The sequence below is a fragment of the Cetobacterium sp. genome (genome assembly GCF_051653945.1).
Lineage (GTDB): Bacteria > Fusobacteriota > Fusobacteriia > Fusobacteriales > Fusobacteriaceae > Cetobacterium_A.
This window is the reverse complement of record NZ_JBOFXD010000052.1, coordinates 1-57,671: the sequence shown is the minus strand read 5'-3', so window position 1 is coordinate 57,671 and position 57,671 is coordinate 1. Positions and strand designations below refer to the sequence as shown.

Below are 57,671 nucleotides of genomic sequence, written 5' to 3'. Positions count from 1 at the left end.
TACATCTACTTCTGTGACACCAGTCAACTCTTTAAAAGGCATCAGATAATTATTTAAATCAAGATTACTATAGATATAGTTTAAATTTTTAGGAGTATTATTTCCTTTGTCTCCAAAACCTAAAGGCATAGAGTAAAATTTATTTTGTTGTAAATTAGATATATTTTCTAATGGTGCACAAGTCAATATAAATACTCCATCTATTTTAGGATTTTTATTTAATTTGTCTATACCATCTTGAATATTATGATCTGTCAGATAAAATTTCTCAGTAATTTTTGGTGAAAAATTTGTACCAGCAAAATTTTTATTTAATTCATCTTTAAGAATGTCTAAAGCAGTTTCAGAATATTGTGAATGATTTTCTAAAATAACTCCAACGTCAAGAGTTTTGGCGAATAAAGAAAAATTGAAAATAAAAAGTAAAAGAATTAGTTTTCCCATAAGGACCCTCCCTTAAAAAAATTAGTTGTATCACTATCATATTCTGTTGAAAATAAAAAAATCCTTTTGAAAATAAAAAAAAGAAGTATAAGCATACTTCTTTTAGACCTATAATATATTAAAATTGAAAATTATCTAAATGACTCTTAACATCTTCTATTATATCTTCTACACAATTATCTTCAAAAGGCGATTTCAATTTAGCAACTTTTAATAAATTTAAGAACGACTTTGTTCCACCTTCATGACAAAGATTTAAATAATCTTTCCAGCTTTCCTGATAATTTTTATTCATTTTCTGCCAAAATTGTAATGCACAAATTTGAGCTAAAGTGTAATCTATATAATAAAATGGAACTTCAAATATATGAGCCTGTTGGAACCACCATGTCCCTTTTTCTAAAAATGGATTTTCTGAATAATCACAATGAGGTTTATAAGTTTTTTCTAACTCTCTCCAGATAGATTTTCTTTCGTTTGGAGTTAAGTTTGGATTTTCATAAATTTTATGTTGGAAATGATCAACTAAAACTCCATAAGGTATAAATTTAATAGCACTACTTAAATGTAAATATTTATACTTATTTGTATCCTCTTTAAAGAAATTTTCCATCCAATTCCAAGTAAAGAACTCCATACTCATGGAATGTATTTCAGAGCTTTCATATGTAGCCCATAGTAATTCTGGAATTTCAATCCAACTTGATCTGTAAACTTGAAAAGCATGTCCAGCTTCATGTGTTAAAACGTCAATATCCCCACTTGTTCCATTGAAATTAGAAAAAATAAAAGGCGATTTATAATCTGGAATAAATGTACAATATCCCCCTCCAGCTTTTCCTTTTTTAGTAGTTAGGTCCATTAAATCATTTTCAATCATGAAGTCAATAAATTCAGCAGTTTCAGATGAAAGCTCATGATACATCTTTTTTCCTTGTTCAATAATCCAATTTGAATCTCCTTTAGGAGTTGGATTTCCATCGTTAAACTCAAATTTTTCATCATAATATTTAAGTGTTTCTAACTCTAATCTTAATTTTTGTTTTTCATATAGAGATGAAGCTAGTGGAACAATGCTTTCAACAACTTGTTTTCTAAAAGAATCTACCATTTCAGCATTATAGTCCACTCTATTCATTCTTAAGTAACCAAGTTCTATAAAATTATTAAATCCTAATTTTTCAGCTATTTTAACTCTTATTTTTACAAGATTATCAAATATTTCATCAAATTTATTTTCATTATTAATAAAAAAAGTTGATTTTGCTTCCTGGGCAGCCTTTCTAATAGTTCTATCTTTAGAAAGAATAAAAGGGGTCATACCAGATAAATTTCTTTCTTTTCCATCAAATAAAATTTTAGCAGAAGCTAAAAGTTTTACATACTTAGAAACTTCCCTGTTTTCCTCTTGCAAATCTTCAATAATATCTGGAGAAAATATTTTTAAACTATTCTCCATCAATTTAAAAAGTTGCTCTCCATATTCTATTACTAGGTTATCTTTATTACTATGATTTACCATTATTTCATAAAAGTTAGTATCTAACTCTTGATAAAAAGGGGATATTTCATCCCAATACTCATTTTCATCATCGTAAAATTTATCCTCAGTATTTATAGTGTGTCTAATATTCGCAATACTAGACATCGAGGATATGTTGTTTCTTATAGTATTAATTTCATGAATTAAATTTTTTTGTTCTTGAATATTAACCGAAACTTTTAATTTTTGCATTAGATTTGTCAAAGTTTCTTTAATTAAATCGTAGTTGGGTCTTTCGTATTTAAAATTTTTAAATTTCATAGAATCCTCCTTTATTTATTTTAAAAATAACTCTATTATAGAGGAAAATCCAAATATCATCAACAAAAACATTTTTAAAGGAAATATGTATCTATTATTGTATAAGAACAAAAGTGAATTTTTTGAAAGTGGGGTATGTATATGAAAAATATAGACAAATTAGAAAAGTTAAAAAAATCTTTTGAAAAAAATAAAGACTTGATAACAGATGCTTTATACAAAGATTTAGGAAAAAATTTTGAAGAAAGTAGATTATCAGAGTATTACCCTATTATATCTGAATTTGATTATTTTTTAAAAAATATAGATAAATGGAGTGAACCTGAAAAAATTAAAAGCTTTTTTAACTTTATTGGATGCGGAACAATTATTCAACCAGAACCTTATGGAAAAGTTTTGATTATTTCTCCGTGGAACTACCCGTTCAATTTAACATTTATTCCTTTGATTGGAGCTATCGCAGCAGGAAATGAAGTTGTTTTAAAACCTTCCGAACATTCTAAATTTTCAAGTGAAATAATAAAAAAAATAATTGAAGAAAGTGGAGTTGAAGATATATCGGTATTATTAGGGGATAAAGAAACAACAAAAGAGCTTTTAAATTTAAAATTCGACTATATATTTTTTACTGGTAGTACAAATATTGGAAAAGAGATATATTTAAAAGCAGCTGAAACCTTGACACCAGTGACATTAGAGTTAGGAGGAAAATCACCAGTTATTATCGAGGATGAACACTGTCTAGAAGATGCTGTAGAAAAGATAATCTGGGGGAAATTTTTTAATCGAGGTCAAACATGTGTTGCTCCTGATTATGTCTATCTTCCACTAGGATTAAAAGATAAGTTTGTAGAGTTGGCTAGAGATTATATTAGAAAGAATGGGGATATTCAAGGAAAAATAATAAATAATACACATTTTGAGAGATTAGAAAATCTATTAAATAATCAAAATATAATCTATCAAAATGGGAAAATAGATGATGACAGCAAAAGTAAAGGGATATTCCCTTTTACAATAGTTTTAAATCCTGAAGATAAAGATCCAATTTCTCAAGAGGAGATATTTGGCCCAATTCTTCCTTTGATAGAATATGAAAGTTTAGAAAAAGTTTATTGGGATTTAAGATCGAAACCCTCTCCACTAGCTCTTTATATTTTTAGAAGTGATAAAGGTAATTTATCTACAAAAGGATTAAAAGCTGGTGGTGTATGTATAAACAGTACTATGCTTCAAATTATTGATAAAAGAGTTCCTTTTGGTGGAATAGGTAACAGTGGACTTGGAAAATATCATGGAAAATATACTTTTGATACATTTACTCACTATAAACCAATTTTTGATGGAAGCAGTTTAAAGATATCAATGTTAAGAAAAGTTATAAATTTAATTTTGAATAAAATAAAAAAATAAAATTGAAAATAAATCTAGTGCTTCTTAAGAAAATATTATACAATATATGTGATACTACAGAGATATTTAAGGAGAAAACATGAAAAAAGGATTAATCGCTTTATTTTTAGCAGCAAGTACAGCAGCATTTTCAATGGACGCACATTTAAGATTAGGTGCTATTACAAGTACTGGATCTTATAACAAAGAGGATAAAAGTTTCGAGAGCTACGCTCCAACATTAGGACTAGAGATTACTCAAACTTTACTTTTAGCAGATGTAGGAGTTGGAATTGCGTATAATGGAAAAACTTCAGGAACAGATATTGAAACAGTTCCAGCGTATGGTTTAATAAAAATGAATCTATTCCCAGTTGGAGTAAAACCATATTTAGTTGGAAAAGTTGGAAAAGTTTTATATACTCGTGATAGCGTATCTAACTCTAATCCTGATGGAAAATACTTCTATGGTGCTGGAATAGGTATGGATATATTTGCATTACAAGGTGAAATACTATACTCTGTTACAAAAATAGATGGAGATAAAAGAGGAAATGATAATTTAGAGCAAATTAGCTTTACATTAGGATATAACTTCTTCTAAAATAAAGATACAAAAAAGGGAGTTTTAAAAACTCCCTTTTTTTATGTTAAATATTTTCTAAAGAAAACAAATCCGATAAATATTTTGCCACTCCATTTTCATCATTTGTTAAATCTAATGTATCGAACTCTTTTTTTAAATCTTCAAAACCATTTTTCATCACAAGCCCTTTTCCAGCAACCTTAAGCATCTCGTAGTCATTAAAAGCATCTCCAAAGGCAATTGTATGTTTTAAACTAATGTTTTTTAGTTTAGCTATTGATTCAAGAGCTTTTCCTTTAGATGTTTCAAAGTGAACAATATCAAGGTAGTCCTCTTGAGATATAAATGCATTAACTTCATCATATCTATTAAAGTAAGCTGATAGACGTTTTAACTTTTCACTATCTCTATCCATTAAAACTATCTTTTCAAAAGTATATAAATCAATATTTTCTAAATTTATTTCAATAGGATTTTCAAGTGGATTGTATAGAAAAGTATTAGCTTTTTCTATTGTTCCCTCTCCTATATATACCTGAGTTCCATATGTAGCGAAAAATATACAATCCTCTTTTAAAGATTTTTTTAAAACTTCATTAACTATATTAGGATCCAATGTTCTTTGAAAAATTAGCTCCCCTTTATTGTTATAAATGGTAGTTCCATTATTACAAACAATTTCACCATCCAATTCTAAAGCATCATAAATATGCTTAGCTCCTGTATAACTTCTCCCAGTAGCTATTATAAACTCGATTCCTTTTTCTTTTAATAGAGCAACAACTTTTTTTGTATAATCAGAAACATTTTTATTTTTATCTACTAAAGTTCCATCTAAATCAGAAACTACTAACTTATACATATATTCCTCCTAAACTCTTTTTATAGTTCTTATTATAGTATCAAAAGACTAGAGTTTCAATATTAATATTTTCAAAAGTTATAAAATATGTTAAAATATCATGAAATATGTGTCCAAACATAAAAATCAGAAGTAGAGGAAGTGAAATGGGAAAATCAAAGGTTTTAATTTTATATGAAAGTGAAAATACAAGAATATCTCTTGAGGAATTAGGGTTATATCTATTAGAAGACTATGATTTTGATTTTTTAAGCACTATAGATTATTTAAAAGTTGATTATAAAATTTATGATTTCATAGTATTTGATAACTATAATGATTACATATTTGAGTACTTTAAAGAAAAAACAGACAGAATAATTGTGTCTGTTAATATTTTAAAACAAGAAAGACCTTCAGATTATATAAAAAGAGGTGTAGAGAACTTCTTTCTAAAACCATATTCGTTGAAAGAAATTAGAATGGTTTTAGACCAATTGAAAGAAAACTTTTTAATTAAAGAAGAAGCTGAAGAAAATAGGTTAAAATTTTATACATTATTAAATAACATTCCTTATATGGCTTGGTTTAAAAATAAAAACAGTGAATATATGATTGTGAACAATGAATTTAAAGAACATTGTGGAAAAGATTTTGAAACAATAAAAGGTAAAGGGGATAAATTTGTCTGGGATGATATGATTGGAGAAAATTGTCGTCAATACGATTTAAAGGTTATGACAGAAAGAAAACAACTAGTTTTTGATGAGATAATTCCAGGCAAAAAAGGTTATAAACAGTTTAATATATATAAAGTACCTGTAGTAGATGAAAAGAATAATATTTTAGGAACAATTGGAATTGCTAAAGACATAACAGATTTAAAAAATAAAGATGTAAAATTTGATATTCTTTTAGAAAATATGCCATTTGCTGTATTTACTAAAAATAGAGATGGAGATATTATACAAAGTAATTCAATATTTTATGAACTAACAGATGTGAGTAGATTTTCATGCCTCTCATTAAAAGAGGAAAACTTCTTAGGTGAAGAACATAAGGAAAGTATTGAAATTGAAGATGAAGATGTTATCCATAATAAAAGTAATATATCTTTAGTGAGAACATTAAAAACAAAAATTGGAGAAAAAATAGTTGAAGTTTTCAAATCACCAATTATTGATGTTTCTGGTGAAGTTATAGGTATTGTTTGTACAATGAGAGATGTTACAGAGATGAAAAGTCAGGAAGCTAGAATAAAAAAAATGGCTTATACAGACTCATTGACTGGACTCGCAAATAGAAGAGGGCTATATAACTATGTTGAAAGCCAACTAATTAGAAAGTACTCTGATGTTACTATTATGTTTCTAGATTTAGATAACTTTAAATCTTTAAATGATAGTTTCGGTCATCAACATGGAGATAAAATCTTAGTTGAATTTGGAGAAGATTTACAAAAAATTTGTAGAGATGGATTTGTTTCTAGAATTGGTGGAGATGAGTTTGTAATTATTTGGGAAGGAAAAATGAATAAAGAATTAGCAGTTGAGGTAGCAGAAAAAATTCTCAATCATTTAAGTGGAAAAAAAAGGAAGTTTAATAAGTTATCAGCAAGCATTGGAATTGTTACTGGAAATACTGGAGAGGAAACGATAGATAAATTTTTAACTAAGGGGGATTTAGCACTATATAAGGCTAAAGAACAGGGTAAAAATCAATATGTTTTTTATAATCGTGATTTAGATAAAAAAAGATGTTTAAATGAGGAGATAGAACAAGATTTAAGAAATGCTTTAGACAAAGACGAGCTTGAACTCTATTATCAACCTCAATATACATGTAGTAAAGAACTTGTGGGATTAGAAGCACTACTTAGATGGAATAATGATAAGTATAGAAAAATTCCTATAGTAGAGATTATAAATATTATGGAAAAGTCTACTCTAATAGATGAAATAGGAGCGTTTATAATAAAAACTGCTTTTTCCTTCGCAAAAAAGATTAATGAAAATAGAGAAAAGAAAGTAATAGTTTCTGTTAATATCTCAGCGGTTCAAATAATGAAACATAACTTTGTTAGAACTATTAAAAAAATTATAACTGAAACAGAAGTTAATCCTAGCTACATTGGAATAGAGATTACTGAAACGGTATTACTACAAAATATAGAAGAAAATATTCTAAAAATAAAAGAACTTAAAGATATTGGAATTAAAATATCTTTAGATGATTTTGGAACTGGATACTCTTCATTTAGCTATCTTGTAAAAATACCTCTTTCTAATATTAAAATTGATAAGAGTTTTATTTGGGGTATGAAAGATAGCGAAGAATACAGAACTTTAGTTAAGCTTTGTATAGATACTGCTAATGCTTTAAATTTAAAGGTTATTGCAGAGGGGGTTGAAACAGTAGAGGATTTAGGATTATTAAAATCTATGAAGGTTGACTTTATTCAAGGATACCTTTTTTCTAAACCACTACCAAAGCATATAATAGAAGCAACTGTATTACAATAGGAAATTAGTTAGAAGAGTATAAGTATAAAACTTTTACTCTTTTTTTTTCGTCAAAAACTTTAGGGGTTTTAATAAAAACGCCGTATAATAAATTATAATGTTAAATAAAATTTAGGAGGAAAGTATGGAAAGAATTAATACTTTAAAAAATGAGATTTCTAAAAAGGTAATTGGACAAAAGGACATGGTCGAAAAAATTCTTATAGGAATCCTAACAGGAAACCATATTCTATTAGAGGGTCTTCCTGGATTAGCAAAATCATTAACAGTAAACACAATAGCAGAAACTTTAGGATTGAGTTTTTCAAGAATTCAATTTACACCAGATTTATTGCCAAGTGATATTGTGGGAACAGAGATGTACAATGAAAAGACTGGAGATTTTAGTGTAAAAAAAGGCCCTATATTTGCCAATATAGTTTTAGCTGATGAAATAAACAGAGCTCCAGCTAAAGTTCAATCAGCTCTTTTAGAAGCTATGCAAGAGAAACAAGTTACAATTGCTAGTGAAACATTTAAATTAGATAAACCATTTATAGTTTTAGCAACTCAAAACCCAATAGAGCAAGATGGGACATACCCACTGCCAGAAGCACAACAAGATAGATTTTTAATGAAAGTAAAAATAGAGTATCCAACATATGAAGAGGAGATGGAAATACTTGATTTATTGACAGGGGAAAGAGAGTTCTCAGATATTCCAATAAATACAATTGTATCTCTACAGGATTTAGAAGAGATAAAAGAAACAATTAAAAAAGTTACTATAGATCAAAAGTTAAAAAAATATATTTTGGATATTGTATTTAAGACTAGAGAACATTCTGATTATATAGCCTGTGGAGCTTCTCCTAGAGCTAGTATAAGTCTAGTTATAGCGTCTAAAGCTGCTGCATTTTTAGATGGAAGAGATTTTGTAATGCCACAGGATATAAAAAAAGTTATTTATGATGTTTTACGTCACAGACTTATTTTAACATACGAAGCTGAAGCAGAGGATAAAAAGGTAGAAGATATAATAAACGATATACTAAAAACAGTTATTTTACCATAAGGAGAGGCTATGGATAATAAATTAGAGAGTAAAAAGGAACTTTTAAAAAAGATAAAGAATATAGAAATAAAAGCTACTATTTTATCTGACAATATTTTTGCAGGACAATATCAATCTTGTTTAAAAGGAAATGGAATGGAGTTCTCTGATATTAGAAGATATGCTCCAGGAGATGATGTAAAAAAAATAGATTGGAAGGTTACTGCTAAACAAAGAAAGGCATATGTAAAAGAGTTTGTGGAGGAGAGAGAGCTTTCTGTTTTTTTATTAGTTGATATATCCGCATCTAATAGATTTAAAGAGAAGTTAGATCTTATAACAGAATTAGTTGGAAGCTTGGCATTTAGTGCCAATAAAAATGGGGATAGAGTAGGAGCACTATTTTTTTCTAATCAAATTGAAAGGGTTGTTCCGTTGAAAAAAGGAAAAAAACATACACTGTCTATAATTGAAAATCTATTGACAATTAATCCTAAAGGAGATAAAACAGATATTGCTATGGTTTTAAGATACTTTGGAAAAGTTTTTAAAAGAAGATCAGTTATCTTCCTAATATCAGACTTTTTAGATACTAACTATGAAAAAGAGTTAAAAATACTATCTCAGCGACATGAAATTATACCAGTAAGAATTGGCGATAAAAAATATGAATCACTCCCTATTGGAGCTATTTTCACTTTAGAAGATGCTGAAACTGGGGAACAAATAGTTATTGAAAATTATAAAGGGAATAGTAGCGATATAAATATAAATAATATTTCCAATGGAATAAATTTATATGTTGGAGAGGATTATGTAAAAGAGATTTCAAAATTTTTTAATAGAGGGAGAGTGCGATGAAAAAAATAGCTATTGGTATTTTTCTTTTACTTTCTCTACTATCTTTTAGTAAAGAATACAATATAGGAGATAAAATTACTCTAAAACTAGAGGGAGCTATTAATAAAAGTGAAATTGAAAAAGCTTTAAAAGATTATAAAATATCATCCTTAGAAAAAGAGAAAGATGGTTCTTATATTGTAACATTTACTATATATAAAGTTGGAGAAAATGAAATTCAAATTGGAGATAAAAAATTAAAAATAGATGTCGTTTCAACAATAGAATCTTTTGAAAAAGAGATTTACGAAGCTCTTTCAAATCCTAATAATACATATATAGAAACTGATTATCCTCATATGGGAATTTTAGCAACTATAGCAGGAGTAATTGCAGTTATAACAGCATTTTTTATGCATTTAGTAGATAGAGCTAAAGACCCATATATTATATTTAAAAAAGGGATTTCTAAAGTCAATGAATCTAACTGGAGAGAGAAAATTAGTCTAGAACTTCGTAGATATATCGATAATATGTATGGAACTAATTTTTTAGGAGGAGAATACAAAATTGTTTACCCTCTAACAGAAGAGGATATTGATTTTATTAAAAATATGGATTATTTAAAATTTGCCCCTAATAGAGAGGGGGACTATTTAGAATATAAAAATAGAACCTTTGAAATAGTAGAGAGATTAAGAAAGGAGAAAAAGAACAGTGTATAACTTTAAGATGCCATATATATTAGTACTGATTCCAATAGTTACCTATCTTTTTTTTAGAAAAAGATCTCAAGGTGCTATCAAGGTTCCAGGGATACAAATTATCAAAAAATATTCAAAGGGAAGTAAAAAACATCTTTTAGGACGAATTTTTATGTATTTATCTACTGTATTTATGATTTTAGCTTTGGCTCGTCCTCAGCTTACAACAGAGGGTAAAGTTATAAAAAAAGATGGAATAGATATAGCCATAGCCTTAGATCTTTCTAAATCTATGGAAGCTAGAGATTTTAACCCCAATAGACTAGAAAAATCTAAAGAGTTACTAAAAGAGTTCGTTGATAAAAGACCAAATGATAGATTATCTTTAGTTGTGTTTGGAGGAGAGGCTTACACAAAGGTCCCATTGACATTTGACCATAGTGTATTAAAAAATATGATTTCAAATATAACAACTGATGATATAACAAGTAACAATAGAACTGCTATTGGTATGGGATTAGGAGTAGCATTAAATAGATTAAAGGACTCTGATTCAAAATCTAAAGTTATCATATTGATGACAGATGGTGAAAATAACTCTGGGGAAATGAGTCCTATAGGAGCTGCTGAAGTAGCTAAAGAGTTAGGAATAAAAGTTTATACTATTGGAATTGGAGCTAAAGAGATTGCAATTCCAGGATTTTTTGGAACTTCATATATTGAAAATAAAGAACTTGATGAAAATCTTTTAAATCTTATTGCAGAAAAAACAAATGGAAAATATTTTAGAGCTAGTGATTCGAAAGAGTTCCAAAATATTTTTAACGAAATAAATAACCTAGAAAAAAGTAAAATAGATAGTAGAAGTATCTATGATATTACGGAATATTTTGAAGAGTTATTAAAAATTGCCTTAGTTTTATTATTATTAGGTGTATTTTTCGAATATTTTAAATATATAAGAATACCTTAGGAGGGATAGTTATGGAGTTTGGAAACACAGCTAGTATTAAATTTATAGTTATCCCTATTTTAACTATTTTATTTTTAATATTAGGAGTAAGAAAAAGAGAGAAAATATTAGAGAGAATAGGTTGGAAAAAGGATACTATGGTTATGATTGTTAAAACACTTTTTCTTTCTCTAGGTGGAATTTTACTGTTTATAGCACTGCTTTCGCCACAAAAGTTAAAAGATGAAGAAAAAATTGAGGTTCAAGGAAGTGACCTATATGTTCTGATGGATATATCTAAGTCTATGTTGGCTGAAGATACTTATCCAAATAGACTGGAAATAAGTAAAAAAGAGTTAAAAGAGATTTTAAATAATCTAAAAGGGGATCGTGTTGGAATTATTCCATTTTCTGATAGTGCCTATGTTCAGATGCCTTTAACTGATGATTATTTTATGGCAATAAATTATATTGATGCTATAGATAGTAAGCTTATTTCAGGTGGTGGAACAGAGCTTTTAGAAGCTTTAAAATTAGCAAATAACTCTTTTGAAAAAACAGATGCAAAAGATAAAAATGTTATTATTTTTTCAGATGGTGGAGAGAGAAATCCTGAAATTTTAAAGTATGTTAAAGATAATCACATTAAGACTTTTATCTTTGGAGTTGGAACTGATGAAGGAAGCGTAATTCCAATAGATAACGGATTTATAAAAGATAACAGTGGGAATATAGTTGTATCTAAATTGAATAATGATTTTTTAAAAGAGTTAGCTAGAGAGAGTGGTGGACAATATTATTCTTTAAATAACTTGAATACAGGCAATTATAAAAAATTAATTGCTGATATTGGTAAATTAGATAAAACCTCTCAAAGAGATGAAAAATTAAATATTTATGAACAGTATTATCAATATCCACTAGGAGCAGGGCTTTTATTGATACTTATTGGATATTTTTTAAGAAGAAAAGAGAAGGAGGGGGAGTATGTTTAAAAAAATATTAGTTCTTCTTCTGGGAGTATCTTTAATTATATTTGGGATTCTAAGATTAAAAAGAGATAAAGCAATTGAAGAACCTGGATATTTAAAGTTTGTAAATGGGAATTCATTAGTAAAAGAAAATAAAACTAAAGAAGCTTTAGAAGAGTATAAACTAGCTATGGATACCAATGAAGATATAAATATAAAAAAGAATTTTGAAATTATTAAAAATAAAGTTGAAGAGGAAAAACAAAATCAACAACAAGATAATCAGCAAAATCAAGAAAATAAAAATGATTCACAAGATAACGATAAGCAAAATGATCAGAAAAATAATGAACAAAATAATAAAGATGAAAATCAAAAGAATAATGAGAATCAACAACAAAACCAACAAAATCAGCAAGAGAATCAAGAGAATAAAAGTGACTCACAAAATAATGAGCAAAGCAAAGGAAGTGCTCCAAAAGAGTTAACTCCAGAGGAGAAAGCTGTGAAGCAAAAAGAAGAGGAGTTAAGAAGTATTATGCAAAGACTTGAAGGAAACGAAAAACAAGCTTTTAAAAATAATGAGAGAGTTTTAAACATAAGCGAAAATAAAAATAGTGAAAATAGATGGTAGAGGAGAGCAGAATGAAAAAAATTAATTTATTTTTAATGATGTTAATGCTTTGTAAATTAACTTTTTCTGAATTAATATTAAACTCTTCTAATTTATCTCCTTCAAAATATGAAGTTTTTAATTTAGAAGTTTCATTTGTAAATGAAGATAAAGAAAGATACAAAATAGATGGTTTGGAAAATTTTGATGTTTTATCTAAAGGTTCTAGTAACAGCTACAATGTAATAAATGGAAAAACAACATCAGTTAAGAGTGATGTTTATAGATTAAAACCAAAGAAAGATGGGGAGTTTACACTAAAAGTTATCACTGAAAAAGGTAATGAAAAAGCTCTTCTAATAGATGTAAGAGAGAGTAAGCAACTAGATAAAGTTATGGAAGATAGATTTACTTTACAAGTAGATATACCTAAAAAAAGTTATTATTTTGGGGAAAAAATACCTTTTCAAGAGAATTTTATAAGCAGTGTCAATATTAGTTCTTTTTCTCAAGTTAAAGCACCAAACTTCCAAGATTTTTCAGTAAAAGATGTCACTAAATATAATAACAATAGTTATATCCAAAATCAGATAGAGTATAATGGGAAACAAGCCATTGAACTTAATATATTTAAAGGAATCTTACAAGCTAATAGTAGTGGAGAAAAAAATATTATAACAAGTGAAGTTAAAGTTGGAGAACCAACAAGAGATTTTTTCTACGAAAATACAACTTTAGTTGGTGGAGATAATTTGAAAATAGATATTAAACCACTACCTGTAGATACACCTAAAAATTTTAAAGATATTGTCGGAACTCTTGCTTATAAAGAGAATTGGAAAAATAAAGAGGTCAATATTGGACAAGCTATCACTTTAAATCTGACTCTATCAGGTAGTGGGAATCTAGCTTTACTCGAAAATTTGCCTATTGAAAACCAAAACGATTTTAATATTTTTCAAAGCGTTAAAAATTATAGTGAAGAGATTAAGGGTGAGAGCTATTATAATGAAAAAACTTTCGAAGTAGCATTTATTCCTAAAAATGGGGGTATTGAAAAAACTCCAGAAATAGTTATCCCATATTTTAATACTGAAACTGAAAAATATGAAAATTTAATAATTCCATCACAAGAAATAAAAGTTACAGGAGAAAAACTTCAAATAGATAACTCGTCTAACAATGGACCTATACAAAAAAATATGGAAAATAATAACTCAGTAAATAAGGATGAAATTACTTCCTCTGGAAAATTAACTAATAATTTACAAGAAATTAATATAAAACTTCTTGAAACAGAGAAAACTTCAGCTAAAAATATCTATAAATTAGCTTTTGGAATTGTTTCACTTCTATGTTTGCTAGAATTAATTTCAATAATATACCTTATCTTTGATAGAAAGAAGTATAAAAACTCTAAAAAAAGATAAATTATTAATTATAAAAAATAATTTTTTATAAAAAAATGAAAGAGCTATTCCAAAGTTAAAAAATATTGGAATTGCTCTTTTTTATAAACTTATTTATTTTTTTTCATAAATTTTTGAAAATGATTGCTTTGAGAATCTTTGTTAACCAGATTTTCTTTTGTTTTTCCAGATTTTTTTGAATCGGACTTATTTTCCAAAGATCCTACTTTGAAATATTTAGGAAATTTTTCATAAATATTTTTTTGTACTTTTGAGTAATCAGTTCCGTCGCCAATAACAAACTCTTCATAAACCTCATCTTCATCATCAACGTAAATAGTAATCTCTAGTAAATCGTTTTTCTTTGTTTTTATAAGATTAAAATCTTTTATATTTTCAATTAAAAACTCATCAGCTTCGTCGTCAACTTTATTTAATACAACTAACTCCCCATCTAATTTTTTTGCTAATTTAATATATCCATCTAAAATTTCAATTAACATCTCTCTTGTAACATTATACATAGCTAAAAACCTCCTTATTATATGTTTTATACCATATTATTATCTCATATTTTATAGAAACTTACAATATTCTCAATATTACTTCAGATAACAATTATTTTAAAATAATAAAACTTCAGATAAGAGGCATTATATGTAGTTTTGTAAGTTTATATTATTAACATTTATTATTATTTATACAAATAAATAATTTGCTATAATTTAACGAAGATAAATCATAGACCTAGTTTTATTATTTTAAAATATAAGCACTCAAAAACAAAAAAGTTGACAAATTTAGTGAAATATAGTACAATAATCTGTATTTTTATCACTGATATAATCCTAAAATATGGTTAGGAGTTTCTACAAGCCACCGTAAACGGCTTATTATTAGGAGGACTAATGGAAAACATTAAACAAAAGAATAATGGTGTGCTAAGGGCTATTGATTCTTATTTTCAACTTAGCCAATACAACACTACAATTTCAACAGAAATAACTGCTGGAATTACAACTTTTATGACGATGGCATATATTTTAATTGTTCAACCCCTATTCATGAGTGCTGCGGGGATGGATGTTAAAGCTGTTACTATTGTAACTGCTCTATTGTCAGCTACCTTTTCTATTGTTATGGGTCTTTATACAAATAGACCTTTTGCTATGGCACCAGCTATGGGAGGAAATGCATTTTTTGCCTATACTTTAGTTGCTGGAGGAATGGTTAATTGGCAAACTGCTATGGGAATGGTATTTTTATCTGGAATAGGATTCTTAGTTCTTACAGTTTTTGGATTGAGAGGACTTATTGTAGAAGCAATTCCTAAAAACTTAAAGTTTGCTATAGGAGTAGCTGTTGGTTTCTTTATAGCTATGGTAGGATTTAAAAATGGTCAGATTATGACAATTTCAAATGGAACTATATCTATGGGAAGTATTTATAATCCAAATACTATACTATCTTTAATCGGACTTTTTGTTACAATTGCTCTTGTTTTGAATAAAGTTAGAGGTGGAGTTTTAATCGGTATAGTAATTACTACACTGCTTGGAATTCCTATGGGAATAACTCAGATACCTGAAAGCTTTTTCTCTATGCCACCATCTATATCTAGCATAGCTTTTAAACTTGATATAATGGGAGCATTAAAATTTGCATTTTTACCTTTAATATTCACATTTTTCGTAGGAGATTTCTTCTGTACTCTAGGAACTTTACTAGGAGTTTCAGCTCAAGCTGGACTTTTAGATGAAAGTGGTAATCTACCAGAAGTTGATAAACCTTTCCTAGTTGATTCTATCGCTACTATTGTTGGAGCTCTATTTGGATCTACAACAATAACAACATTTTTAGAGTCAGCAGCTGGAGTTGAAGAGGGAGGAAGAACAGGGTTAACTGCAATATCTACAGGAGTTTGTTTTATATTTACAATTTTCTTAACACCAATTGTTTATATAATTCCATCTGCTGCAACAGCACCAGCCTTAATTTTTATAGGTATCCTTATGATGACAAGTATGAAGTTTATCGATATGGACGATATGACTGAATTTGTTCCAGCTGTTATAACAGTTATGTTTACTGTATTTACAGATAACATGGCATCTGGAATGAGTATGGGTATTATATCTCATGTAATTATAAAGATACTAACTGGAAGGTATAAAGAGTTAAATATTCCTGTGTTAGTTTTAACACTACCACTACTAGGATATTTTATATTCTTATAAAAAATAATCAAATATCAGATTGAATAAAATTACAAAAGCTGAAGAATAAAAAATCTTCAGCTTTTTTTTATTTCCATTTATTTTATAATACCTTTACTTACAAGGAACTTATTAATAATATTTTCAATAGGTTCATTTCCTTCAATTGCTAATAAATTTAGTTCTTGCATCTCATCTTCATTTAATGCTCCTACAAGAGAGTCTAATGCTTTCATAACAGCTCCCTTTGTATCTTCAAACCCTTTTCTCATTGTAACTACAACTTCATAGGGTGGAAAAAACTTTAAATCATCTTCTAAAAGAAGTAGTTTGTGCTTTGCTATTAATCCATCTGTAGAATAAACTAAAGCAACTTCAATTTTATCTGAAACTAAAGAGTTAATAACCAATCCTTGATCCATAGATAAAATACTTTTAAATCTTATATTATAAGCTTTTTGTACTCCTAAAAGACCATCTTCTCTCTCCATAAACTCATGAGGACCACTTAAAACCATATTATTTGCATATCTTTTTAAATCACTAATAGTTTTTATTCCATACTTTTGAGCTACTTCTGGCTTCATAGCAAAAGCATATGTATTTTCAAACCCCATAGGTTCTCTAATATCTAAATTGTGATCTACTAAATATTCAGATTTTATAATATCAAATACAGTTTTAGCATCTGCCTTCTCTTTCTTTCCTAAATAAGCAGCATATGCTACACCTGTATACTCAGGATATACATCAATATCTCCACTTTTAATAGCTTCAAATATAACTGTTCCTGTTCCAAGCTCGACTGTTTTTACTTTATAATCAGTTTTAGCTTCTATAACTTGAGACATCATTACACCTAAAATTCTTTGTTCGTTGTAATTTTTATGCCCCACAACAATTGTTGGAATACCTCTATTTTTATTATTTTCATATATTCTAAACCCAATTCCTAATATTAAAATAGCCATAACTATTTTTAAGATTTTTATATTTTTCTTTTTTTCTTTTGGATTTGTTAACATCCCACTAGGAGTCAATACTTTTTCCAAAACTCCTAAAAAATAGTTTGCTACAAAAGCTAAGATAGCAGTTGGAATAGCCCCTGTTAAAACTAAATTGTTATTACTTGTAGATATTCCTCTAAATATAAGTTCTCCTAATCCACCAGCTCCAATTAGAGCTGCAATTGTAGCTGTACCTATTGTAGCAACAGTTGAAATTCTAATTCCACCCATTATAACTGCTACGGCAATTGGTAGCTTAACCTTAGTTAAAACTTGGAAATTAGTCATTCCCATACCTATAGCAGCTTGAATTGTAGATTTATCTACACCTTTTATTCCAATATATGTATTTGTTATAATTGGCAGTAGAGAATATAAAAAAAGTACAAATACCGCGGGCTTTATTCCGATTCCCATAATAGGAATTATCAGACCAAATAATGCTAAACTAGGTACTGTTTGAAATATTCCAGCTATAGTTAAAACCACTTTAGAAAGTCTTTCACTTCTAATTATAAAAATCCCTATTGGAACCCCTATTATAATTGCTATAGCCACAGCAAGACCTGTTATCTCAATATGCTGCATGAGTGCAATGTGAACCTCAGGCAGTTTTTCAATAAAATATTTTATAAATGAGTTCATACAACATCACCCATCCCTAAAGACTCCTCTTCAACTTCAGGAGATGGAGCTATTTTACTAATAGCATTAACCAATCCTAAATTTGTTATAACTCCTGTCAATCTACTTCTATCATCAACAACAGGTATAACTTTTGCGTTTATACTGGACATTTTATTTAAAACATCCAGTAAATTACTATCTTTATCTATAGTAGTAAAATCTTTATCCATAATATCTCTTACTCTTAAAATGTTATTCTCCATAGCATATATCAAATTTTTTCTAAATATTATTCCAATAGGTTCGCTGCATCTTCCCCCCTCTGTTTCAGTAACAATAAGAAAATCTGTATCATGAGTTTTCAAAAGATTAAAAGCTCTAGAAATATTACTTCTTTTTTCAATTGTCCAATAGTGTTTAGACATTATATCGGAAACAAGGAGTTTTTTAGGAGTTTTCCAAATTCTATCCCTACCTATAAATTGCTCTATATATTCTGAGGCAGGTCTTTTTAAAATCTCATCTGGAGTATCAAATTGTAAAATCTCTCCATCTTTTAAAAATGCTATTCTCTCTCCTAACTTTATAGCTTCATCCATATCATGAGTAACAAATATAATTGTTTTACCCAACTCTTTTTGGAGTTTTAAAACTTCATCTTGAATACTTTCTCTAGTTATCGGATCTAATGCAGAAAAAGGTTCGTCCATTAAAATTATATCTGGATTTGTAGCTAAAGCTCTAGCTATACCAACTCTTTGCTTTTGACCTCCAGATACTTCATGGGGATATTTTTCATAGTATATTTCAGGATCAAGATTTAAAAGATTTAATAATTCATAAGCTCTATCTTTTCTTCTTTCTTTTTCCCATTTTAAAAGTTTAGGAACGAGCTCTATATTTTCACCAATAGTCATATGAGGCATAAGTCCCTCTTTTTGTATAACATATCCTATTCTTCTTCGAAGAGTTATCGGATTAACTTTACTTATATCTTCTCCATCTATAAGTACAACACCACTTGACGGATCAATAAGTCTATTTATTAGTTTCATCGTTGTTGTTTTCCCACAACCTGATTCACCAATTAAAACGACAAACTCTCCAGTTTTTATTTTAAAATCTATATTTTTTAAAATAAGTGTTCTTTTATCATAAGATTTTGTAACTTTTTTAAACTCAATCATACATAACCACCTCAAAATATAAATTTTTGTAAAATAAAACCCACTACAGTGTTTATACTTAACAATCCTATTTTTCCTTTTTTCCTTTTTTCCTTTTTTTATTTAAGAATTTTTTAATAATTTTTTATATGTAGAGTTTATACCTATCGCACCTAAAGGAGCCGTTATTAATACACTTAAAATGGCTATAGCTTGCATAACTTCTCCTCCTACAACTCCCATTTGTAACGGTATCCCTGCTTTCGCTGATTGAACAGTTGCTTTAGGAAGATACGCAATAACACAAAATAATCTTTCTTTATATGTTAAATTAGTTCCAATTAGAGCGATTAAAACACCTATTGATCTTATAGATAAAGAATATGTTAATATTGTTAGTCCAATAAAAAAGTATCCTCCAACTAATGCTGGATTTATTGCCATTCCTACAAATGTAAATAGATATATTTTTCCATATTTCCATATTTCATTCATCCCCTTATGAATCTCTCGATACTTTTCCCCTTCATAATAACGAATAAAAAATCCTAGCGACATTATTGTCAATAGTGAGTTATACAATGAAAAGTGGAACTTATTTTCTATAAACCTAAGAGTTAAACACATTGTAAAAACCATAGCTATCTTTATTTTATTATTATTTATTTTTAAATAACTATATTTTCCAGCTAATCCCACTAACCAACCGATTATTAAACTAACTACAATCGATACTGGTATAAGGAATATCTGAATTTTTAAATCAAAAGTTCCGCCATCTAATTTTTGAAAATATATTGCTAAAAAAGATGTAAACAGTGTTATAGATATTGTATCATCAGCAGATGCTCCCACTAATAACAGCTGTGGAATAGATTTTTTTTGTCCAATATTTTTATCTATCAAACTTACCATAGATGGAATTAAAACTGCTGGACTAACAGCAGCTATAATAAACCCTAAAATAGCCCCTTGAATGAAGGTAAAATCTAAAAAAATAGTTGATAAATATGCTATAGCAAATCCCTCTAAAGTTGCAGGAATAATACTTAACAGTATTGCTGGACGACCAATCTTTTTTATTTGATCTGCTCCTATGCCAAGTCCTCCAATAAATAAAACAATTATCAAAGCTATATCTTTTAAAATCGGTGCTAAATCAAGTGCTAATTCTGGTGTTTTATTTAATCCATATGGTCCAATTAAAGCTCCTGCAATCATCATCCCAATCAAAGATGGAAACCTAATTTTTTCAAAAAATTTTCCTATATAGTTTGAATAAAATGCTAAAAAAATAAAAAAAAGTAAAATAATAAAATACGTCATCTCTCTCCTCCTCAAAATAAAAAGACTCCTACCCTTAAAAAAGAGTAGGAGTCATTAGCTTTCGCGTTTAATGGCGAACTCCATCGCCTATTTATTCAATTAATCTTTAATCATTATATCATATTTTCAAATAAAGTAAAGAATATTTTTAATGTATACAATATAACTAATATGTTCTATTAAAATATGAAATGTACTTGACACAATAATTCTTTTATTATAAAATATGTTAGAAATAAAATTTCAAAAATAAATATATTTAGGAGGGAAAAATGTTTAGTTATTTGCAAAAAATAGGTAAAGCACTAATGGTTCCTGTTGCAGTTTTACCAGCTGCAGCGATTTTATTAGGATTAGGTTACTTTATTGACCCAACTGGTTGGGGAGGAAATAGTGCGTTAGCTGCATTTTTAATTAAATCGGGGGCTGCGATAATAGATCAAATGCCTATACTGTTTGCTGTTGGTGTTGCCTTTGGAATGTCTAAAGACAAAAATGGTTCTGCTGCTTTAACAGGTTTAGTAGGGTTCTTAGTACTTACTACACTATTATCACCTGGTGCTGTTGGACAGATTATGAAAATAGACAATGTGCCTGTTGGATTTAGTAAAATAAATAACCAATTTATAGGTATCTTAGTTGGAGTTATCTCTTCAGCTTTATACAACAGATTTAGTGAAGTGGAATTACCAAAAGCTCTATCATTCTTCAGTGGAAAGAGATTAGTTCCAATCATTACGTCATTTGTTATGATCATAGTTGCTTTCATTTTAATGTATGTATGGCCTACAATTTATGATGGACTTGTTAACTTTGGAGAGGGAATCAGTGGAATGGGAGCAGTTGGAGCTGGAATCTACGGATTCTTAAATAGACTTTTAATTCCTGTTGGATTACACCATGCTTTAAACTCAGTATTCTGGTTTGACGTTGCTGGAATCAATGATATCCCTAAATTCTTAGGTGGAGCTCAATCAATTGCAAATGGAACTGGAATACCTGGTGTTACAGGAATGTATCAAGCTGGATTCTTCCCAATTATGATGTTTGGTCTTTTAGGAGCAGCGGTTGCTTTTGTAAAAACAGCTAAACCAGAGAATAAAGACAAAATCAAATCTATCATGATTGCTGCTGGATTTGCAACTTTCTTAACAGGAGTTACTGAACCATTAGAGTTTGCATTCATGTTCGTTGCACCTGGATTATATTTAGTTCATGCTGTATTAACTGGAATCTCTTTATTTATAGCTGCTACTATGCACTGGATTGCTGGATTTGGATTCTCTGCTGGATTAATAGATATGTTATTATCATCTAGAAATCCACTAGCTACAGGATGGTATATGTTAGTTATACAAGGTATTGTATTCTTCTTCTTATACTACTTTATATTCTACTTCATCATTACAAGATTCAATCTTAAAACTCCTGGAAGAGAGGATGCTGACCCTTCTGAAGAGGAAAATGCTCCTTCAAAAGCTTCTACAAATGATGAGTTAGCTGAAAGAATGTTACCACTTTTAGGTGGAACTGATAACTTAGTGACTATAGATAACTGTATCACTAGATTAAGACTTGATGTTAAAGATAGTTCATTAGTAAATGAAACAGAGATTAAGAAATTAGGAATTGCTGGAGTATTAAAACCAAGTAAAACTTCTGTTCAAGTTATAGTTGGAACTCAAGTTGAGTTCGTAGCTAATGCTTTAAAAAGAATGACAGGAAAATAATTTTTAAATGAAAAGGTTGTCTTATAGGCAACCTTTTTTATTTTGCCTTAAAATTTGAATTTTGCTAAATTCAGTGATACACTGTATTAAAGAAGAAATAATTTAGGAGGGGCTTTTATGAGAGTACTTCACACTTCTGATTGGCATTTAGGCAAAAAGCTTGAAGGACAATCAAGAATATTAGAACAAAAACTATTTATTAATGCTCTAGAAAAAGTTATAAAAGAGGAAAGTATCGACTTAATTCTTTTAGCTGGAGATATATACGACACTTATAATCCATCAGCTGAAGCTGAAAAACTATTTTTTGATAGTATAAAACAGTTATCTTTAAACGGGGAAGTAGGAATCATAATAATTCCTGGAAACCACGATAATCCTCAAAGATTGACAGCTGTATCTCATTTAGCTAAAGACTACGGAGTTATAATCTACGACAGAGCATTTCAAGAGATTAATATAGGAAAATACGGCACTCTAAACATTTACAAATCTGTCCCAGGTGGGATTTTTATAGAAAAAAATAACAAAAAAATATATATATACAATCTTCCTTTTCCAAGTGAAGCCACTTTAAATGAAACATTTGATAGTATCAAATTCAATACTAGAATTAAAGAGATTTTAGAAGAGGGAGTTAGCTACAACAATGAAAATATACCTAGTGTAGTAATGACCCATATCTATGTAGCTGGATCTATGGGAGAGGGAGAGGTCGCTTTAGAGCTTGGTGGTTCACGTGCAATTGCTACCAGTGATTTACCTGATGTTGATTACATAGCTTTAGGACATGTTCATAAACCAATGTGTTTTGCAAGTAAAAAAGCTTACTATTGTGGTTCGCCTATCGAGTATAGAGTAACTGAGAATAGATTTGATAAAAAGGTTTTTGTAGTTAATATATTAAAAAATTCAACTACCGTAAAGGAGATTCCTTTAGAAAATTATAAGCCTATTAGAGAATATAATGTAGTTGGAGCAGACGAGGCTATTAATAAATCTCTAGAACTTATTGATAAGAATGAGTGGATCTATTTAAATGTGGAGTTAGAAGAACCTCTAACAAATTCTGTAATTAGAAAGATTAAATCTAACAAAAACATTTTAGAAATAGTTCCTATTGTGAATATAAAATCAAAAGAAATTGAAGTTACGAACTATAACGAACAAACTCTTGAAGAGGCTTTTATAGAGTTTTATAAAGAGGAAACAATGGGATTACCTCCAAATGATAATATAACGAAACTTTTCTTAGAAATTTTAGAGGAGGGAGAACACAATGAGACCAATTAGATTAGAGATAACTGGATTGCAAAGTTTTTCTAAAAAGCAAATAGTTGACTTTGATGCCCTAACAACCCTTGGGCTTTTTGGTATTTTCGGTGAAACAGGAAGTGGAAAATCTACAATATTAGACGCCCTTATTTTTGCAATATTTGATGAAATACCAAGAACTATGGGAAATAAAGGAAAAAATATAAGGCCATGTTTAAACCAAGACAGTGATATTTTAGAGGTTTATTTTAAATTTGCACTTGGGAAGGATATCTTTGAAATAACTAGATGTTATAAGAAAAAGTTTTCTAGAAAAGGGGAAGAAAAATTTGAACAAAGTAATCCAATTTTAATTTTAAATGGAGATGTTGTAGCTGATACAGTTAAAAATGTAGAGAGTAAAATAAACGAGTTCTTTGGTATAAATGTAAATGATTTTACAAGATCAGTTGTTCTACCTCAGGGTAAGTTCAGTGAGTTTCTAAAATTAAAAGGTGCTGACAAAATGACTATGTTAGAAAACATCTTCGATTTAGAGCGATACGGAACTAAAATGTCTGAAAAAATAAAAGTTAGAAATAATAAACTTAAAGAGGATATTACCTCTTTAGAAAATCAAATTAAAGGAAAGGGAGATTGTTCCTTAGAAACAATAAATAATCTTAAAACCACTTTGTCAACTAAAGAGGAAGAGTACAATAATCTTTTGTCGAGCAAAAAAGAACTATCTCACGAATATAATGAATTAAAAGAACTTAAAGTTTTATTTGAAAAACTAGAGTCATATATATATGAACTTCAAAGATTAGATTTAGACAAAGAGGATATTAATCTATGTAAAAATATTTTAAGTAAGCATGAAGTTGCACAATCTTTTAAAGGTACTATTGATGAAATAACAAATCTTAAAGAAAGTATTTTAAATAACCAAACTAATCTTTTAAAATCAAAAAATACTTTGGAGAATCTGAACTCTGCTCTTGAGAATCTTAAGGACCAAGAGAAAGAAAAACAGATTGAACTAGATAAGTTAATCTTAGAATTAAATAATCTAAAAGTAGATTATATTGAACTTGAAAATCTACGTAAAGGGGATCAATATATTAGATCATTAAAGTTTAAAGAAAAACTTTTAGAAGAAACTTTAAAAGAGTCTAGCTCAATCTCTTTAGATTTAAAATCTCTATATGAAAAATTGAAAACTGATAATCTATCACTAGAAAATGAAAATAACAATCTTCAAAACCTTGGAAAAATAGATAAAGATAAATTGATTTCTCTTGAAAATGAAATAAAAAAATTAAACACTGATATTAAATTATTAGAGGAAAAATTAAAAGAGAAAAACAAATTAGAAATTGAGATTAAAAAAGAAACCGCTTTGAAAGACTCAACAGTAATAGAACTAGAAAGTTATTTAAAAAAAATAGAAAATATTAATAAACAATATTTTGAAAGTAAAGCTTTCGAAATATCTAAAAATCTTATTCATGGAGAGTCTTGCCCCGTTTGTGGATCAAAGGACCACCCAAACCCAGCTAAAGAGATTCAAAGTATAGATACCTCTATTTTAGATGAAGTGTCTAAAACAAAAGAGCAGTTAGAACGAACTATAGTAGAGATAGATACAAAACTTAATTATCATCTTGAAAAATTAAGTGAATTAAATGAACTGGACAATATAGATAGTTTAAAAAGTGAGCTTCAAATTAAAGAAAATAATATAAATGCTTTAAAAGTTAAAGAGAAGGAGATTTTAGAAAATGAAAAAGAGTTGAATAATAAAATCTCCACTTTAAAATCAAATATAAAAAACTATTCATCTAATATAACTCAAAAAGACAGTGACTTAAATAAGATTAAAGAAAAATCAGCTATATATGAAAAGGAAATTTTAGAGGAGAGAGAAAATATATCTCTACTTAAACTTGAGAGTGATTCTTTAGATTTTATTAGCAGTAGAAAAACTCTATTAGAAAATATGGATAGAGAGTATCGTGAGGTTTCTAACAAAAAGGAGAGTTTAGATATCTCTCTTAGAAAAGTACGTGACATTATCTTTAAAGACTTTAATGCTATTCAAACTCTTTCTCTTGAAGTAATTAGTTTAGAAGAAAAGAATAATCATTTAAAGGATAGTTATAGTGATAAAAAAGAGTGGTTAAAAATAGAAGCTACTAAAAATGAATTTTCATCTATTGAAGATATATTAGACCATATCTTAGAGGATAATAAAATAAAAATATTAAAGGATAAAATATCATTACATGAAATGAATAGTATAAAATATCAAAGTTTAAAAGATGAGGTAACAAAATCTATTGATAATAGAGTTTTCAATACAGATAGATGGAACGAGTTAGAAGAAACTCTCGAAACACTAACAACTCAAGAACAAAATCTTTTTAAAGAGATTACAGAGCATAGAGGTCATTTAAGCCGACTTGAACAATTAGCTTTAGAATCTAAAGAACTTTTAGAAAAAATAGATAAACTTACTTTAAAACAAGATGATATCATCACTCTTCAGAAAAAATTTGAAGGAAGAAAATTTGTTAAGTTTCTAGCTAGAAAAAAATTAGATTATATCGCCTACGAAGCATCTAAAAGACTACAAAAAATTACAAGAGGAAGATATATTTTAACGGTAGATAATAACTGTGATTTTAATATTGTAGATGCCTTTAATAGTAACTTTATTAGAGAGTGTTCAACTCTTTCAGGAGGAGAAACTTTTATTGTATCTCTTGTATTAGCATTAGCTTTATCTAGCCAATTGCAGTTAAAAGGTAAAATACAGCTCGAATTTTTCTTTTTAGATGAAGGGTTTGGAACTTTAGATGCTACTCTACTTGATAGGGTTATTGAGATTCTAGAAGAGATTGGGTGGAAAGAAAAAATGAAAATAGGAATTATAAGTCACGTTGAAGATTTAAAAATTAGAATTCCAAGAAGATTAGAAGTTACTCCAGCAGTTCCTGGAGAGTCAGGTAGTATAATAAAATTAATATAAAAATGAATGTGAGGTTTTAATGAGAACAATTGGAGTATTTGATTCTGGAGTAGGGGGAGTTTCAGTATTAAAAGAGGTTATAAAAGAGTTTCCCTATGATAATATCATCTATTTTGGAGATAGTTTACATGCTCCTTATGGAGATAGAGAGATTGAAGAGATTCGTGCGCTCTGTCTAAAAGTCTCAGACTTCTTAGTTTATGAAAAAAAAGTTGATGCCATTGTTATAGCTTGTAATACAGCTACTGGAGCTGCTATGCACATAATGAAAGAAAGATATCAGGTTCCTATCGTTGGAGTGGTAGATAATGGTGTTAAAGAGGGAATAAGAGTAACTAAAAATAAAAATATAGGAGTTATTGCTACTCCTGCCACAATTAAAATGGATATCTACTTAAAAGAGTTTAATAGAATCGATAAAAATTTAAATATCTATCAAGTTAAATGTCCACTTTTTGTTGGAATGATTGAAAAAGGATGGATTGATAACGAAGAGAGCAACCAGTTAATAAAAAATTATTTGAGTAATCTGCCTCAAGACGTTGACACTCTCATCTTAGGATGCACCCATTATCCATTAATTGAAATATATATAAAAAAATATTTTATTGGAAATATTGTAGATCCTGCTAAAGAAACTGCAAAATCTTTAAAATCAATTATAGGAGAGGGAACATCTACTAAAAAAATATTTACAAAATTTTTTGTTAGTGGTGATCCTCAAAAATTCAAAGAAGTTGCTCAAGAGTTTTTAGGAACTACCATCGATGAGGTTGAAAAAATTATCTTATAGGAGAGGATTTTATGAAAAGAATTCGTTTGTTTTTATTTCTTATTTTTTCAATGAGTGTTGCTCTCTTTTCAGCAACAATTAATATAGTCCAAGAGGGAGATCCCAGAACATTCGATCCTCACTTTGGAAACGATGGATTTTCTTTAAGAATAAATCGTTTGTTGTATTCAAGGCTTTTAGAAAAAAACTCAAATATGGAAACTGTTTTAGGTGTAGCCAAAAGCTATAAGTTTATAGATAATAAAACCATTGATTTCACTTTAAAAGACAATGTTTTTTTTCAAAACGGAGAAAACTTAACTTCTGAAGATGTTAAGTTTTCTTTTGAAAGAATGAGAAAATCTCCTAGAATTGCAGGGGTGCTACCTCCTATTAAAGAGATTATTATAAAAGACAAGTATAATTTCCAAATGATTTTAGAAAAACCATTCTCAGCTATCATAGACCAACTTACCCATCCTGCGTTAAGCATTGTGAGTAAAAATTATCTAACAAGAAATCCAGACGTTTTACTGGAACAACCTATGGGAAGTGGTAAATACATTTTAGAAAGTTGGTCACCTGGAGAGGGATTAATACTTGAAAGATTCGAAAACTATTTTGATACTAAGCCAACTTATGAAAAAATAAATATAAAAACGATACCTCTAGCAACAAATAGAACTATAGCACTTGAAACAGGAGAAGCTGATATAGCCTTTTCCCTACCGCCTCAAGATGAAAAAATTATTAACAGTAATAAAAATTTAAAATTTATTTCTAAGCCATCATACTCATATACATATATGGGTTTAAATTTAAAAAAAGATATTTTTAAAGATTCTAATATAAGAAAAGGTATAAGTTTAGCTATTGATAAAGAAGCTATCTTAGAAGTAGTTTTAAATGGAGAGGGAAAAATTGCTAACTCTCCTGTTGCTGAAGGAGTAAAAGGTCACAATCCAAATTTAAAAAATTTAGGATATGATAAAAATGAAGCTTCAAAACTTCTAGCACCTTTAAAAGATAAAACTCTTACTTTAGCTACAATGAGTAATAATATAGATATTCAAACTGCTGAAATTATTGCTGGATATTTAAATGATATTGGAGTTGGTGTTCAAATAACTGTTTTAGAACCTAGTATTTATTGGGTTAAAACGAACAGCGGAGAGTTCGATATGTTTATAGGATCTTGGGGAAGTGTTACAGGCGATTCTGACTATGCTCTTTATCCAACTCATCACTCAAGTGCTTTTGGGGCTTCAGGAAATCGTACATTTTTTAGCGATGAAAAAGTAGATAAACTTTTAGAAGAAGCTAGAAGTACTTTAGATAAAAATAAAAGAGAAATAATCTATCAACAGATTCAAGAGATTATTGTAAATAATAATAGTGAGGTAATGCTATTTTATAGAGATTTAAATGGTGCACTTAATAAAAAAGTACAAGGCTTTGAGATGTACCCAATCCCAATACATGATTATTCCTTAGGAACTATTTATTAGAATAATGATTCAAATTAAAGGAAAGCATTTGACTTTATGGTATCTATGAGGTAATAAATATAGTAATTAAGATAATAGAAGGGGTTGATACCATGATTATAGCTTATGAAAAATTAACTAACTCTTACAGAAACATTGTTAAGGAAAATCTATTCCATATTGGAGAGGGACTTATTCTAGATAGAGAGAATAATGTTTTACATAGATTTAATAATATCAACGATATTACCTTGGATACTTTAAAAACACTTAATAAGCTTAAAGAGGAGATTGTTATAGTATATCCTTGCAATTTAAGAGATAGAAAAACAACTCTAGATGTCTGTGTAGAATCTTATATAATTAGACATTATAACTTGGAAACTATTTTTGATGCAATTCATGGTTGCCAGTGTACAAAGAGAAATATCAAACTTCTATGGAATGTAGACTTAAGACATTGTAATGTTTTCTTTTAATAGATAGAGTTGGATTAAAATATAATCCACAAAAAATCTTTTTTTACACAATTTAACATAGTGTGATTTAAATCACACTATGTTTTTTTATTTTTAATATAAAATGCTAGTATATCATTTTATTGAGGAGGAGTTTATGTTTTTTGAAGCAGTTGAAAAAGTTGCAAATGCAGGGGTTAGTAAATCTAATTTTTTAAAAAATAGTTTTGGAAAATACTTTGTATTATCAACTTTTGCTGGATTTTTTGTTGGATTAGGAATTTTATTAATTTTCTCTATTGGTGGATTAGCAGCACCAGTTATTGGACCTTTAGGTGCTAGAACACTTATGGGAGCTTGCTTTGGGGTAGCACTAAGTTTAGTTATTATGTGTGGTAGTGAGCTTTTTACTGGAAATAACTTTGTTATGACAATATCTACACTATCTAAAAAAACGACTTGGGCTGATACTATTAAACTTTGGGTTGTATGTTATTTTGGAAACTTAGCTGGATCAATTTTATGTGGATATTTATTCTCTCTAACAAATTTAACCGTTCACTTTGTTCCTGGAGCTGAAAGTGTTGGTAAATTTATGGGAACTATAGCTACACTGAAAGCTACAGCACCTTTCTGGGATCTATTTTATAGAGGAGTACTTTGTAATATCCTTGTTTGTTTAGCTGTTTGGTGTTCTATAAAAATGACATCTGAATCAGGTAAACTAATCATGATTTGGTGGTGTCTATTTGCTTTCATAACTATTGGTTTAGAGCATAGTATTGCAAACATGACTCTTTTCTCAGCACTAATGTTTAAAGAGCCACAATTCTTTATGGGAATGATTGTTAACTTAATTCCAGTAACTTTAGGAAATATGCTTGGAGGAGTTGGATTAGGAGCAGCATACTATTACGTATCTAAAAAAGATTAATTTCAAAATATAAATTAAAAGGTATCTATTTTGTCAAAAATAAAATAGATACCTTTTTTATTTTTAATGATATAATATAATAATATTGTAACAAATAAAATCCCAGGAGGATATATGAATAAATTCCAAGCGAAAGAAAATTTAATTCTAAAAAAATACTTTGGATATGATGAGTTTAGGAAAGGACAACACGACATCATTAAAAATATTTTACAAGGAAAAGATACTCTAGCTATTATGCCAACAGGTGGTGGAAAATCTATATGTTTTCAAATACCAGCCTTAATTTTTGAAGGAGTTACTATTGTTATATCTCCGTTAATATCACTTATGAAAGATCAAGTTGATGCCTTAAATGAAAATGGTATCCCATCTGTATTTATAAATAGTAGTCTTTCAAATTCACAGTGTGAAATTATTTATAATGCTCTTCTTTTTAATAAATACAAAATACTTTATATTGCACCTGAAAGATTAGAAAATACAAGATTTTTATCAGTTATAAAAAATATTGATGTATCACAAATCGCCGTTGATGAAGCACACTGTATATCTCAATGGGGACATGATTTTAGAGTTAGCTATAAAGATATTAAAAATTTTATTCAAGATATAGATAGTAGCCCAGTAATCTCGGCTTTTACCGCTACGGCTACTCCCGAGGTCACTGAAGATATTTTAGAAAGTTTAAATATTAAAGCAACTATATTTAAAAATGGATTTAAGAGAGATAACCTAAAGTTTTCTGTTTTTAAAAATGTAGATAATTTTAAATTTATACAAAAATTTATTGAAGAACACCCTGATGAAAGTGGAATAGTATATACTTCTACAAGAAAAGAGTGTGAACAAATTTACGACTATCTTTCAAAAGGAAGAACTATTGCTAAATATCACGCTGGTCTTTCTGATAACGAGAGAATGAGAAATCAAGAGGACTTTCTTTTAGATAGATGTAAAATAATTGTCGCAACTAATGCCTTTGGAATGGGTATTGATAAATCCAATGTAAGATGGGTTATTCATAATAATCTGCCAAAAGATATTGAAAGTTATTATCAAGAAGCTGGTAGAGCGGGAAGAGATGGACTTATTTCAAGTTGTATTCTACTCTACAATCCCAAAGATATTATTATTCAAAAACTATTTATTGAAAATGAAAATTTATCTCCAGAAATAGCTAAAATTAGATATAGTAAACTTTCTGCTATGGAAAATTACACTAGAACTAACGGTTGTCTTATTGAATATATTGTAAACTATTTTGAAAATAACCCTTTGCCTGAAAATTGTGGAATGTGTGGGAACTGTGAAAATAAAGGTGAACTTGTTGATATAACTATTGAAGCTCAAAAAATTATTTCATGTGTTGGAAGATTGAATAGTAAATATGGTGCAAAGTTAATTTTAGATATTCTAAAAGGTTCTAACAATGCAAGAATTAGAGAAAATCGTTTAAATGAACAATCTACATATGGATGCTTAAAAGATAAATCCTCTACCTATATTAAAACAATTATGGATTACCTTATAGGAAGTGATTTTATTGAAAGTACTGAGGGAAAATACCCACTTTTAAAATTAAAAGAAAGTGCTTATACTTTTATAAAATCTAAAGAAACTTTATCTATGAAGGTTTTAAATAGTGATAATGATTCTGTTATGAAAAAAGAAAAACCTAACGATAAAAAAACTTCTTTGCCTCTTATTCCTGGTGGAGAACAACTATTTAATCTTCTATCAGAATATAGAAGTAAAACTGCTCATGATAACCGTGTTCCATCTTACATAATTTTTTCTGATAAAACTATAATTGATATTTGCAATTACAAGCCTAAAGAAAAAGATGAACTTCTAAAAATAAACGGAATTGGAGAAGCTAAATTTGAAAAATACGGCAATGATATCCTTTCCATTGTAAATAACTATATAAAAAAATAAATTTTCAAACAATATACAAAGAGATAACTCTATTGCACAATAAAGTTATCTCTTTAATCAGTTTTATTTAAAAATCATTATTTGACTACTACTTCCAATTCTATAGGGAATCATCCAAGTTCCCAATCCTGAACTTACATATGTATGTGTATCTCCTATTTTCCTATATCCACCAGAGTTTTCATACATATAATCTACAACTAAATTAAAAGGAAATAGCTGTCCTTTATGTGTATGACCTGATAAATATAAATCTACTTTTTCATTTCCTAACTCTTTTAAAGATTGTGGATTGTGATCAACAACTATAACAGAACTTTTTTTATCGATATTTTTTAAAAGATCATCTAAAGATTTTCTCTTTTTATTGTATCTGTCATCTCTTCCTACAATTGTTATTCCTTCAATCCCCACTATTTCATCTCTTAAAATATTTATTCCAAGATTTTTTATATATTCAATATTTCCGTCTATTCCACCATAGTATTCATGATTTCCTAAAACTAAATAAATTCCATGTTTAAAGTTTGTTTCATCAATTATACTTTTAATATCATCTGTTACACTCTTATATGAATTATCTAAAAAATCTCCGCCTATAAGAACTAATTCAACATCTTCATTTTTCATTTTTTCAAAAGCTACTTTTAATTTACTTCCGTCAAACTTTCCATTTAGATGAACATCACTTATAAAAGCAAATTTTAAGTTTTTTTCATTTCTAATTATCTCTTTTGGTGTTTCATAATTTTCTACAGCAATATTCTTAAAATTTTTATATCCTAAAATTGATAGAATACCTAAACTAAAAATCATAAAAATATGAAAACTCGTCTTTCTATAGCTAACCTCTTTTAAAATATCAATTGAAAACATCTTAAAAACAAGTGCAATTGATAAAAGAATTAAAGCTCCAAGTATTATGTAGTTAAGATAAAATAGATAATGTCCTAGAAAAATTTCTAAAGATATACTTCTTTTATTTCGGTAAAAATAAAAGAGAACAAACGGTAAAAAAGTAAAAACTGGTATAAAAAGAAAATACCACAAACTTCCATATATTTTATAAAAAATATATGACACTCCTAATATAGGAAGTATTAACATCAGCACTCTCTGTAAAATCATAATTATTTACCAATATCATTTTCAGCACCAGAATAGATAATTCCATTCCAGTTAACCATATTTCTTTCAATTGCTACTTCCTCTAAATTAACACCTTCCAATGCAAACTTTTTAAACTCATTGAATCCTGTTCTATCAACAATATACCCAATATGTTCTTTTGGAAGTGCTCTATTGATGTATATATCTACATATCTGTATGTATTTTTAATAATTTTTATTATGCTCTCTTCATCAGCCCATAAAATCCAATCTTCAGCAAGTCTTGGGTTCTTCTTTCCTGTTCTACCCATAATAGCAAGTCTGTAATACTTTTTCTCATCTCTAACCCAAGATGATGTTGGACAGTTTAAAACGCACTCTCCACACCCTATACATTTACTGTGTTCTCTTATAACTGTATAGTTTTCCGCTCTTAAAGCACCTGTTGATAATCCTTTACATTTTTTTACACATGCTCCACATGAAACACATCTCTCTTTTTCGTATAAAGGCATAGTCATTCCAATTATACCAAAGTCATGCATTCTTGCTTTGATACAATCATTGGGACACCCTGTTAAAGCAATTTTAAAATGGAAATCATTAGGGAAAACTTCTTTCTCTATTTTTTTAGCGAAGTTTGTTGTATTGTATTGAGCTTTAGGACAAACACTATTTCCAATACAAGCTGTTATATTTCTTGTTCCAGCTGCTGGATATCCATTCCCCTCTCCATTTGGTTGATTAATATCAAAACCATCAATTAAAACTTGAATCTCTTTATTTACTTCGTCAATTCTTGTAATATCAATACCTTTAATTTCAAATCCTTGACGAGTTGTTATATGAACTTTTCCATTTCCATATTTTGAAGCTATTTCAGAAACTTTTAAAAGCAGTTCTGCCGTTATCTCTCCACCAGGAACTCTAACTCTTAAAGCTGTTTTTTTTCTATCTTTTGTTATTCTATACGCATTTTTTGTAAAACTTTTTCTACTTAACTCTAAAGCCATAGTTTCCTCCTAATCTAAAAGCGTTTTAGCTTTTACATAATTAAATATAGGTCCTTCTAAACAAACATATGTTTCATCAATTTTGCAATGTCCACACTTTCCTACAGCACAAGACATATTTCTTTCAAAAGAAACCCAAATTTTGTCCTCTGGAATTCCTAACTTTAAAAACTCTAATGCAGAGTATTTCATCATCATAGGAGGCCCTACTATAACAACTTCTAAACTATCAAAATTTTCATACATTTTTAAATGAGGAATATACTCAGTTACAAGTCCTACACACTCTCCATCAATTCCACAACCTTTATCCACAGTTAAAATCATTGGAGCTTTTTTTCTCCATTCATCTATCTCTTTTTTAAATAGGATAGATTCTTGATCTTTAAATCCAAAAATTAGCTCAATATCTGTATTCTCATCATCTATAAAATGCTTTATTAATGGTCTTACTGGAGCAGTTCCACTTCCACCAGCAACTACAATCACTCTTTTTCCAGAGTATGTATCCATTGGGAAACAGTTTCCATAAGCCCCTCTTAAAAATATTGAATCTCCTGGTTGAAGATTAAATATTGCATCCGTTACTTTTCCAACTTTTCTTATTAGAAACTCAATCCATTCCTCATCATGATTGTAATTAGCAACAGATATTGGTGCTTCTCCAACCATAGGAATAGATAGTTGTATAAATTGTCCTGGAGCTGGTTTTATTGTCGTTTTAACTTTAAATAACCACTCAATAGGGCTCTCTTGAACTATTGATAGTATCTCTCCTCTTTCAGGCATATATATATTACTCATTATTATCACCTAACTTTTTCGATAGTTTATTTATACAGTTTATATAAGAGATATACTCTGGACAGGCATCATCACATCTTCCACATCCAATACACATATGTGTTCCAAATCTTTTTTTATAGTCAGAGATTTTATGCATAACTTTAAATCTCATTCTATCTCCAGATTTTTGTCTAAACTCATGTCCACCAGCCATAGTTGAAAATTCATCTACATGACAAGAAGCCCAAACTCTTCTTCTCTCTCCAGTTTTAGAGTTATCTCTATTAAAGATATCTTGAGTTGTAAAGCAAGTACACGTTGGACAAACAAAATTACATCTTCCACACTTAATACATCTATCGTAATCTCTCCACATCTCATCATTTATAATATCTTCTAACTCTATATTTTCAGGAACTGTAACTTTTTCAACATTTTCTGTTACAAACTCCATTTGAAAATCTTCTTCTTTCCCATCATTAAAGAACCCGTTTAACTCTTCATCTTTTATGTGTGTATAAACTGCACCATCTTTAAATGTAAGACCTAAGTCATAACTCTCTGTTGTATTTGTTCCCATTGAAGCACAGAAGCAGCTCTCCCATCCTTTTCCTGGGCAGCCAATAACTGCAAATTTAACCATTTTTTTTGCATCTGCATAGTATTCATCTGCAAATTTGTTATTTAAATATATATTGTCTACTCTTTCAATAGCATGAAGGTCACAACTTCTTAGTAAAACTAAAGCTTTTTTTGTTCTTCCTTCTGGTTTTTTAAACTCATTTTCATTAAAGTAAAATATTGTTTGTCTTATAGGTAGTAGAATCTCTTTAGCTGAATAGTAACTTTTATCTTTTAAATTGATCTCTTCTAATTTAGTTATCTTCTCATATTTAACTAAATCAGTATCAGAGAACGTTCCTTTAAAAGGAAGTGTAACTGGAGCATAGATATCATACTCTTTTGATAAATTTAATAATGCTGTATTAAATTCATCATTTGTTAATAATTTTTTCATATCTTCACCTCTTATACAACTGTTTTTATACTAGTATCTCATTCTATTACTTTATATAGAAAAAAATGTGTGACTCTAGTCACACATTTCTATATTGACAAAAAATAAATTTTTTTAAGATCAATTTGTAATCTTATTATTTTTCCCCTCTGAAAAGTTCAGTGATTCCCTTAATAAATATTCTAACATATTTATCTCCAGCTTCTCTGTAATTTTTATGGTCTGGTCTTCTGAAAATTGCACTTAGTTCTGATTCAGACATATTAATTCCACCTGTCTTAAATGCATCTATCATATCTTCACTTCTAAAAGCTAAAGCAATCTTTAACTTTCTTAAAATATAGTTATTTATATTTTTATTATTTGGTATTTCTTCAGTTTTTTCTGGAGCATTTTTTTGTGGTCCTCTTTTATAAGTTATAAGTCCACTTAAAAATACATCTAAAGTTTTATTATTACAAGTTTTAAAGTTTTCTTCTTCAGGTTTGCTTAAAAGAGCTGTTAACTCTTCTAAAGAGATATTCATTCCTCCTAATTTGAAAATTTCCATCATAGCTTTATCATTTATTCTTAAAGCATATCTAACTCTTCTTAGAACGTCATTATTTGTCATTTGTTCCTCCTAATTTTTTAATTTTACTCGTAATTATACCACAAATATTGGGGTATTCCTATTTTTTATTTTAACGTCTATAAAAATCTCTAATTTCTTTTTTTAAAATAAAAATTTGCCCATGTTCAACTTTTACAAGACCTAACTCTTTAAGTTTTTTTATCCCTCTTGAAACAGTTTCCCTATTAGTTCCTAACATATCTGCTAAATACGTGTTATTTACTTTTACTGTAAAACCATGAAATTCCTTGTATTCATATCCAAAATCTTTTGCTAACTTCCACAGTTTTGCAGCAATTCTTTTATCCATAGATATAGTTGTTGTGTTTTTTAATTGTCTATATAAACGCTTTGTCTTTTTTGAAAGAGATTTTATCATTAAGATAGCTAAATCTGGATATTTTAAAATTAATCTCTTAAGCTCCTTTAGAGGAATAATCATCACTTTAACATCAGTAAAAGCATCACAACTAACACTTGTTTTTTGTGATTCATCATATACCATAGTATCATTTAAAAATGAATCTTTTCCCAGCAAATAGATTATTTTTCTTTTTCCATCTGAATTATCTTTATATACAGTAACATTTCCACTAATTATGAAATATATACTTTCACAAAATGAGTGCTCTAAAAAAAGAGTTTCTCCCTGCTTAAACTCTTGGCATTGAGAAACTCTTAATAAATTATCTAAGCACTCCTTTGAAAGGGAACTACTTAAGTAATCTTGATTCATAATTAATATTTATTTGGATCAGCAGTTCCAGTTGTCACTAACTCAACACCTGAACTTGTTCCTAATCTTGTTACACCTAAAGATATATATTTCTCTGCAGTTGCTAAATCTCTTACTCCTCCTGCAGCTTTTAATTCAGCTTTATCTCCAACAATCTCTTTCATCAACATTATATCTTCAAAAGTAGCTCCACCTGTTCCAAACCCTGTAGATGTTTTTACAAAATCAGCCTTTGCATCTAAACATAACTGAGTCGCTATTTTTTTCTCCTCATCAGTTAAATAACAATTCTCTATTATAACTTTTAATACATTTGTTCCAATAGCCTCTTTAATAGCAGCTATTTCATTTTTAACATACTCTGTCTCACCAGCTTTTAACATTCCAATGTTGATAACCATATCAATTTCAGATGCTCCATCTTCTATACAAGTTTTTGCTTCAAAAACTTTTGACTTTGTTGACATAGCTCCTAATGGGAATCCAATTACAGCACAAACTTTAACATTTGTTCCTGCAAGTTCTTTTGCTGCCAATTCAACATAACATCCATTTACACAAACTGAAAAGAATTTATGCTCTTTAGCTTCTGCACATAATTTTATAATGTCCTTTGGTTCTGTTGTAGCTTTTAATACTGTGTGATCAATATATTTACTTAAATTCATTTTTCCTCCTAAAATATTCTTTGTATTTATTATAACCCAATATTAGATAAAATTTCTAGAATTACTTTATTTTTTTCTACTTTTTCATCCACTATTGTATAAGCACCTTCTAAAAATCTAATAGATGAGTCTAAATTTTTATCATTGTGTTGAACAAAAGCTAAAACTTCTCCTGCTTCAACATAATCTCCAACTTTTTTAGTTAATAGAACTCCGACAGAGTGATCGATTACATCATCTTTAGTTGCTCTTCCAGCTCCTAAAACCATTGCTGCCTTTCCAATCTCTTCAGCTTCAATCTTAGAAATCCATCCTGACTTTTTAGCTTTAAATTCATACTCTGATTTAAACTTTGGAAGTAATGAATAATCATCAACTAATTTTGGATTTCCTCCCGCTGCTTCTATGAAATCTTTTAAGTGTTGAATTGCAGCTCCATTTTTTATAACTTCTGCCACTTTTTCTTTTCCATCTTCTAAAGAGTTCACATCCCCTTTAATCTGAAGAGCAGTTGCAACTATTGTTTCTACAAGCTCAGTGAAATCTTTTGGACCCCTTCCTTTTAAAGTTTCAATCGCTTCAATTATTTCATTGGCATTTCCAACAGCATATCCAAGTGGTTGATCCATATCTGTTAGTAACGTTACCACTTTTCTATCAAAAGAATCTCCAATATCAATCATAGTTTTTGCCAACTCTTCAGCTGTTTTTAAGTTTTTCATAAATGCTCCCGAACCAACTTTAACATCTAAAATGATTCCGTCAGCATAAACTGCTAGCTTTTTACTCATAATAGAACTTGCTATTAAAGGTATACTTGAAACTGTTGCAGTTACATCTCTAAGAGAATATAATTTTTTATCTAAAGGAACTATTGTATCTGAATAACCCATAATACCTGTTCCAACTTTATTTACCATTTTTACCAGTTCATCTCTTGTTTCTGGAAAAACAAAACCAGGAATAGCTTCAAATTTATCTATTGTTCCTCCAGTATGACCAAGACCTCTTCCAGAAAGTTTTGCTGTTCCTATATTAAAGGCTGCAAATAATCCTGCTAAAGCAATAGTAGTTTTATCCCCTACTCCACCTGTTGAATGTTTGTCGATTAAGAACTTTTCTATTCCGTCAAACTTTATAACTTCCCCACTATTCATCATAAGTTCTGTAAATACTTTTAGCTCATCCTTTGTCATTCCATTAAAATAAACTGCCATTAGAAATGAAGACATTTGATAATCAGGAACTCTATTTTGTAAATACTCTCCCAGTAAGAAGCTCATCTCTTCAGATGTTAACTCAATATTGTCTCTCTTTTTTTGAATAATATCTACCGCTCTCATACTCCACCTCGTTTTATTTTCATATTTTATATATTTTTCTAGCATTTTTTCTATTTTTATGATATATAAATTCTTATATAATAGATAGGACAATTGGCCCATTAAGGAGAATTTATGAAAAAAATAGAGCAATACATAAACTTTTATAATTTAGATGATATTTTAATTAAAGAAGTTCATGAAAAATTATTAATAAAGCATTATAAAAAAGGAGAATATATTTTAGAAGCTCATAAGGGAACTAACAGTATCTATTTTATAGTAGAAGGAACTGTTGAAGTTTCCTGTATTCTTGATAATGGTAATCAAATATGTTTAAATATACTTAGACCTTTAGAGATTTTTGGAGATATTGAATATATCAATAAAGAGGAAGTTTTATTTGATGTAGTTGCTAAAAGTGATGTAGTAGTCATCCTTCTACCTTTTCAACTGGCAAAAGAACATCTTGAAGATAATATTAACTTTTGGAGATTTTTAGCTATTGAGGGAAATAAAAAGCTTTTAAATACAAATAGAGCTATATTTTATAAAAGTACTTTAAAAGCAAAAGATATTTTTATAAAATATCTTGAAGATAATGGAGGAGAAATAACTTTTAAATCTCTGGATGAACTTTCTGGTAGACTTAATATAAGCTATAGAAATTTAACTAGAATAATTAAATTTTATATTAATAAAGGTACCATAGTTAAAGATAGGAATTTTATTAAAATTTTATAGGAGGATTTTATTATGAAAAATTTTATTTATGATGTTCCAACAAGAGTTCTATTTGGAGAAGGACAAGTATCAAATGTAGGAAAAGAAGTTAAAAAACATGCAAGTAAAATTTTACTTCTTTATGGAAAAAATAGTATTAAAAAAAATGGATTATATGATGAGGTTATAAAGTCTTTAACTGCAGAAAATATTGATATTATTGAACTTTCTGGAGTTGACCCCAATCCTAGAATTGAAACAGTTAGAGAGGGAGCTGATCTTTGTAGAAAACATAATTTAGAGTTAGTTTTAGCTGTTGGTGGTGGAAGCACTATTGATTGTGCTAAAGGAATCGCTGCTCAAACTAAATATCATGGAGATATTTGGAAAGATCTTTGTGTGGATAAAAAGTTCAACCTATTAACTGAAGCACTACCTGTAGCTTCTATTTTAACTCTTGCTGCAACAGGAAGTGAAATGAATGGAAATAGTGTTTTATCTAATGTAAAGGAAAATTTAAAATTAGGGTTTAATAGCTATATTTTAAGACCTATTTTTTCTATACTTGATCCTACATATACTTTTTCAGTTAATAAATATCAAACCGCAGCAGGTGCTGTAGATATAATGAGTCATCTTTTTGAACAATATTTTTCACCAGATAAAAAAGGTTATCTGCAATCTCGTATAATGGAGGGTCTTTTAAAAACAGTTATTCATTACGCTCCAATTGCTTATGAAAATCCTACTAATTATGAGGCAAGAGCTAATATTATGTGGGCGAGTTCTTTATCATTAAATGGATTGACATCTGCTGGAAAAGAATCTACTGATTGGGCAACACATCAAATGGAACACGAGCTAAGTGCTAAGTATGATATAACACATGGTGTTGGTTTAGGAATTTTAACACCTTATTGGATGGAATATGTTCTTGATAAAGAGAACGTTCATAGATTTGTAGAATATGCTAACAATGTTTGGGGTATTTTTGGAGATGATGATTTCGAAGTTGCTAAAAAAGTAATCATAAAAACAAGAGAATTTTTCAATTCATTAGACATTCCATCTACTCTAACAGATATCGGAATTGATAGTTCAAAGTTTGAAGATATGGCAAATAGTGCAACAAGATTAGGTCCAATAGGAACTATGAAAAAGTTAGAATATAAAGATGTTTTAGAAATATTAACAATGGCTTTATAAGACCTTATAAAATAATAATAGTCTGAGAATTTTCTCAGACTATTATTATTTTTTCTTATTCTTTTAATTATAGGCTTTTTTTATTTTTGATTTATAAATTTAACTGCATTCTCTCCTGCAATACGTCCAAATATAACTGCAGCACTGTATGCAGCACTACTATTTGTAACCTCTCCTGCAGCGAATACTCCTGGAACTACATTTCCTTCAACATCTAAAACTTCAGTTTTTTCATTTGCTACTACTCCACCTCTAGTCATATGAACAGCTGATTCAACTTGAACACCATAGAATGGTCCCTCTGTTCTAAACTCTCTTTTAAATGGTTTAGCTCTAAATAAATCTTGTTCCTCTCCACGTATCGCTTTATTAAAATGGTCTCTTGTAGCTACTAACTTATCTGCTGGTACACCTAATTTTTGTGCTAATTCCTCTAGAGTATCAGCCTTTACATGGTATCCTTTTGCAGTATGTTTTTGTAGACGGTAACTTGACTCATATAAAGCCTGGTCATAGATATAGAATGCTTTTCCTTCAGGCTGTGCTAATATTGTTTGGGCAGCCTTAAATCTATCATCTTTAGAGATATTTTCATTTAAGAATCTCTCTCCATTTGCATTTACAAGCATAAATCCATCTCCACCACCAGTTAAATCTCTAGTAGTTCTAACTATAAATGGGAATAGATTCAATTCATCTAAATTAGCCAATTGCATATTATTCTCTTCAAATACAGGAATAAAATCTCCTGTTGCTCCAAGTTGATTTGAAGTTTGAAGTTTTTCAGTTCCAGGAGAGTATTTAGCTAACAACTCTTTGTTTGCTGAGAATCCTCCTGTTGCCATTACAATAGCCTTTGCCTTTATATCATAGAAGGTATTTCCATTTTGAACTTTAATTCCCTTAACAACTCCATCCTCTACTACAAAGTCTGTTCCCTTTGTTCCTGTTCTTATATCTATACCTAAACTTTTAGCCTTTGCTTCCATTCCATCTTGTACTTCTTCTCCAGCATAAGCATCCTTTTCAGCCATATGCCCTCTTTTTCCGTAATAATGATTTAATTTTACTCCCATCTCTCTTAACCAAGCATCTAATTTTGAAGCTCCTTCTGCTTGAGTTCTAGTTCTTTCTGGAGTATCCATCCAGTTTGTATTATCAGCAATTAATTTCTCAACTGAATCCTCTACTCCTGCTTTTTTCTCTGCTTCTGAGTTAATTAAGTCATAGAAGTTCATATCATACTTTCCATTTCCACTTAATATATCTAATTTTTCAATTAATATTATATTGTTTAATCCAGCTTCTTTTGCAGATATTGCTGCTGCAAGACCTGCTGGTCCTCCACCAACTATAACTAAATCTGTAGATACTGGCTCTAAATATGCCACTGGTTGCTCTGGTCCAGACGTTTTTATAGTTATTCTACCAAAATCTTTTCCGCCATCTTTTAAAGCTGCTGCCACGGCACTTTTAACTCCTAAAGATGTAGAAGTTGCTCCTGACACACTGTCAACTATTGGAGATTGAGCTTTTAAAATTCTATCTTTTAAAAGTGGAAACGATCTTGACATTATGTGTGAAGTTTCGTTATCAGAAACTAATTCAAGATTTTCAATTTTATCTCCTTTTGTGATTACATTAACTTTAATCTCTCCAGAAAATCCTTTTCCTTTTCCTATGATAGATTTTTCCTTCTCTCCACAAGCCATTAACATTAAACTTGCTAAAACAATTGCTATTTTACACCTATTAACTTTCATTACTACCCCTTTAAATTTTATATTATCATAAAATTTTAGCACATAATGACTTTTTTATCAATATTTTTAACTGTTTTTCTATTAATATTTTGTTTTATAGAAAATCTTTCTATTTCTAAAATTAGTAATTTTTTAACAATTTGTCTAAATAAACCGACTTCATCTGTTTACTTGCCATAAGTTTATGCACAGGGGATAGTTTCAAAATTGCTCCCAATATAGCAGCCATAGCTCTATGACTAAATAAAGCCTTATTATCAAATATCAAATCCTGAAGCATACCCTTCTCAATAGCCATTAAAACTGATCTATGAACAGAGTTTATTGGAGTTATTACCCTTGTTTCACGAGGCATTAATAATATACTACTTTTAGGACAAGCCCTTCCGCATACTCCACATCCTAAACAAAGTTCCTCTTGAACTCTATATTCATCTTCAACCTTTTTTATAGCATTTACTGGACAAACCTTTAAACATTTTCCACAATTTACACAGGTATCATGATTTATTTTAGGTAAAAAGTTAGTTGTTTCTACAGGGTGCATCATCCCAAATTTTTTAGCTGCTACTAAGGCTTCACAGCAACATCCACAACAATTACAAATAAATGTTACTCCCTCTCTTACATTTTCGCCACATTGAACTAAATTACTATCATATGCTTGCTGAAGTAAGTCCATCCCCTCTATTTTATCAACTCTTCTAGCATAACCATTATTTATCAAGGAGTTTGCTACATTTCCAAAGGTCATACATATATCCATTGGTGCATCACAAGCTTTTCCCACATGTTGCATTTTGTGTCTGCAATAACACATACTAATCCCCATATGTTCCGATGTTTCTATAATATGTGAAGCTTTTTCATAATCTAAAACTTGGACTAAATTGTCTAAAGTATTTGAAGACATGGTATTTTGGGCCACTCTAGTTTTTTCTAAAGCATCTTCATTTACAAAAACTCTTCCTAACTTTGTTTCAGCACTATAGAAGAGATCTTTTATAAAATCCTCTTCTACATTCATATACTGATATAAAAGTTCTCCTAAAAGTTTTTGATCTATATCTCCTCTAGTTCTCATCATAGAAAACTCTATAAATCCAGCCATAGGTGGAGGTAATATATAAGTTTGAACCCCTTTATGTATTATATCTAACAAAATCGCTCTCGATGCAAGTGCATCCAAAATATTTTTAGCATCTTTTTCAGATAACTTCCAAATTGCTGCTGCTTTTTTTACTGTAAATGGTTTTATTGGAAGTTGGGCTACTAACTCTGCCTCTTTTTCTGAAAATAGTATTGCGAGTATATCATACAAGGCTTTAGATGGTGGTGCTCCCTGAGGAAATCTATTCAATCTCTCCTCTAAACTTTTATATGCTGACTTACCTACAATATGACTCATATTTTCCTCCTAATTAACTTTTATCGTTTTTTGACTTCTGTTAATAGTATAGATATAAAAATCAGTAATCCTCCTATTACAACTTGAAAAGTCATCTTGTCCCCTAAAAGTAAAACAGAGAATAGTGCTCCAAATATTATCTCTGTTGTTAAAATTAAAGAAACTTGACTAGAATTAATCTCCTTTTGAGCATATGTTTGAATTGAATAACAGATAAAAGTATTAAAAAGAATTATATATATCAATGCTAAAATCTGTTTTAAATCATATGTTCTAGTGAAGATTGTTGCTCCTTCAAATATTATATTCAGCAAGATTCCGATAATTCCTGCTGAAAACATTTGATATCCATTAATTGTAAAGGGATTTTTATTTTTTATTCTACTTCCTATAACCACAATTTGAAGGGCAAAACATATAGCACATATAAAAGTTAAAAAGTCTCCAAAATTAATTGTTAAATTTTTTTCAAAAGAAAGAAATCCTATACCTATAAAACACATTATAGATGACAGTATGTAAATTAACTTTGGTTTTTCTTTTGTGATAATCCATACAATATATGGCACAAAAATAACATTCGCTCCAGTTATAAAAGCATTTTTAGACGAAGTTGTATAAACTAATCCAACTGTTTGAAAAGCAAAAGCTGAAAATAAAATCAATCCAGCTACCACCCCTAAATTTCTTTCAGTTTTTTCAATTTTTATTTTTTTTAATTTCATAATACAAAACATAACTATCGCTGTTATAAAAAATCTTATTCCTAAAAATTCAAATGGTCTTATCCCACTATCTAAAATTATTTTTGTAGCTGGAAATCCACTTCCCCAAATCATGGCAACTAAAAGTAATAATAGTTTACTTAAATTTTCTTTTTTCATTTTTTAACCCCTTGTATTATTTAATTTTTATCCCCTCGTTTATAAAAAAAAATAGCACCATAGTACTATTTTTTTATTTTTATAGGTATATTTGCTATCAATGCCGTTTCTCTTCCCGTTTCCGCCTCTTGAGAAACTTCAATATTTAAAGAATCCCTATCTATATCTACGTATTTAGATATTACCGCAATTATTTCATCTTTTAAAGTTTCAAGCATTTTGGGAGAAAGCATAGCTCTATCATGTATCAGTACTAACTTCAAACGGTCTTTAGCTACTGAACTAGATTTTTCTTTATTCAAAAAATTAAAAAACCCCATATTTCGCCTCCCCTTATTTTTTAAATATTTCTTTTATTTTATCAAAAAATCTAACTTTAGGATCTAAGTCCAAAAACTCAACATTTTGTCCAAGTGTTCTTAAAGCAATATTTATATATGCTCTAGCTGCTAAAGACTCACCTCTATATACTAGTGGTTCTCCTTTATTTGTTGATATAACTATATTTTCATCATCTGGAACAATCCCTATAGGTTTAATTCCTAAAATATCTGTTACATCATCAACACTTAACATATTTCCATCTTTAACCATTTCTACTCTTAAACGATTAACTATTAGTTTTGGATTTCTAATTTCGTTTGCTTCTAATAGTCCAATAATACGATCTGCATCTCTAACTGCAGAAATTTCTGGTGTCGTTACAACGTAAGCTTCTTCTGCTGCTGCTATAGCATTTTTAAACCCTTGCTCTATTCCTGCTGGACAATCAATTAATACAAAATCGTATTCAACTTTCAATATTTCAATTAACTCTCTCATTTGTTCAGGAGTTACAGCATTTTTATCTCTCGATTGAGCTGCTGGTAATAAATGTAAATTATCGTTTCTTTTATCTTTTATTATAGCTTGCTTAGGCTTACAAACACCTTCTATAACATCTATTAAATCATATACAATTCTATTTTCTAATCCCATAACAACATCTAAATTTCTTAAACCTATATCTGTATCAATTAATAGTGTCTTTTGATTTTGCATAGCTAATGCTGCCCCTAAGTTAGCACTACTTGTCGTTTTCCCTACTCCACCTTTTCCTGAAGTAATTACTATAACTTTTCCCATAATTCCTCCTATTTCCCTTTATATTTTTATCATATGTTCTAAAGTTGCTTTATTGAATTTTTCAATAAAAATATTCCCGTCTTTTAAATACGCTACTTCAAAATCTAAGGTTTTCTTAACTTTATTGACATCTAATACATTTGTACTAGGATTTTTTGCTATAACTTGTCCTATCTTAATTTGAATAGGGTTTAAAGAAAATGCTCCAACAAATGCTTCTGATCCATCATTTTCTCCTGCATAGACAGTTCCGTTTAAATATCCCAATACAACTACATTTCCTTTAGATTTAATAACTGCACCTGGATTTACATCCCCCAACACAACTACATTTCCATTGAATTCTAAACTATGTCCAGACCGTAAAGTTCCTTTATGAAACTTTGTACACCCCTCATCTGTTACATCTTTTATATCACTAAACGGAAGTTGTCCTCCTGGTAATTGTGAAAAAGTAGATTTTTCAGAAAAAATGAAAGCTATCTTTATATTAGTTTCTCTATTTATTACTCCAATTAAAATATTTTCCTCTATTTCTGTTAGTTTTCTATTAGTAAATTCAATGGCTATTTTTGCATCTCCTATGAATGCTTCAGCCTGTTTAATCTTTTCAGAAAATTTATCTTTTAAAGAGCTAAAATCGATGTTACTATCTAATTGCACAACTAACCTGTCCTTTTTCCCCTTTAGAATTACACAGTCATTCATATTTGTACGCTCCTAATTTCATTTTTTACATATTATTAAATTATAGCACTTTTATGTTCAAACATCAATCATTTTATAACTATATAGTTTTTTTTTACTGGATAATTTTTTATATTTTTTCTAAAAAAAAGAGTTATGAAAATTCTTCACAACTCTTTTCTAATTAATTATTTTAACATTTTATTTTATAAATTTTGCATTTTTAATAGCTTCTATTTATTTTCCAATTATCTGTATTATAGGAATTTTTATCCTCTCTATTTTTTATTTAACTTTTCTAAAACTTCATCTATATTCAATCCATGAATCTCACATGCCTGCTCTAAAGTTTCCATCTGTGCTGATGGACATCCTATGCATCCCATCCCATATCCCATTAAAATTTCTACTGCCATTGGATTTATTTCAATAATATCCGCTATTATAGTATCCTTAGTTATCATTTTTTTCCTCCTTTGAATTTTTTTCTTTTATAATATCGCTTCTAAACTTATCTATTGTTATTCTATCTACAAAATGACCTAATTTTTCCCCCATCTGAGCATTCTCATTATAATACTCTAATATAGTTTTTACTAAAAGGTATGCTCCATCTTCAGAAAGATTTTTAACTAAAACATCTGCATTTCTAGGATTAAAACCTGCACTTCCCCCAACTGTAATAAAAAACTTTCCATCCATATCTACAAGAACACCAATATCTTTAGAATAAGCACTTGTACATGCATTTCTACATCCAACTACTGCTATTTTAGTTCTACAAGGAAGTTCCATTCCATGAAAACTATTACTAATTTTCATCCCTAACCCAATTATAGGATATTTTGACCTTTTACAAAAATTTGCAGGGCAAATTTCCACATTTTTCACAGAATTTTGAGTTTTTACAGCTGGATCCATTTCTAAATCATTCCAAATATTACAAAGATCTTCCTCTTTCAAATTTGTTATTAAAATTCTTTGCCCCGATGTAATTTTTAAAACACCTTTATATTTTTTAGCAACTTCTGCTATTTTTATTAGTGTATTTGGTGTTACAAATCCTCCAGGGATATGAGGTGTTATTCCATATGTTTTTTTACCGTTCTTAATCTTTTGTAAATTTCCTCCAAAATTTCCCATAACATCCTCTCCTTCCTCTTTTGAATATATAATATACCTTTTTTATAAATTTTTCTGTAACATAGGTTACATTTTTTATTTTTTTATATAAAAAACAAGCTATTAAAATATAACTTTAATAGCTTGTAATCTCTATATCTTACTTAAAAATTTTAACTCTTTTAACTCATCTTCTAACTCTTTTAAAGTTAATTTATCATCATTTATTGCCATTCCCATCAATACGCCTTCAACTAAAGGAGCATCCATTATTTTTATTTTTTCTTTATCATAATCATCATCTAAAAATTCCAATGCCAACTCTGCATTTAATATTGAACTTCCTAAATCACCAAAAATAGCAACACCACCTTTTGTATACGCTTTTTTTATAGCCTCTGCTATAATTAAAGGATTTGACCCCAAATAATCTTCTTCTGTTCCACTTCCATTTACTACTGGAAAATTATACTTTTTCATTTCATTACAAAGTTCAATAACTTCATCAGCTAAACGTCTACTATGAGAAACAACTACAAATCCTAACATTTTATCACCTACTTTAAATTTTTACAAATTGTATCAATAATTAAATATGAAGACATTGCTCCAGGATCTATGTGACCAATGCTTCTTGCTCCTAGATAACTCGCTCTTCCTTTTGTTGCTAACATATTTTCAGTTGATTCCATTCCTTCTTTTGCTGTTATTTGAATTTTTTTCAATAATACATCTAAAGAATCTTCTTTATTATTTTTTAATGTCTCAACTACTGGAACTATTGTATCTAGCATTGTTTTCTCACCACACTGAGCCTTTCCTCTCATTTTTATTCCTTCTACCATTGCTTCAACTGCTTTTATTATATTATTCCTATCTAATACCTCCATTCCTTTTAAACTTTGTGCTACTTTCATCAGTCCAGTTCCATATATTGCTCCTGATGCTCCTCCTACATTAGATATTAGTATCATTGCCATTTTATTGAAGCAATCTGAATAATTAAGACTTTTTAATGCTTCACTTTCATCTTTAATTTTTTGAAAACCTCTAGATAGATTTACACCATGATCACTATCCCCAATCTCTCTATCTAATTCACTTAAGTAGTCTTTATTTTCATATATTCTATCTGCTATTTTATCTATTAAAGTTATTAATTCCATCTGTCCTCCTAAAATGTTTTTAATCCCACAGTATCAGATTTAGCATTTAATAATTTTTCAATTTCATCATTAAGTTTTAATATTGTAATTGAAAATCCTCCCATATCTAAAGATGTCATATAATTTCCTACTAAAGTTTTTTCTATGGTAATATTTTTTTCTTTTAAAACATCTGCAACTCTATTATTAACTATAAATAGTTCTATTAAAGTTGTTTCCCCTAATCCATTTATTAAAACAGCCACTTTCTCATTTTCTATTTTAGACTCTTTCAATATTTTTTCTAAAAGATGATCTACATGTGTATTTGCATCTACAAATTTTTCTCTATGAGTCCCTGGTTCTCCATGTATTCCTAATCCAATTTCAACTTCATCTTCTGCTAAATCAAAACTATTTTTTTCAGTGGTAAATACCATACATGACTTTAAAGACATTCCCATTGTCTTTATATTTTCTACAACAACTTTTCCAAGTTCTTCAAGCTTTTCTAAAGAATATCCTGCTTCTGCTGCCGCTCCTAAAATTTTATGCACAAATATAGTTCCCGCAATTCCTCTTCTTCCAACTGTATATGTACTATTTTCTACTGCTATATCATCATCAACAATTACTTTTCCTACTTTTATTCCTTCCATCTCTGCCATTTCTGCAGCCATCTCAAAATTCATTACATCTCCACTATAATTTTTAATTATAAGAAGAACTCCAACTCCCGAATCAACCGCTTTTATTGCTTCATAAACTTTATCAGCACTAGGAGAAGTAAATATCTCTCCAGCTACTGCTGCATCTAGCATCCCATACCCTACAAATCCAGCATGAGCTGGTTCATGTCCACTTCCACCGCCACTAATTAAAGCAACCTTTTCACTCTTCTTCTCTTTTCTCACAATAATTGGTAAATCCTTTACACTTTCAATACTATTTGGAAATGCTTTTATCATTCCATCAATCATCTCTTTTACAATATTTTCTTTTTTATTGATAAGTTTTTTCATAAATCTCCTCCTATTTTGAGTTATTTCAATATCTCTATATACTTTAATTTTTCTTTTTTGTCAAATACAATAAAAACTATAAAACTCTTTGGAGGATTTTTATCAATTCTTTAGTAGAAAGTAATATATGTTAATCAAGCTAAGGGAGGAATAAAAATGGAAATGAATAAAAATGAAGCTTTAAAAATTTATAAACAATATTTTAACGATGAGGAGTTTATTGATTTTTTAAAATCTCCATATATTATTGAAGATTCAGATGATTTTAAAAACTATTATCCAGAGGGAACACCCAATCTATTTTCAAAAGAAGCAGCCTCTTTATTTTTTACAGCTTATAAACTAAATGAAGAACTGTTATCTATTACAATAGAAAATAAAAAATAAATACATTTAATATGATAAAGAGGCCTTTAAAAAAGACCTCTTTTCATATTTACACTATTAAATTGTTATATTTTTTTCTGTCTCTATATCAAATAAATGGCACTTATCCATTTCGAAATAGAAGTTTTCCTGTTGATTAAAGTTTGCTCCTGTAGATTTCTCTGCTGGAATTCTTGCTGTATATTGAGTATCTCCTATAAAGAAATAAATAAACTCTTCATTACCCATTTGCTCTACTATATTTACTTTTCCTACTAATGACGAATCCCCAGGTTTTGCTGTATTTTTGTTTCCTACATTTTCTGGTCTTATTCCAAACCACACATCTTTTCCTACATGCCCTTTTACTTTTTCAGCTTTTTCTTTTGGTAACTCTAACTTATCTCCTGTAGCTAATTTTACAAGAGTTTTATCCCCTTCTAAAATTAAAGAACCTTTAACTATATTCATAGCTGGTGAGCCAATGAATCCTGCTACAAATCTGTTTGCAGGCGTATTATATAAATTTAACGGTGTATCAACTTGCATAATTTTTCCATAATTTAATACACAAATTCTATCTCCCATTGTCATCGCTTCAACCTGATCATGTGTTACATAAATCATTGTTGCATTTTGTCCCTCTTCTTTTAATTGCTTATGAAGTTGAGTTATTCTTACTCTCATAGAAACTCTTAGTTTTGCATCTAAGTTTGATAATGGTTCGTCAAATAAAAACACTTCAGGTTTTCTTACAATAGCTCTTCCTACTGCAACCCTTTGTCTTTGTCCTCCAGACATCTCTTTAGGTTTTCTATCTAAAAGATCTGTAATCTCAAGTTTTTCAGCTGCTTCCTTAACTCTTTTATCAATCTCATTTTTAGGAACTTTGGCCATTTTAAGTCCAAACGCCATATTATCATAAACTGTCATATGAGGGTATAAAGCATAGTTTTGGAAAACCATTGCGATTCCTCTATCTTTTGGAGGTAAGTCATTAACTAGCTTCTCTCCTATATAAATCTCTCCACCTGTAATCTCTTCTAAACCTGCAACCATTCTAAGAGTAGTTGATTTTGCACAACCAGATGGTCCTACAAATACCATAAACTCTCCATCTTTAATGTTAAGATCGATACCGTGAACTGCTTTAAATCCATTAGGATATTGTTTTTCTACTTTTTTTAGTATTACTTCTGCCATATTAATTCTTCCTCCTTGTTTTTTACTAAATCTGAGGTTATTATATAGCACTTTTTTATTTTTTTCAACTTTTTTGTTTATTTTTAACTCTTTTTTTACATTTATTTTACAATTAGTTATTAAATTCGAATGTTGTATATGTATAATATTCTATTTTATTATTATAAATTTTAGCCTTTTCTGGCATAAAGTTAAAAATATCTGGATAATCTTGCATTTCAAAACATATTCCGTTATGCTTTTTATCTAAAAAATTTCCTGTATAAATAACTGCTACAGGTTCACTAGATTTCACTTTAATATTTCTTCCTGATTCCTCATCCTTTAATTCAATATCGAAGTTATATTTTTTTGACAACTCAAAAGGATGATCGATTCCTCCTCCAACAATCTCTATCTGTTTATGTGATAACTGTAATATATCTCTTAACTTTTGAAAATTTTCAAAATTAAGAAAATTATCCTCTCTCTCCATTTTTAAAGGAACTGTATTTTCATCTACCCATCCATAACCTTTTGCGTTAACTTTTAAAAATTGCTCCTTTATATCATATTTTGCATTTCCACTTAAATTAAAATATGTATGATTTGTTAAATTTATATATGTATCTCTGTCACTATCTCCAAAATATTCTATTTTCAATTCATTTTTCTCTAAAGTATATATAACTTTAAAATCTACTTCCCCTGGAAATCCATTTTCTAAGTGAGGACTTTTATATGTTAAAGTTACAACTCCTTTATCATCACTAACTTTTGCTCCCCCCTCCCACACTTTAGTATTTAAACCACTAGGACCTCCATGTAAATTATTTCCGCCATTATTTTTTTCGAGTTCATAAATCTCATCTCCTATTTTCAAAACTCCATTTTTTGTTCTTCCAGCAACTCTTCCTGTTATACATCCATAAAAATATTCATTTTTTTCATATTCTAATAGAGTTTTATATCCCAAAACTATATTTTCGAAATTTCCATTTTTATCAGGAGTTTTTAAAGATTTTATAATTCCTCCCAAAGAAATAATTTCTAAATCTACAAATTCATTTTTCAAACTGTACAAAAATACCTGCTCACCATTAAAAGTTCTCCCAAACTCTGTAATATTTAACTTCAAATCTCATCCCTCCACATGCTTTTTTTAAATAGATTATGCCTCACAACCGATATTGGATTATAAGTATGCATTTCATCCAATATATTTGAAACTATTAAATCATATTTTTGTTCTTCCAAAGTTACTTTTTGTAACTCCAACTTCAAAGTATTTAAAAGTAAATTCTCTTTAAATAGTTCTCCCACTAAAATTATTTTTTCTGGATTTATTAAGGAGATTATCATATCGATACTATGGGCAATTATAACCATAGCTTCTGTACTAATTTTTGTACTTAAAAAATCTCTCTCCTTAACTCCCTGTAAAACATCTAGAATCCCAATCGTTCCTTTCGTATTTAATTTTTCTTTTAAAGAACTATAGTTATTTAATTTAATCATAGAAATAAGTCTATTTATAATAGCCTTATTTGAGGCCTCAGCTTCTAAACACCCTCTTTTTCCACAAGAGCATCTTCTTAAACTACTTCTATCCATAACTACGTGACCAATCTCTCCAGAAATAAATCCATGACCTGATAATAAATTTCCATTTACAAATATTGAACTTCCGATTCCTTCTGAAACATTTAAAACTACATAATTTTCACTATCCTGAGCTCCACCAAAATACTTTTCTGTTAATGCCATAGCTCTAACATCATTTTCTATTAGTGTGGGTAGATTAAATCTTTTTTCGATTCTATCTCTTATATCAATTTTTTTTCTTTTATAATGTGGAGAAAATATAATAACTCCCCTCTCTGAGTTTATAAGTCCAGTTATTGCCATGGATATAACTTTTATTCCCTTTTCCTCTTCTAACTCTTTTTCAACAATTGTCTCTAGATAATCTATTAACTCTTTATCTTCTGATATTTTATAACTTTTTGTTTTAACTATCTCTCCAGCTACATTTCCAACTGATACTACCAACGAGGTAGGAGTCAATGATATTCCCAAAATTTTTCCTACCCAATACTTATTTAAAGATAAATCTATCGCTCTTCTTCCCCCAGTTGATTCTCTTTGAGATACTTCTAAAACTATTCCACATTGTAATAAAGGTTCAATTGATTTTGTTATAGCTGCTGGAGTTAGTTCCAGCTCTTCTGCAATTCTTTTTCTTGATATTTTATTTTTATTTTTAATCATCTCTAATATTCTTAATTGAGATTGTGTAAAATCCATATATTCCTCCCTAAATCTATATAATTTATAATACCCCTATCCAAGTCTTTAAGTCAATGTATTTAATAGCAACTTTTTTAACTTTTTTAATTAACTTTGTTCTAAAATTATGTTTTTGCTTTTAAGTAATCTATTTTTAAAGTATACTCAAATCAAAATAAATAAAATAAAGGGGAGATTATTTATGGAACTTATCAATAACTTAGTAAAAAATTTTAAAAAAGAATTTAAAAAAGATGATAAAACTTCAGTTGAAGTTTTCTTTGCACCAGGTAGAGTTAATCTAATTGGAGAGCATATTGATTATAACGGTGGTAAAGTTTTTCCATGTGCACTAGATTTTGGTACTTATGCTGTTGTCACTAAGAGAGAAGATAAAATTTTTAGAATGTATTCTGAAAATTTTAAAGATTTAGGAATCATTGAATTTTCTTTAGATTCTTTAATATATGACAAAAAAGATGATTGGGCTAACTATCCCAAAGGTGTTGTAAAAACTTTTTTAGATTCTGGTTTTAATATAAATAGTGGATTTGATATTTTATTCTTCGGAAATATCCCAAATGGTGCGGGTTTATCATCTTCTGCTTCCATTGAAGTTTTAACATCAGTTATCCTTAAATCTCTATATAATTTAGATATTAATATGGTTGATATGGTTAAATTAAGCCAAAAAACAGAGAACGAGTTCATTGGTGTTAATTGTGGTATTATGGATCAATTTTCTATCGGAATGGGTAAAAAAGATCACGCTATACTTTTAGACTGTAATACACTTGAATATACTTATGCTCCATTTATTTTAAATAATGCCGCTATTATTATTGCAAATACAAATAAAAGAAGAGGTCTTGGTGAGTCTAAATATAACGAGAGAAGGGCTTCTTGTGAGAGTGCATTAAAAGATTTAAAAGACAATGGAGTTGATATTAATACTCTTTGTGATATGGATTCAGAAAAATTTGAAAATACAAAACACTTTATAAAATCTGAAGAAGCTATATCTAGAGTTAGACATGCTGTTACTGAAAATGAAAGAGTTTTAAAAGCTATGGAATGTTTAAAAGATGGAGATATCTTAACTTTTGGAAAACTTATGAATGGTTCTCACAAATCTTTAAAAGATGATTATGAAGTTACTGGTCTTGAACTTGATAGTTTAGTTGAAGCAGCTTGGGAAGAGGATGGAACTATTGGTTCTAGAATGACAGGTGCAGGATTTGGTGGTTGTACTGTATCTCTAGTAAAAAATGACTGTATTGAAAAATTTATTGAAAATGTTGGTAAAAAATACAAGGAAAAAACAGGGCTACAAGCTACGTTCTATATTGGTAATCCAGGAGATGGAGCTAAAAAGTTAGGTGATTTTTAATGATTAACTCTTTAATACAAGAACTATTAAACTATGGATTACAAAAAAAACTAATTGATTCATATGAAGAGATTTATTCTAGAAATCTTTTACTCGATGTTTTAAATTTAAAAGAATGGAAAAAGGAAGAACCTAAAACAGGAAGAGATATTGAAGTTATACTTCTAGATATTTGTCACTGGGCTATTGAAAACAGTTTGATTGATAACTCTCCATCTGAAATGGAACTTTTAGATACTAAATTAATGAATTGTATTACTCCAAGACCAAAAGAAGTTATTAATAAATTCAATAATGATTTTAAAATCTCACCTGAAAAAGCAACAGCTAACTATTATGAATTTTCAAAAAATACCAATTATATTAGAGATGCCAGAATAAAAAGAAATTTACATTGGTTTTCAAATACTCCCTACGGTGACCTAGAAATAACTATTAATTTGGCTAAACCTGAAAAAGATCCTAAAGATATTGAAAGAGAAAAAAATATGCCTAAGTCTTCTTATCCTAGTTGTCTTTTATGTTTAGATAATGTTGGCTATAGTGGACGATTAAATCATCCAGCTAGACAAACACACAGAGTTATTCCTATGAATTTAAAGTCTGAAAATTGGTATTTTCAATTTTCTCCATATGTTTATTATAATGAGCATTCTATTGTATTTTGTGAAGAACATAGACCTATGAAAATGGGAAAAGATACTTTTGATCGACTTTTAGAATTCATTGAAATTTTCCCTCACTATTGCATTGGATCTAATGCTGATTTACCAATAGTTGGTGGTTCAATTTTATCACATGATCATTATCAAGCTGGTAAACACACATTTCCTATGGAAAAAGCTCCCATAGAAAATAAATTTACAATGACTGAATTCCCAGAAGTTAGTTGTGGAACTATACAATGGCCTATGTCTGTCATTAGAATATCTTCTAAAAACAAAGAGATTTTATCTAAAGCAGCTGAATATATTTTGGATAAATGGAAAAATTATAGCGACGAAACTGTAGATATTATAGCATATTCTGAAAGTATTCCTCACAATACAGTTACTCCTATTGCTAGAAAATCTGGTAATGAATATCAAATGGATTTAGCACTAAGAAATAATAGAACTTCTTTAGAACATCCTATGGGAATATTCCATCCTCATTCTGAAGTTCATAATATAAAAAAAGAAAATATAGGACTTATCGAAGTTATGGGACTTGCTATTTTACCTGGAAGACTTCAAGAAGAGATGGTTCTTTTAGAAAAAGAGTTGCAAAATCCAAATTGGGAAATCACTTTAAAGGAGAATTCTATTCTTAGTAAACATTATAATTGGATTAAAAATATAGTATCAAAAAGAGATGATATTGTAACATTAGATATTTTAAAAGAGGAGATAGGAAAAACTTTCTCTATAGTTTTAGAGCATGCTGGTGTATTCAAAAGAGATGATATTGGAAAAAAAGCTTTTAAAAACTTCACAGACACATTATAATATTTTATATAACTATTATAATGAGGATGATATGGATAATTTAAATAAAAAATGGTACGTTTATATTTTAAGATGTGAAAACAACTCTTTATACACAGGTATTACAACAGATGTTACAAAACGATTCCAACAGCACATTAATGGAAAAGGAGCTAAATATACAAAAATTTATAAACCTATAAAAATTGAGGTTGTTTTTATTAAAGATAATAGATCTGAAGCATCTAAAGAGGAGATTCGAATTAAAAAATTAACTAAGTTAGAAAAAGAGAGATTGTGCAAAAATATATTTAATGATATACTCAAAACAAATAATTAACTAGGGGGCGTTTTAATGTTAGAAACCTTTTTTTCAGAGATTTCTTTAATTAACTTTATGTTTTTAGCTTCAGCTTGCTTTTGTGCAGCATTTGTTGATGCTATTGCTGGCGGAGGTGGATTGATTAGCTTACCAGCCTTTTTAGCTGCAGGACTCGATCCTCATATGGCACTTGGAACAAATAAACTAGCAGCTTTTTTTTCAAGTAGTGGTAGTGCTTTTAA

Annotated in this window: 55 protein-coding genes and 2 riboswitches (1 of these 57 running past the window's edge); of the genes, 26 read left to right on the top strand and 29 right to left on the bottom strand. The window is 28.9% G+C overall.

The features are described 5' to 3' along the window. Window positions 1-444: the beginning of a TolC family protein gene (locus ACRC8M_RS05480; RefSeq protein ID WP_438528235.1), read on the bottom strand. The gene continues 1,737 nt to the left of window position 1, outside the view; the window shows 444 of its 2,181 coding nt (coding positions 1-444); the start codon lies at window positions 442-444; the stop codon falls past the left edge of the window. A 118-nt stretch (window positions 445-562) separates the two neighbouring features. Next, window positions 563-2,248: a M3 family oligoendopeptidase gene (locus ACRC8M_RS05475; protein ID WP_438528234.1), complete on the bottom strand. Its 1,686-nt coding sequence runs from the start codon at window positions 2,246-2,248 to the stop codon at window positions 563-565. Between the two features lie 141 nt (window positions 2,249-2,389). On the opposite strand from ACRC8M_RS05475, the gene ACRC8M_RS05470 reads away from it, so the two are divergent. Then, window positions 2,390-3,661 (top strand): aldehyde dehydrogenase family protein, encoded by a 1,272-nt coding sequence (locus ACRC8M_RS05470; RefSeq protein ID WP_438528233.1) that lies wholly within the window; start codon window positions 2,390-2,392, stop codon window positions 3,659-3,661. A gap of 79 nt (window positions 3,662-3,740) precedes the next feature. Then, a complete protein-coding gene (locus ACRC8M_RS05465) occupies window positions 3,741-4,244 on the top strand; it encodes a hypothetical protein (RefSeq protein ID WP_438528232.1) in 504 nt (167 codons plus the stop codon). Between the two features lie 46 nt (window positions 4,245-4,290). On the opposite strand, the gene ACRC8M_RS05460 is transcribed toward ACRC8M_RS05465, so the two are convergent. Then, entirely contained in the window at window positions 4,291-5,088 is a 798-nt protein-coding gene (locus ACRC8M_RS05460; RefSeq protein ID WP_438528231.1) for a Cof-type HAD-IIB family hydrolase, read from the bottom strand. Between the two features lie 146 nt (window positions 5,089-5,234). On the opposite strand from ACRC8M_RS05460, the gene ACRC8M_RS05455 reads away from it, so the two are divergent. From ACRC8M_RS05455 to ACRC8M_RS05420, 8 genes are all read left to right on the top strand, one after another. Continuing rightward, on the top strand, window positions 5,235-7,589 hold the full coding sequence (locus ACRC8M_RS05455) for a sensor domain-containing protein (protein WP_438528230.1): 2,355 nt from the start codon (window positions 5,235-5,237) through the stop codon (window positions 7,587-7,589). Between the two features lie 124 nt (window positions 7,590-7,713). Continuing rightward, window positions 7,714-8,643 (top strand): AAA family ATPase, encoded by a 930-nt coding sequence (locus ACRC8M_RS05450; protein ID WP_438528229.1) that lies wholly within the window; start codon window positions 7,714-7,716, stop codon window positions 8,641-8,643. Between the two features lie 9 nt (window positions 8,644-8,652). After that, window positions 8,653-9,483, top strand: coding sequence for a DUF58 domain-containing protein (locus ACRC8M_RS05445; protein WP_438528228.1), 831 nt, complete (start codon window positions 8,653-8,655; stop codon window positions 9,481-9,483). Beyond that, the gene (locus tag ACRC8M_RS05440; protein ID WP_438528227.1) at window positions 9,480-10,187 is read left to right on the top strand and encodes a hypothetical protein; all 708 of its coding nucleotides are present in this window, start codon (window positions 9,480-9,482) and stop codon (window positions 10,185-10,187) included. Before ACRC8M_RS05445 ends, ACRC8M_RS05440 begins: the two co-directional genes overlap by 4 nt. Then, window positions 10,180-11,139 carry a vWA domain-containing protein gene (locus tag ACRC8M_RS05435; protein ID WP_438528226.1) on the top strand — a complete coding sequence of 320 codons (960 nt, stop codon included), beginning with the start codon at window positions 10,180-10,182 and terminating at the stop codon, window positions 11,137-11,139. The genes ACRC8M_RS05440 and ACRC8M_RS05435 overlap by 8 nt, the downstream gene beginning before the upstream one ends. A gap of 11 nt (window positions 11,140-11,150) precedes the next feature. After that, on the top strand, window positions 11,151-12,113 hold the full coding sequence (locus ACRC8M_RS05430; RefSeq protein ID WP_438528225.1) for a vWA domain-containing protein: 963 nt from the start codon (window positions 11,151-11,153) through the stop codon (window positions 12,111-12,113). Beyond that, window positions 12,106-12,723: a hypothetical protein gene (locus ACRC8M_RS05425; RefSeq protein ID WP_438528224.1), complete on the top strand. Its 618-nt coding sequence runs from the start codon at window positions 12,106-12,108 to the stop codon at window positions 12,721-12,723. Before ACRC8M_RS05430 ends, ACRC8M_RS05425 begins: the two co-directional genes overlap by 8 nt. An 11-nt stretch (window positions 12,724-12,734) precedes the next feature. Further along, complete coding sequence (locus tag ACRC8M_RS05420; protein WP_438528223.1) at window positions 12,735-14,132, top strand: BatD family protein; 1,398 nt, start codon at window positions 12,735-12,737, stop codon at window positions 14,130-14,132. Window positions 14,133-14,221: 89 nt separating this feature from the next. Here the strand turns inward: ACRC8M_RS05420 and ACRC8M_RS05415 are convergent, their stop codons facing one another. After that, window positions 14,222-14,635, bottom strand: coding sequence for a hypothetical protein (locus ACRC8M_RS05415; RefSeq protein WP_438528222.1), 414 nt, complete (start codon window positions 14,633-14,635; stop codon window positions 14,222-14,224). A gap of 294 nt (window positions 14,636-14,929) precedes the next feature. Then, window positions 14,930-15,027: riboswitch (purine riboswitch) on the top strand. Between ACRC8M_RS05415 and ACRC8M_RS05410 the strand changes: the two genes are divergently transcribed. Continuing rightward, the gene (locus ACRC8M_RS05410) at window positions 15,020-16,348 is read left to right on the top strand and encodes an NCS2 family permease (protein WP_438528221.1); all 1,329 of its coding nucleotides are present in this window, start codon (window positions 15,020-15,022) and stop codon (window positions 16,346-16,348) included. It overlaps the preceding riboswitch by 8 nt. Before the next feature lie 77 nt (window positions 16,349-16,425). Here ACRC8M_RS05410 and ACRC8M_RS05405 read toward each other — a convergent pair whose 3' ends face one another. From ACRC8M_RS05405 to ACRC8M_RS05395, 3 genes are all read right to left on the bottom strand, one after another. Further along, window positions 16,426-17,979: a glycine betaine ABC transporter substrate-binding protein gene (locus ACRC8M_RS05405; RefSeq protein WP_438528220.1), complete on the bottom strand. Its 1,554-nt coding sequence runs from the start codon at window positions 17,977-17,979 to the stop codon at window positions 16,426-16,428. Next, window positions 17,976-19,148: a betaine/proline/choline family ABC transporter ATP-binding protein gene (locus ACRC8M_RS05400; protein WP_438528219.1), complete on the bottom strand. Its 1,173-nt coding sequence runs from the start codon at window positions 19,146-19,148 to the stop codon at window positions 17,976-17,978. Before ACRC8M_RS05400 ends, ACRC8M_RS05405 begins: the two co-directional genes overlap by 4 nt. 102 nt (window positions 19,149-19,250) lie before the next feature. Then, a complete protein-coding gene (locus tag ACRC8M_RS05395; protein ID WP_438528218.1) occupies window positions 19,251-20,453 on the bottom strand; it encodes a cation:proton antiporter domain-containing protein in 1,203 nt (400 codons plus the stop codon). 38 nt (window positions 20,454-20,491) lie between these two features. Further along, window positions 20,492-20,550, bottom strand: a riboswitch (Fluoride riboswitch). Window positions 20,551-20,725: 175 nt separating this feature from the next. On the opposite strand from ACRC8M_RS05395, the gene nagE reads away from it, so the two are divergent. From nagE to recQ, 8 genes are all read left to right on the top strand, one after another. Beyond that, window positions 20,726-22,183 carry an N-acetylglucosamine-specific PTS transporter subunit IIBC gene (gene nagE / locus ACRC8M_RS05390; protein ID WP_438528217.1) on the top strand — a complete coding sequence of 486 codons (1,458 nt, stop codon included), beginning with the start codon at window positions 20,726-20,728 and terminating at the stop codon, window positions 22,181-22,183. 117 nt (window positions 22,184-22,300) lie between these two features. After that, window positions 22,301-23,476, top strand: a complete 1,176-nt coding sequence (locus tag ACRC8M_RS05385; protein WP_438528216.1) for a metallophosphoesterase family protein — start codon at window positions 22,301-22,303, stop codon at window positions 23,474-23,476. Continuing rightward, the gene (locus ACRC8M_RS05380) at window positions 23,463-26,471 is read left to right on the top strand and encodes an SbcC/MukB-like Walker B domain-containing protein (RefSeq protein ID WP_438528215.1); all 3,009 of its coding nucleotides are present in this window, start codon (window positions 23,463-23,465) and stop codon (window positions 26,469-26,471) included. The genes ACRC8M_RS05385 and ACRC8M_RS05380 overlap by 14 nt, the downstream gene beginning before the upstream one ends. A gap of 19 nt (window positions 26,472-26,490) precedes the next feature. Beyond that, a complete protein-coding gene (gene murI / locus ACRC8M_RS05375) occupies window positions 26,491-27,264 on the top strand; it encodes a glutamate racemase (RefSeq protein WP_438528214.1) in 774 nt (257 codons plus the stop codon). Between the two features lie 11 nt (window positions 27,265-27,275). Beyond that, window positions 27,276-28,751, top strand: a complete 1,476-nt coding sequence (locus tag ACRC8M_RS05370) for an ABC transporter substrate-binding protein (RefSeq protein WP_438528213.1) — start codon at window positions 27,276-27,278, stop codon at window positions 28,749-28,751. 92 nt (window positions 28,752-28,843) lie between these two features. Next, entirely contained in the window at window positions 28,844-29,209 is a 366-nt protein-coding gene (locus ACRC8M_RS05365; RefSeq protein WP_438528212.1) for a hypothetical protein, read from the top strand. Window positions 29,210-29,345: 136 nt separating this feature from the next. Beyond that, a complete protein-coding gene (locus ACRC8M_RS05360; protein WP_438528211.1) occupies window positions 29,346-30,122 on the top strand; it encodes a formate/nitrite transporter family protein in 777 nt (258 codons plus the stop codon). 114 nt (window positions 30,123-30,236) lie between these two features. Continuing rightward, window positions 30,237-32,063 carry a DNA helicase RecQ gene (recQ, locus tag ACRC8M_RS05355; protein WP_438528210.1) on the top strand — a complete coding sequence of 609 codons (1,827 nt, stop codon included), beginning with the start codon at window positions 30,237-30,239 and terminating at the stop codon, window positions 32,061-32,063. Between the two features lie 63 nt (window positions 32,064-32,126). Here the strand turns inward: recQ and ACRC8M_RS05350 are convergent, their stop codons facing one another. From ACRC8M_RS05350 to ACRC8M_RS05315, 8 genes are all read right to left on the bottom strand, one after another. Beyond that, window positions 32,127-33,170: a metallophosphoesterase gene (locus tag ACRC8M_RS05350; protein ID WP_438528209.1), complete on the bottom strand. Its 1,044-nt coding sequence runs from the start codon at window positions 33,168-33,170 to the stop codon at window positions 32,127-32,129. A 23-nt stretch (window positions 33,171-33,193) separates the two neighbouring features. Further along, entirely contained in the window at window positions 33,194-34,186 is a 993-nt protein-coding gene (asrC, locus tag ACRC8M_RS05345) for a sulfite reductase subunit C (RefSeq protein WP_438528208.1), read from the bottom strand. Between the two features lie 9 nt (window positions 34,187-34,195). Continuing rightward, entirely contained in the window at window positions 34,196-34,990 is a 795-nt protein-coding gene (gene asrB, locus ACRC8M_RS05340) for an anaerobic sulfite reductase subunit AsrB (protein ID WP_438528207.1), read from the bottom strand. Next, a complete protein-coding gene (gene asrA / locus ACRC8M_RS05335) occupies window positions 34,983-35,990 on the bottom strand; it encodes an anaerobic sulfite reductase subunit AsrA (RefSeq protein WP_438528206.1) in 1,008 nt (335 codons plus the stop codon). The genes asrB and asrA overlap by 8 nt, the downstream gene beginning before the upstream one ends. A gap of 136 nt (window positions 35,991-36,126) precedes the next feature. Beyond that, window positions 36,127-36,603: a DUF1456 family protein gene (locus ACRC8M_RS05330; RefSeq protein ID WP_438528205.1), complete on the bottom strand. Its 477-nt coding sequence runs from the start codon at window positions 36,601-36,603 to the stop codon at window positions 36,127-36,129. Window positions 36,604-36,673: 70 nt separating this feature from the next. Beyond that, on the bottom strand, window positions 36,674-37,339 hold the full coding sequence (locus ACRC8M_RS05325) for a Crp/Fnr family transcriptional regulator (protein ID WP_438528204.1): 666 nt from the start codon (window positions 37,337-37,339) through the stop codon (window positions 36,674-36,676). A 2-nt stretch (window positions 37,340-37,341) separates the two neighbouring features. Then, window positions 37,342-38,007, bottom strand: a complete 666-nt coding sequence (deoC, locus tag ACRC8M_RS05320; protein WP_438528203.1) for a deoxyribose-phosphate aldolase — start codon at window positions 38,005-38,007, stop codon at window positions 37,342-37,344. Between the two features lie 29 nt (window positions 38,008-38,036). Then, window positions 38,037-39,350 carry a thymidine phosphorylase gene (locus ACRC8M_RS05315; RefSeq protein WP_438528202.1) on the bottom strand — a complete coding sequence of 438 codons (1,314 nt, stop codon included), beginning with the start codon at window positions 39,348-39,350 and terminating at the stop codon, window positions 38,037-38,039. Window positions 39,351-39,464: 114 nt separating this feature from the next. Between ACRC8M_RS05315 and ACRC8M_RS05310 the strand changes: the two genes are divergently transcribed. Together ACRC8M_RS05310 and ACRC8M_RS05305 are read left to right on the top strand one after the other, a co-directional pair. Further along, complete coding sequence (locus tag ACRC8M_RS05310) at window positions 39,465-40,073, top strand: Crp/Fnr family transcriptional regulator (RefSeq protein WP_438528201.1); 609 nt, start codon at window positions 39,465-39,467, stop codon at window positions 40,071-40,073. A 12-nt stretch (window positions 40,074-40,085) separates the two neighbouring features. Next, on the top strand, window positions 40,086-41,258 hold the full coding sequence (locus tag ACRC8M_RS05305) for an iron-containing alcohol dehydrogenase (RefSeq protein WP_438528200.1): 1,173 nt from the start codon (window positions 40,086-40,088) through the stop codon (window positions 41,256-41,258). An 80-nt stretch (window positions 41,259-41,338) separates the two neighbouring features. Here the strand turns inward: ACRC8M_RS05305 and ACRC8M_RS05300 are convergent, their stop codons facing one another. The 11 genes from ACRC8M_RS05300 to dhaK all read right to left on the bottom strand — a co-directional run bounded on the left by ACRC8M_RS05300 (window position 41,339) and on the right by dhaK (window position 50,414). Further along, window positions 41,339-43,021, bottom strand: a complete 1,683-nt coding sequence (locus tag ACRC8M_RS05300; protein WP_438528199.1) for an FAD-binding protein — start codon at window positions 43,019-43,021, stop codon at window positions 41,339-41,341. 121 nt (window positions 43,022-43,142) lie between these two features. After that, the gene (locus tag ACRC8M_RS05295) at window positions 43,143-44,429 is read right to left on the bottom strand and encodes a 4Fe-4S dicluster-binding protein (RefSeq protein WP_438528198.1); all 1,287 of its coding nucleotides are present in this window, start codon (window positions 44,427-44,429) and stop codon (window positions 43,143-43,145) included. A 20-nt stretch (window positions 44,430-44,449) separates the two neighbouring features. After that, entirely contained in the window at window positions 44,450-45,313 is an 864-nt protein-coding gene (locus tag ACRC8M_RS05290; RefSeq protein ID WP_438528197.1) for a DMT family transporter, read from the bottom strand. Between the two features lie 65 nt (window positions 45,314-45,378). After that, the gene (gene minE / locus ACRC8M_RS05285) at window positions 45,379-45,633 is read right to left on the bottom strand and encodes a cell division topological specificity factor MinE (protein WP_438528196.1); all 255 of its coding nucleotides are present in this window, start codon (window positions 45,631-45,633) and stop codon (window positions 45,379-45,381) included. Between the two features lie 13 nt (window positions 45,634-45,646). After that, window positions 45,647-46,438, bottom strand: coding sequence for a septum site-determining protein MinD (gene minD, locus ACRC8M_RS05280; RefSeq protein ID WP_438528195.1), 792 nt, complete (start codon window positions 46,436-46,438; stop codon window positions 45,647-45,649). 18 nt (window positions 46,439-46,456) lie between these two features. Continuing rightward, complete coding sequence (locus ACRC8M_RS05275; RefSeq protein WP_438528194.1) at window positions 46,457-47,146, bottom strand: septum site-determining protein MinC; 690 nt, start codon at window positions 47,144-47,146, stop codon at window positions 46,457-46,459. Between the two features lie 257 nt (window positions 47,147-47,403). After that, a complete protein-coding gene (locus tag ACRC8M_RS05270; protein WP_240221539.1) occupies window positions 47,404-47,589 on the bottom strand; it encodes a DUF1858 domain-containing protein in 186 nt (61 codons plus the stop codon). Continuing rightward, window positions 47,579-48,268, bottom strand: coding sequence for a hypothetical protein (locus ACRC8M_RS05265; protein WP_438528193.1), 690 nt, complete (start codon window positions 48,266-48,268; stop codon window positions 47,579-47,581). Before ACRC8M_RS05265 ends, ACRC8M_RS05270 begins: the two co-directional genes overlap by 11 nt. 132 nt (window positions 48,269-48,400) lie before the next feature. Then, window positions 48,401-48,796 (bottom strand): dihydroxyacetone kinase phosphoryl donor subunit DhaM, encoded by a 396-nt coding sequence (gene dhaM / locus ACRC8M_RS05260; RefSeq protein WP_438528192.1) that lies wholly within the window; start codon window positions 48,794-48,796, stop codon window positions 48,401-48,403. A gap of 8 nt (window positions 48,797-48,804) precedes the next feature. After that, a complete protein-coding gene (gene dhaL, locus ACRC8M_RS05255) occupies window positions 48,805-49,413 on the bottom strand; it encodes a dihydroxyacetone kinase subunit DhaL (RefSeq protein ID WP_438528191.1) in 609 nt (202 codons plus the stop codon). A gap of 8 nt (window positions 49,414-49,421) precedes the next feature. Beyond that, window positions 49,422-50,414, bottom strand: a complete 993-nt coding sequence (gene dhaK, locus ACRC8M_RS05250) for a dihydroxyacetone kinase subunit DhaK (RefSeq protein WP_438528190.1) — start codon at window positions 50,412-50,414, stop codon at window positions 49,422-49,424. A 156-nt stretch (window positions 50,415-50,570) separates the two neighbouring features. Between dhaK and ACRC8M_RS05245 the strand changes: the two genes are divergently transcribed. Continuing rightward, window positions 50,571-50,801: a hypothetical protein gene (locus ACRC8M_RS05245; RefSeq protein ID WP_438528189.1), complete on the top strand. Its 231-nt coding sequence runs from the start codon at window positions 50,571-50,573 to the stop codon at window positions 50,799-50,801. 57 nt (window positions 50,802-50,858) lie between these two features. Here ACRC8M_RS05245 and ACRC8M_RS05240 read toward each other — a convergent pair whose 3' ends face one another. From ACRC8M_RS05240 to ACRC8M_RS05230, 3 genes are all read right to left on the bottom strand, one after another. Further along, on the bottom strand, window positions 50,859-51,983 hold the full coding sequence (locus ACRC8M_RS05240; protein ID WP_438528188.1) for an ABC transporter ATP-binding protein: 1,125 nt from the start codon (window positions 51,981-51,983) through the stop codon (window positions 50,859-50,861). A 112-nt stretch (window positions 51,984-52,095) separates the two neighbouring features. After that, window positions 52,096-53,100 carry an aldose epimerase family protein gene (locus ACRC8M_RS05235; RefSeq protein ID WP_438528187.1) on the bottom strand — a complete coding sequence of 335 codons (1,005 nt, stop codon included), beginning with the start codon at window positions 53,098-53,100 and terminating at the stop codon, window positions 52,096-52,098. Beyond that, window positions 53,097-54,269 (bottom strand): ROK family protein, encoded by a 1,173-nt coding sequence (locus ACRC8M_RS05230; protein ID WP_438528186.1) that lies wholly within the window; start codon window positions 54,267-54,269, stop codon window positions 53,097-53,099. Before ACRC8M_RS05230 ends, ACRC8M_RS05235 begins: the two co-directional genes overlap by 4 nt. A gap of 184 nt (window positions 54,270-54,453) precedes the next feature. Between ACRC8M_RS05230 and ACRC8M_RS05225 the strand changes: the two genes are divergently transcribed. The 4 genes from ACRC8M_RS05225 to ACRC8M_RS05210 all read left to right on the top strand — a co-directional run. After that, window positions 54,454-55,641, top strand: a complete 1,188-nt coding sequence (locus tag ACRC8M_RS05225) for a galactokinase (protein ID WP_438528185.1) — start codon at window positions 54,454-54,456, stop codon at window positions 55,639-55,641. Then, window positions 55,641-57,128, top strand: coding sequence for a UDP-glucose--hexose-1-phosphate uridylyltransferase (galT, locus tag ACRC8M_RS05220; RefSeq protein ID WP_438528184.1), 1,488 nt, complete (start codon window positions 55,641-55,643; stop codon window positions 57,126-57,128). Before ACRC8M_RS05225 ends, galT begins: the two co-directional genes overlap by 1 nt. A 31-nt stretch (window positions 57,129-57,159) precedes the next feature. Next, a complete protein-coding gene (locus ACRC8M_RS05215; RefSeq protein ID WP_438528183.1) occupies window positions 57,160-57,447 on the top strand; it encodes a GIY-YIG nuclease family protein in 288 nt (95 codons plus the stop codon). 15 nt (window positions 57,448-57,462) lie between these two features. Further along, window positions 57,463-57,671: TSUP family transporter (locus ACRC8M_RS05210; RefSeq protein WP_438528182.1), on the top strand; the 209-nt coding region annotated here is incomplete at its 3' end.

What these genes read in the sequence shown, in the direction of transcription:
- ACRC8M_RS05475 (WP_438528234.1), bottom strand. Translation starts at nt 2,248, where the DNA reads ATGAAATTTAAAAATTTTAAATACGAAAGACCCAACTACGATTTAATT.
- ACRC8M_RS05470 (WP_438528233.1), top strand. Translation starts at nt 2,390, where the DNA reads ATGAAAAATATAGACAAATTAGAAAAGTTAAAAAAATCTTTTGAAAAA.
- ACRC8M_RS05465 (WP_438528232.1), top strand. Translation starts at nt 3,741, where the DNA reads ATGAAAAAAGGATTAATCGCTTTATTTTTAGCAGCAAGTACAGCAGCA.
- ACRC8M_RS05460 (WP_438528231.1), bottom strand. Translation starts at nt 5,088, where the DNA reads ATGTATAAGTTAGTAGTTTCTGATTTAGATGGAACTTTAGTAGATAAA.
- ACRC8M_RS05455 (WP_438528230.1), top strand. Translation starts at nt 5,235, where the DNA reads ATGGGAAAATCAAAGGTTTTAATTTTATATGAAAGTGAAAATACAAGA.
- ACRC8M_RS05450 (WP_438528229.1), top strand. Translation starts at nt 7,714, where the DNA reads ATGGAAAGAATTAATACTTTAAAAAATGAGATTTCTAAAAAGGTAATT.
- ACRC8M_RS05445 (WP_438528228.1), top strand. Translation starts at nt 8,653, where the DNA reads ATGGATAATAAATTAGAGAGTAAAAAGGAACTTTTAAAAAAGATAAAG.
- ACRC8M_RS05440 (WP_438528227.1), top strand. Translation starts at nt 9,480, where the DNA reads ATGAAAAAAATAGCTATTGGTATTTTTCTTTTACTTTCTCTACTATCT.
- ACRC8M_RS05430 (WP_438528225.1), top strand. Translation starts at nt 11,151, where the DNA reads ATGGAGTTTGGAAACACAGCTAGTATTAAATTTATAGTTATCCCTATT.
- ACRC8M_RS05425 (WP_438528224.1), top strand. Translation starts at nt 12,106, where the DNA reads ATGTTTAAAAAAATATTAGTTCTTCTTCTGGGAGTATCTTTAATTATA.
- ACRC8M_RS05420 (WP_438528223.1), top strand. Translation starts at nt 12,735, where the DNA reads ATGAAAAAAATTAATTTATTTTTAATGATGTTAATGCTTTGTAAATTA.
- ACRC8M_RS05415 (WP_438528222.1), bottom strand. Translation starts at nt 14,635, where the DNA reads ATGTATAATGTTACAAGAGAGATGTTAATTGAAATTTTAGATGGATAT.
- ACRC8M_RS05410 (WP_438528221.1), top strand. Translation starts at nt 15,020, where the DNA reads ATGGAAAACATTAAACAAAAGAATAATGGTGTGCTAAGGGCTATTGAT.
- ACRC8M_RS05405 (WP_438528220.1), bottom strand. Translation starts at nt 17,979, where the DNA reads ATGAACTCATTTATAAAATATTTTATTGAAAAACTGCCTGAGGTTCAC.
- ACRC8M_RS05400 (WP_438528219.1), bottom strand. Translation starts at nt 19,148, where the DNA reads ATGATTGAGTTTAAAAAAGTTACAAAATCTTATGATAAAAGAACACTT.
- ACRC8M_RS05395 (WP_438528218.1), bottom strand. Translation starts at nt 20,453, where the DNA reads ATGACGTATTTTATTATTTTACTTTTTTTTATTTTTTTAGCATTTTAT.
- nagE (WP_438528217.1), top strand. Translation starts at nt 20,726, where the DNA reads ATGTTTAGTTATTTGCAAAAAATAGGTAAAGCACTAATGGTTCCTGTT.
- ACRC8M_RS05385 (WP_438528216.1), top strand. Translation starts at nt 22,301, where the DNA reads ATGAGAGTACTTCACACTTCTGATTGGCATTTAGGCAAAAAGCTTGAA.
- ACRC8M_RS05380 (WP_438528215.1), top strand. Translation starts at nt 23,463, where the DNA reads ATGAGACCAATTAGATTAGAGATAACTGGATTGCAAAGTTTTTCTAAA.
- murI (WP_438528214.1), top strand. Translation starts at nt 26,491, where the DNA reads ATGAGAACAATTGGAGTATTTGATTCTGGAGTAGGGGGAGTTTCAGTA.
- ACRC8M_RS05370 (WP_438528213.1), top strand. Translation starts at nt 27,276, where the DNA reads ATGAAAAGAATTCGTTTGTTTTTATTTCTTATTTTTTCAATGAGTGTT.
- ACRC8M_RS05365 (WP_438528212.1), top strand. Translation starts at nt 28,844, where the DNA reads ATGATTATAGCTTATGAAAAATTAACTAACTCTTACAGAAACATTGTT.
- ACRC8M_RS05360 (WP_438528211.1), top strand. Translation starts at nt 29,346, where the DNA reads ATGTTTTTTGAAGCAGTTGAAAAAGTTGCAAATGCAGGGGTTAGTAAA.
- recQ (WP_438528210.1), top strand. Translation starts at nt 30,237, where the DNA reads ATGAATAAATTCCAAGCGAAAGAAAATTTAATTCTAAAAAAATACTTT.
- ACRC8M_RS05350 (WP_438528209.1), bottom strand. Translation starts at nt 33,170, where the DNA reads ATGTTAATACTTCCTATATTAGGAGTGTCATATATTTTTTATAAAATA.
- asrC (WP_438528208.1), bottom strand. Translation starts at nt 34,186, where the DNA reads ATGGCTTTAGAGTTAAGTAGAAAAAGTTTTACAAAAAATGCGTATAGA.
- asrB (WP_438528207.1), bottom strand. Translation starts at nt 34,990, where the DNA reads ATGAGTAATATATATATGCCTGAAAGAGGAGAGATACTATCAATAGTT.
- asrA (WP_438528206.1), bottom strand. Translation starts at nt 35,990, where the DNA reads ATGAAAAAATTATTAACAAATGATGAATTTAATACAGCATTATTAAAT.
- ACRC8M_RS05330 (WP_438528205.1), bottom strand. Translation starts at nt 36,603, where the DNA reads ATGACAAATAATGACGTTCTAAGAAGAGTTAGATATGCTTTAAGAATA.
- ACRC8M_RS05325 (WP_438528204.1), bottom strand. Translation starts at nt 37,339, where the DNA reads ATGAATCAAGATTACTTAAGTAGTTCCCTTTCAAAGGAGTGCTTAGAT.
- deoC (WP_438528203.1), bottom strand. Translation starts at nt 38,007, where the DNA reads ATGAATTTAAGTAAATATATTGATCACACAGTATTAAAAGCTACAACA.
- ACRC8M_RS05315 (WP_438528202.1), bottom strand. Translation starts at nt 39,350, where the DNA reads ATGAGAGCGGTAGATATTATTCAAAAAAAGAGAGACAATATTGAGTTA.
- ACRC8M_RS05310 (WP_438528201.1), top strand. Translation starts at nt 39,465, where the DNA reads ATGAAAAAAATAGAGCAATACATAAACTTTTATAATTTAGATGATATT.
- ACRC8M_RS05305 (WP_438528200.1), top strand. Translation starts at nt 40,086, where the DNA reads ATGAAAAATTTTATTTATGATGTTCCAACAAGAGTTCTATTTGGAGAA.
- ACRC8M_RS05300 (WP_438528199.1), bottom strand. Translation starts at nt 43,021, where the DNA reads ATGAAAGTTAATAGGTGTAAAATAGCAATTGTTTTAGCAAGTTTAATG.
- ACRC8M_RS05295 (WP_438528198.1), bottom strand. Translation starts at nt 44,429, where the DNA reads ATGAGTCATATTGTAGGTAAGTCAGCATATAAAAGTTTAGAGGAGAGA.
- ACRC8M_RS05290 (WP_438528197.1), bottom strand. Translation starts at nt 45,313, where the DNA reads ATGAAAAAAGAAAATTTAAGTAAACTATTATTACTTTTAGTTGCCATG.
- minE (WP_438528196.1), bottom strand. Translation starts at nt 45,633, where the DNA reads ATGGGGTTTTTTAATTTTTTGAATAAAGAAAAATCTAGTTCAGTAGCT.
- minD (WP_438528195.1), bottom strand. Translation starts at nt 46,438, where the DNA reads ATGGGAAAAGTTATAGTAATTACTTCAGGAAAAGGTGGAGTAGGGAAA.
- ACRC8M_RS05275 (WP_438528194.1), bottom strand. Translation starts at nt 47,146, where the DNA reads ATGAATGACTGTGTAATTCTAAAGGGGAAAAAGGACAGGTTAGTTGTG.
- ACRC8M_RS05270 (WP_240221539.1), bottom strand. Translation starts at nt 47,589, where the DNA reads ATGATAACTAAGGATACTATAATAGCGGATATTATTGAAATAAATCCA.
- ACRC8M_RS05265 (WP_438528193.1), bottom strand. Translation starts at nt 48,268, where the DNA reads ATGGGAAATTTTGGAGGAAATTTACAAAAGATTAAGAACGGTAAAAAA.
- dhaM (WP_438528192.1), bottom strand. Translation starts at nt 48,796, where the DNA reads ATGTTAGGATTTGTAGTTGTTTCTCATAGTAGACGTTTAGCTGATGAA.
- dhaL (WP_438528191.1), bottom strand. Translation starts at nt 49,413, where the DNA reads ATGGAATTAATAACTTTAATAGATAAAATAGCAGATAGAATATATGAA.
- dhaK (WP_438528190.1), bottom strand. Translation starts at nt 50,414, where the DNA reads ATGAAAAAACTTATCAATAAAAAAGAAAATATTGTAAAAGAGATGATT.
- ACRC8M_RS05245 (WP_438528189.1), top strand. Translation starts at nt 50,571, where the DNA reads ATGGAAATGAATAAAAATGAAGCTTTAAAAATTTATAAACAATATTTT.
- ACRC8M_RS05240 (WP_438528188.1), bottom strand. Translation starts at nt 51,983, where the DNA reads ATGGCAGAAGTAATACTAAAAAAAGTAGAAAAACAATATCCTAATGGA.
- ACRC8M_RS05230 (WP_438528186.1), bottom strand. Translation starts at nt 54,269, where the DNA reads ATGGATTTTACACAATCTCAATTAAGAATATTAGAGATGATTAAAAAT.
- ACRC8M_RS05225 (WP_438528185.1), top strand. Translation starts at nt 54,454, where the DNA reads ATGGAACTTATCAATAACTTAGTAAAAAATTTTAAAAAAGAATTTAAA.
- galT (WP_438528184.1), top strand. Translation starts at nt 55,641, where the DNA reads ATGATTAACTCTTTAATACAAGAACTATTAAACTATGGATTACAAAAA.
- ACRC8M_RS05215 (WP_438528183.1), top strand. Translation starts at nt 57,160, where the DNA reads ATGGATAATTTAAATAAAAAATGGTACGTTTATATTTTAAGATGTGAA.